36 protein-coding genes (1 of these 36 running past the window's edge) are annotated in these 57,671 nt (G+C 56.8%); 12 read left to right on the forward strand and 24 right to left on the reverse strand.

Features of this window, described 5'->3' with window-relative positions; all coding sequences use genetic code 11:
• Together SH410x_RS00805 and SH410x_RS00810 are read right to left on the reverse strand one after the other, a co-directional pair.
• On the reverse strand, window positions 1–1,706 hold the 5' portion of the coding sequence (locus tag SH410x_RS00805) for an ATP-binding protein (protein ID WP_473677444.1). 70 nt of this gene lie to the left of the window's left edge; 1,706 of the gene's 1,776 nt are visible here — the first part of the coding sequence; it begins with the start codon at window positions 1,704–1,706; its stop codon lies off the left edge, out of view.
• Window positions 1,618–1,860, reverse strand: a complete 243-nt coding sequence (locus SH410x_RS00810) for a helix-turn-helix domain-containing protein (protein ID WP_473677445.1) — start codon at window positions 1,858–1,860, stop codon at window positions 1,618–1,620. The genes SH410x_RS00805 and SH410x_RS00810 overlap by 89 nt, the downstream gene beginning before the upstream one ends.
• A gap of 146 nt (window positions 1,861–2,006) precedes the next feature.
• On the opposite strand from SH410x_RS00810, the gene SH410x_RS00815 reads away from it, so the two are divergent.
• On the forward strand, window positions 2,007–3,656 hold the full coding sequence (locus SH410x_RS00815) for a leucine-rich repeat domain-containing protein (protein ID WP_473673781.1): 1,650 nt from the start codon (window positions 2,007–2,009) through the stop codon (window positions 3,654–3,656).
• Window positions 3,657–3,826: 170 nt separating this feature from the next.
• Here the strand turns inward: SH410x_RS00815 and SH410x_RS00820 are convergent, their stop codons facing one another.
• The 3 genes from SH410x_RS00820 to SH410x_RS00830 all read right to left on the reverse strand — a co-directional run bounded on the left by SH410x_RS00820 (window position 3,827) and on the right by SH410x_RS00830 (window position 9,522).
• Window positions 3,827–4,978: an ISAs1 family transposase gene (locus SH410x_RS00820; protein ID WP_473673783.1), complete on the reverse strand. Its 1,152-nt coding sequence runs from the start codon at window positions 4,976–4,978 to the stop codon at window positions 3,827–3,829.
• A gap of 123 nt (window positions 4,979–5,101) precedes the next feature.
• Window positions 5,102–7,951, reverse strand: coding sequence for a WD40/YVTN/BNR-like repeat-containing protein (locus tag SH410x_RS00825; protein WP_473673785.1), 2,850 nt, complete (start codon window positions 7,949–7,951; stop codon window positions 5,102–5,104).
• Window positions 7,952–8,262: 311 nt separating this feature from the next.
• Window positions 8,263–9,522, reverse strand: a complete 1,260-nt coding sequence (locus SH410x_RS00830) for an ISL3 family transposase (RefSeq protein WP_473673787.1) — start codon at window positions 9,520–9,522, stop codon at window positions 8,263–8,265.
• A gap of 138 nt (window positions 9,523–9,660) precedes the next feature.
• Here SH410x_RS00830 and SH410x_RS00835 point away from each other — a divergent pair, with 138 nt between their 5' ends.
• Window positions 9,661–9,810, forward strand: coding sequence for a hypothetical protein (locus SH410x_RS00835; protein WP_473673789.1), 150 nt, complete (start codon window positions 9,661–9,663; stop codon window positions 9,808–9,810).
• Between the two features lie 219 nt (window positions 9,811–10,029).
• Here the strand turns inward: SH410x_RS00835 and SH410x_RS00840 are convergent, their stop codons facing one another.
• Together SH410x_RS00840 and SH410x_RS00845 are read right to left on the reverse strand one after the other, a co-directional pair.
• Window positions 10,030–10,560 carry a recombinase family protein gene (locus SH410x_RS00840; RefSeq protein ID WP_473677453.1) on the reverse strand — a complete coding sequence of 177 codons (531 nt, stop codon included), beginning with the start codon at window positions 10,558–10,560 and terminating at the stop codon, window positions 10,030–10,032.
• Complete coding sequence (locus tag SH410x_RS00845) at window positions 10,493–11,038, reverse strand: magnesium chelatase domain-containing protein (protein ID WP_473673791.1); 546 nt, start codon at window positions 11,036–11,038, stop codon at window positions 10,493–10,495. The genes SH410x_RS00840 and SH410x_RS00845 overlap by 68 nt, the downstream gene beginning before the upstream one ends.
• A 207-nt stretch (window positions 11,039–11,245) precedes the next feature.
• Here SH410x_RS00845 and SH410x_RS00850 point away from each other — a divergent pair, with 207 nt between their 5' ends.
• Entirely contained in the window at window positions 11,246–11,383 is a 138-nt protein-coding gene (locus tag SH410x_RS00850) for a hypothetical protein (protein ID WP_473673793.1), read from the forward strand.
• Between the two features lie 91 nt (window positions 11,384–11,474).
• On the opposite strand, the gene SH410x_RS00855 is transcribed toward SH410x_RS00850, so the two are convergent.
• The 3 genes from SH410x_RS00855 to SH410x_RS00865 all read right to left on the reverse strand — a co-directional run bounded on the left by SH410x_RS00855 (window position 11,475) and on the right by SH410x_RS00865 (window position 22,291).
• Entirely contained in the window at window positions 11,475–13,568 is a 2,094-nt protein-coding gene (locus SH410x_RS00855; RefSeq protein ID WP_473673795.1) for a family 20 glycosylhydrolase, read from the reverse strand.
• A gap of 512 nt (window positions 13,569–14,080) precedes the next feature.
• On the reverse strand, window positions 14,081–16,942 hold the full coding sequence (locus tag SH410x_RS00860; RefSeq protein WP_473673797.1) for a hypothetical protein: 2,862 nt from the start codon (window positions 16,940–16,942) through the stop codon (window positions 14,081–14,083).
• Between the two features lie 234 nt (window positions 16,943–17,176).
• Window positions 17,177–22,291, reverse strand: a complete 5,115-nt coding sequence (locus SH410x_RS00865) for a beta strand repeat-containing protein (protein WP_473673799.1) — start codon at window positions 22,289–22,291, stop codon at window positions 17,177–17,179.
• 571 nt (window positions 22,292–22,862) lie between these two features.
• Here SH410x_RS00865 and SH410x_RS00870 point away from each other — a divergent pair.
• From SH410x_RS00870 to SH410x_RS00880, 3 genes are all read left to right on the forward strand, one after another.
• Window positions 22,863–24,023 carry an SdrD B-like domain-containing protein gene (locus tag SH410x_RS00870; RefSeq protein WP_473673801.1) on the forward strand — a complete coding sequence of 387 codons (1,161 nt, stop codon included), beginning with the start codon at window positions 22,863–22,865 and terminating at the stop codon, window positions 24,021–24,023.
• A gap of 226 nt (window positions 24,024–24,249) precedes the next feature.
• Window positions 24,250–24,987, forward strand: a complete 738-nt coding sequence (locus SH410x_RS00875) for a cohesin domain-containing protein (RefSeq protein WP_473673803.1) — start codon at window positions 24,250–24,252, stop codon at window positions 24,985–24,987.
• A 146-nt stretch (window positions 24,988–25,133) separates the two neighbouring features.
• Window positions 25,134–25,463, forward strand: a complete 330-nt coding sequence (locus SH410x_RS00880; RefSeq protein ID WP_473673805.1) for an ArsR/SmtB family transcription factor — start codon at window positions 25,134–25,136, stop codon at window positions 25,461–25,463.
• A gap of 143 nt (window positions 25,464–25,606) precedes the next feature.
• Here SH410x_RS00880 and SH410x_RS00885 read toward each other — a convergent pair whose 3' ends face one another.
• The 6 genes from SH410x_RS00885 to SH410x_RS00910 form a co-directional block, all read right to left on the reverse strand.
• On the reverse strand, window positions 25,607–26,026 hold the full coding sequence (locus SH410x_RS00885) for an autotransporter outer membrane beta-barrel domain-containing protein (protein ID WP_473673807.1): 420 nt from the start codon (window positions 26,024–26,026) through the stop codon (window positions 25,607–25,609).
• A gap of 222 nt (window positions 26,027–26,248) precedes the next feature.
• The gene (locus SH410x_RS00890) at window positions 26,249–27,619 is read right to left on the reverse strand and encodes a BBP7 family outer membrane beta-barrel protein (protein WP_473673809.1); all 1,371 of its coding nucleotides are present in this window, start codon (window positions 27,617–27,619) and stop codon (window positions 26,249–26,251) included.
• 217 nt (window positions 27,620–27,836) lie between these two features.
• A complete protein-coding gene (gpmI, locus tag SH410x_RS00895; protein WP_473673811.1) occupies window positions 27,837–29,447 on the reverse strand; it encodes a 2,3-bisphosphoglycerate-independent phosphoglycerate mutase in 1,611 nt (536 codons plus the stop codon).
• 66 nt (window positions 29,448–29,513) lie between these two features.
• A complete protein-coding gene (locus SH410x_RS00900) occupies window positions 29,514–30,941 on the reverse strand; it encodes an aldehyde dehydrogenase family protein (protein ID WP_473673813.1) in 1,428 nt (475 codons plus the stop codon).
• 126 nt (window positions 30,942–31,067) lie between these two features.
• On the reverse strand, window positions 31,068–32,201 hold the full coding sequence (locus SH410x_RS00905) for a hypothetical protein (protein WP_473673815.1): 1,134 nt from the start codon (window positions 32,199–32,201) through the stop codon (window positions 31,068–31,070).
• A 348-nt stretch (window positions 32,202–32,549) separates the two neighbouring features.
• Window positions 32,550–33,785: a carboxypeptidase-like regulatory domain-containing protein gene (locus tag SH410x_RS00910; RefSeq protein ID WP_473673817.1), complete on the reverse strand. Its 1,236-nt coding sequence runs from the start codon at window positions 33,783–33,785 to the stop codon at window positions 32,550–32,552.
• A gap of 230 nt (window positions 33,786–34,015) precedes the next feature.
• Here SH410x_RS00910 and SH410x_RS00915 point away from each other — a divergent pair, with 230 nt between their 5' ends.
• Window positions 34,016–34,330 (forward strand): hypothetical protein, encoded by a 315-nt coding sequence (locus SH410x_RS00915; RefSeq protein WP_473673819.1) that lies wholly within the window; start codon window positions 34,016–34,018, stop codon window positions 34,328–34,330.
• A gap of 91 nt (window positions 34,331–34,421) precedes the next feature.
• On the opposite strand, the gene SH410x_RS00920 is transcribed toward SH410x_RS00915, so the two are convergent.
• The gene (locus tag SH410x_RS00920) at window positions 34,422–37,088 is read right to left on the reverse strand and encodes a DNA gyrase subunit B (protein WP_473673821.1); all 2,667 of its coding nucleotides are present in this window, start codon (window positions 37,086–37,088) and stop codon (window positions 34,422–34,424) included.
• A gap of 277 nt (window positions 37,089–37,365) precedes the next feature.
• Window positions 37,366–39,213 (reverse strand): PQQ-binding-like beta-propeller repeat protein, encoded by a 1,848-nt coding sequence (locus SH410x_RS00925; protein WP_473673823.1) that lies wholly within the window; start codon window positions 39,211–39,213, stop codon window positions 37,366–37,368.
• 177 nt (window positions 39,214–39,390) lie between these two features.
• Here SH410x_RS00925 and SH410x_RS00930 point away from each other — a divergent pair, with 177 nt between their 5' ends.
• Together SH410x_RS00930 and SH410x_RS00935 are read left to right on the forward strand one after the other, a co-directional pair.
• A complete protein-coding gene (locus tag SH410x_RS00930) occupies window positions 39,391–39,975 on the forward strand; it encodes a DJ-1/PfpI family protein (RefSeq protein ID WP_473673825.1) in 585 nt (194 codons plus the stop codon).
• A gap of 148 nt (window positions 39,976–40,123) precedes the next feature.
• Window positions 40,124–41,680 (forward strand): vWA domain-containing protein, encoded by a 1,557-nt coding sequence (locus SH410x_RS00935; RefSeq protein WP_473673827.1) that lies wholly within the window; start codon window positions 40,124–40,126, stop codon window positions 41,678–41,680.
• A gap of 58 nt (window positions 41,681–41,738) precedes the next feature.
• On the opposite strand, the gene SH410x_RS00940 is transcribed toward SH410x_RS00935, so the two are convergent.
• A complete protein-coding gene (locus SH410x_RS00940) occupies window positions 41,739–42,557 on the reverse strand; it encodes a sugar phosphate isomerase/epimerase family protein (protein ID WP_473673829.1) in 819 nt (272 codons plus the stop codon).
• A 226-nt stretch (window positions 42,558–42,783) separates the two neighbouring features.
• Between SH410x_RS00940 and SH410x_RS00945 the strand changes: the two genes are divergently transcribed.
• The gene (locus SH410x_RS00945; protein WP_473673831.1) at window positions 42,784–43,698 is read left to right on the forward strand and encodes a fumarylacetoacetate hydrolase family protein; all 915 of its coding nucleotides are present in this window, start codon (window positions 42,784–42,786) and stop codon (window positions 43,696–43,698) included.
• Window positions 43,699–43,886: 188 nt separating this feature from the next.
• Here SH410x_RS00945 and SH410x_RS00950 read toward each other — a convergent pair whose 3' ends face one another.
• A complete protein-coding gene (locus SH410x_RS00950; protein WP_473673833.1) occupies window positions 43,887–44,894 on the reverse strand; it encodes a type I phosphomannose isomerase catalytic subunit in 1,008 nt (335 codons plus the stop codon).
• A gap of 540 nt (window positions 44,895–45,434) precedes the next feature.
• Here SH410x_RS00950 and SH410x_RS00955 point away from each other — a divergent pair.
• Window positions 45,435–46,889, forward strand: a complete 1,455-nt coding sequence (locus tag SH410x_RS00955) for an IS701 family transposase (protein ID WP_473669018.1) — start codon at window positions 45,435–45,437, stop codon at window positions 46,887–46,889.
• Window positions 46,890–47,029: 140 nt separating this feature from the next.
• On the opposite strand, the gene SH410x_RS00960 is transcribed toward SH410x_RS00955, so the two are convergent.
• The 4 genes from SH410x_RS00960 to SH410x_RS00975 form a co-directional block, all read right to left on the reverse strand.
• The gene (locus SH410x_RS00960) at window positions 47,030–48,490 is read right to left on the reverse strand and encodes a hypothetical protein (protein ID WP_473673834.1); all 1,461 of its coding nucleotides are present in this window, start codon (window positions 48,488–48,490) and stop codon (window positions 47,030–47,032) included.
• A gap of 172 nt (window positions 48,491–48,662) precedes the next feature.
• On the reverse strand, window positions 48,663–49,286 hold the full coding sequence (nadD, locus tag SH410x_RS00965) for a nicotinate-nucleotide adenylyltransferase (RefSeq protein ID WP_473673835.1): 624 nt from the start codon (window positions 49,284–49,286) through the stop codon (window positions 48,663–48,665).
• Window positions 49,283–54,097, reverse strand: a complete 4,815-nt coding sequence (locus SH410x_RS00970) for an outer membrane protein assembly factor BamB family protein (RefSeq protein WP_473673837.1) — start codon at window positions 54,095–54,097, stop codon at window positions 49,283–49,285. Before SH410x_RS00970 ends, nadD begins: the two co-directional genes overlap by 4 nt.
• A 74-nt stretch (window positions 54,098–54,171) precedes the next feature.
• Window positions 54,172–56,145 carry a sulfatase family protein gene (locus SH410x_RS00975; RefSeq protein ID WP_473673839.1) on the reverse strand — a complete coding sequence of 658 codons (1,974 nt, stop codon included), beginning with the start codon at window positions 56,143–56,145 and terminating at the stop codon, window positions 54,172–54,174.
• Between the two features lie 863 nt (window positions 56,146–57,008).
• On the opposite strand from SH410x_RS00975, the gene SH410x_RS00980 reads away from it, so the two are divergent.
• Complete coding sequence (locus tag SH410x_RS00980; protein ID WP_473673841.1) at window positions 57,009–57,551, forward strand: signal peptidase II; 543 nt, start codon at window positions 57,009–57,011, stop codon at window positions 57,549–57,551.
• The last annotated feature ends 120 nt before the right edge of the window (window positions 57,552–57,671 follow it).

Raw genomic sequence — 57,671 nt, forward strand, 5'->3', positions numbered from 1 at the left:
ACCTGTTTCAGTTCTTCTTCGGTCATCAAAGCAGCCGTTTCGTTGTTGAGCATCCGTTTAACGACATTCTTGTGTGGCCTAGCCATTCTACCGCCACTGAGAGGAATCTTCGAGTTCGTCTCATGCAGCCTCGCCACAACAGCCGTTGGAACGCAGTCGTCCGCCTGCCACTCCACCGCGACGCCAAAGCAACGTTCGATCGCGCGAGGATGGATGTAACTTTCTGCCGCCCTCCGTTTCAGTGTCATGGCTACGGAGCCATCTGTACGTGCGTTGACATCGCTAATCGCAGTGCCGACCTTGGCATCATCAACGTAGTCACCATCGTACAGGTGAAACTCGGGCCGGTTGAGCCCCGATAAATAGTGGTACTCGACCCATTGTTCCAAGGAGCGTCCGCCAAGAGGAACAAATGCGACAGATTTGTCGGTTGAAAGGTCGCGGATACGTTCGTCAAAACTCGAAAGAATCCGTGTAATGTTCCAGCAGAAATGGACATCGTTTGGTCCTTCCACACAGCAGAGGACCTGTACACGACTATCCGGAATTACGCCGAGTGTCTCTGCAATTCGGCAAAGCATGTCGTCGTCTTCCGGTGATGCAGCCACTACGGTTCGTTTGCCACTTGCGTCTCTGTCAACAAAGCGTAATGAAGACACCGGAACCAATCCGGCTAGCCCAGGAACATGTGTAGTCAGCAACACTTGAGCATTCCCGGAGTCCGCAAGCATTTTGAACGCATCAATGAGCAGGCGTTGGTTGCTTGGATGCTGCGAAGTTTCCGGTTCTTCAACGGCAAAGATGATCGATTCCGTATCCGCGTTCGACTGGCGCCGCTCCGCCTCTGCCCGGAAAAAGTTTAACAATATTAGACGCCTTACTCCACTCCCTCGTTTGTTGAGCGGGACTCCGTTGTCGGAGTCCAGCTTGACCGAAAATGCACTCTTCCACTTCGGAGCATCGATGCGAGGTTGTAGTTCACTAGCGAGATCGGGAGCCATCTCCTGAAGTTTATCCAGCGTTCGCTGAATCACATCCCGGACTTCTTCGATGACAATTTTTTGAGCCTTGTCTAGTTCGGCAGAAGCGGCTTTGAGTGCGATATCGATTGCGGCTTTCATCGGATCTTGGACTTCTGTATCGGAGTCAGTGCTTGGGCGGTCAGACTGAAATAACGCAAAAACAGGTAGGATTTTCTCAATCTGCGTGAAGATCGGTTTTGCGTTTTTCTCATCCATTGGCAATTCCACAGCAACCTTCGCACTCTGTAGCCCTTTGCGGATCGCAGTCCGGAGAAGCGGATTCTGCTTGTTGTCTGAGACTGTCTCGCCGGAATCTCTTACCAGCTTTTTCAATTCAGCATTGGTCAGTGACAAAAGGCACTTTCCATCGTCCAAGAGGCGATGTTCCGCACGAATCGTCATGCGAACTTTCGGTGTCTTCAGCGAACAATCGTACGTCTTGTGAATCTCAAGTTCTCCGTCGGAGTTCAGCAATTCTTCACTTGCGAAAGTCGTGCTCGTGAGGGCATCCAACACAATCTTGTCGGGGAGGTCCGCGAAAACACAGCCGATGCGAATTTTCTTCTGATCAACGTCGCCTACTTTGCAGCCGTCGTCAGAGTCGATTTTTACGGTCTTGTTGTTGAAGAAAATTTCCAGCGCGTCGAGAATGGTTGACTTCCCGGCATCGTTCTTCCCCACAATCGCAGTGAGTTCCCCGCTCCATCTTGCTCAGATGCGACTGCGTGATCCCCAGTGTTTTAGCCAACTCGACCTGAGTGATTCCGGCTACCTCGCGAGCGTTCCGAAGGACCCGCAGAAACATCTCGTGCTCTTTGGTATGAACCGACTTGTCCATCGCACTCGCCTGGAAGAAATGCGAAAGCGTGAAGTCAGTCTTGGAATAGTCCAAAATAGACTACTTGCTAAGCCGAATTTGCTTGGCTCTAATGGGGGGGGGGGCAGTGTTTCTTTCGTCAAAAGGTTTTCAAGGTCAGATCGCCGATGTCCAAAACAAAATTTCAGAATCACGTAATCACGACGTTATTCCTATTCGTTTTCGGCGTCGGACTCGTCGCAAATGCAAACTCCGCCTCGCCAAACATGGTCCGGATCCACACTTGGAACGATGAGAAGCATTTTGGCCCTCTCATCGACGAGAACGATGACGAAATAACGATGTTTGATATCGCCGCAGCGACCACGGTGAGCGTCGAAAAGTCAGCGATCAAGGCGAAAGTCGATAAGATCGACGAAGTACTCGCAGACTCCTATATCCCGTTCGCTTCGTACGCTGCCTGGAAGCTCGGCAAGATCCTGCACACAGGACGCCTTGAAGCCACCGTCGTCCACAATTCGAAGAAAGGCGTTTTTATTAATAGTGGTTCGGAGGATGGGATTGAGGCCAACCGTCGCTGTGTGCTGCTCAGCGATCCAGAAACGATCGTTGACCCTACAACCAATGAAGTCCTCGGAGTCATTCGCGAGCAGTTAGGTGACGCAATTCCGTTGACGGTAGTTTCTCAACGCTTGAGCAAACTCGATTTTCCAGAACCAGCCGACGAAGATGTTCAAAAGGTGGTAGACGCCTTCGCAGTGAAGCGACAAGTCGAGATCGAACAACAGACAAAGCGAATCGTTCTTGCACCACCACGATGGAAGCCGACCAACGACGCCGAGTCATTGGAGGACGACGCGAACTTCTTACACGCGCACCTGATCGCGGAATTGGTCCGATATGGTTTCACCGTTGTGTCGAAAAAACAAACGGAACTGACGCGACAGCAGATCGCTGACAAGCGTCAGATTGAAATCCGAGACGTTCCCGATATCGAAATAGCCAAGGCAGCCCAAGCTGATGTACTTGTCTCCGTCGACATGCTCGCGAAAGGCATCACGTGCCAAACCCAGCTACAAGTTACGGATCTGAAAACCGATGAATACCTAGGCATCTTTTCGGGTAGCACGCGACGAAAAGAGCAGCGTGAAGAATCAGCACGTTCGGTTGCATTTGCTCGGGGCGTCATCGCAGGAAAGCAGCTTGGAACCCGCATGAATGGCATTGCGGTGTCTCTATTTGCTTTCGCCGACGGGGTTTCGTTTGACGATGATGGGAACGTCAAGTCTTTTGATTGGCACGGCAAGCCAATGACGAAACGCCATTTCGATCTGCTTTGCAAACTCGACACAATTAGAGACCTCCGACTGGGTGGAACTCCCTTGGACGACCACGGCTTGCAACTGCTGACGGGACTATCAAAGCTCGAATATCTCGATGTTTCAAGAACACGGATATCCGATCGAGGATGCGAGACTATTGCAGCCAACTTCCCTCGACTTTCGTATCTACTCTTGCATTCATGCAAGAAACTAACAAATGAGGGTGCCAAGCATTTGGCTCAGAAGAAGACGTTGCAGATTATTCACGTTGGAAATACGAACGTCGATGACGAGGCCGCACTAGCCCTGTCAACATTGCCAAATTTAACGGGCCTGCATATGTGGGGGTGCAATGTAACCGATAGAGGACTCGCCGGACTACATAAATGCTCGAAATTAAAAGAGCTAAGTGTGTGGAAAACAAATGTTACTCGCGACGGCGTGCAGCAACTGAAGGCAGCGTTGCCAGATTGCAAAGTCAATCACACGCTATGAAAGTTAATCGATAATAGATTCTCCTTGCTAGTGAGTTCACTCACCACCAATCACGCACGTTCCAGGAATCGGACCTGCTCTAACAGCTTGCTGATTTCATTATCAGGGCGCTCGAAGCAACCACCAGCAGGGTGATCATAGGACTGGATGCGAAGCACGGCAAACGCACACTATAGCACGGGAATTCCAAGTACTTTAGCGAGATAGTCCACGTTCCAACCAGCGACTCGTCGCCTCATCGCAACGCTGTACTTGTCGTCTTGCTGCTTCAGCATGCTCAGACCGAAGCGTTTCAGCCACGCCATACTGTTCGCAGTGTTTCGCTCGCGGACTCGATTTTCATCCTCGCGGAATGTCACATCGAGGCACCAATGAAGCGTGTTCTCGACCGCCCAGTGACCGCGTACGTAGCGAGCAAACTTCTTTACTCCCGGTGCAATCGAAGCGATGAAAAATCGAACCTCGGTTGAGGACTTTGAGCCACTCTCACTTTGCCGGATAGCGACACCTATCGTGCGTAATCCTGACCATTTGTCGAAGTTCGCAAGTTCCTTCGGAGCCCGCATATGGTAGTAGGTGATTTCATCCACACGACCGTGTCCTTTGAAAGTCTCAACGTAGCGGCGTACCTTGATGTCCGCGAAGTCATTTTCCATATGCTTGGTGATATAGTCCCGTACCGAGTCATGCAGCTTTCCCTGGTTGCCCTTGAGCGCAAGAACAAAGTCGCCTTCGCCATCAATGATCTTCTTAGCAATCTCTCGCTGACACCCTGCAGCGTCGATCGTGACCACCGCCCCCTTGATTTCAATATTGTCCAGAAGTTCAGGAATCGCAGTGATTTCGTTAGATTTCTCTTCCGTGGCGAGTTGCCCAAGGCTGATCGAGCGATCGACTGCCCAGGCGCTAACCAACCACAAAGGCCCCAGTCCTTTTGACCGATCGTGGCTGCGTCGGAGAGCCTTACCGTCAATCGCGATCTGATTCATAGCGGCATCTTCCTCCAACGGTGCAACCTTTTGAATCCATGCCTGGAAACAGTTCTGAAATGCGAGTGGCTTGAGAGCTGCAAGCAAGCGTCCCAAGGTATCGTGAGACGGAATACCGTTGGGGAGTTTGATATGCTTTTTCAACCATGCTTGATTAGTGTCCGCCCAGATGCCGATTGCTTGCGGTCCATCGGCTCCTGCAATGACCGCCATGATACAAATGACGAGTAGATCGCCGAAGATATGGAGTCGATTAGCGTGGGAACGCGGGTCGTTGAGTTCGTTGAAACAAGTGAGTATCGAATCGACGTTATCCAACTGGATTTCGGCCATAGAGATGAACATTGGAAAGCGATGGGAAGCAAACAAATCACCCCCATATCATCACCTAAAAACCGGCCGATCGCAACTCGACGCATGTCGCCTGTTCTGCCTATAGTGCGTATTGGCCGTGCTCTATTGGATGTACCAAAGCATTAGGCCTTTACCTTCTGCATTGGTTGGTTGGATCATAAACCCCTTGTGGCGTTCCTGGGCTGTCCAATTGTAAAATAGGCGATCCGACCGGACTACCAAAATCCCATATCTTGTCTGTGTCGAGCTTGGCAGCCTTGGTATTGTAAATGCTTTCAATATCCACGCTCCTATGGCCTGTTTTGTTGATGGCCACACAGCTAGCGCCGCGTTCTTCTGAGCAGCATGGACAAAGAATTTGTTACCGGCGATCGTCTCATTTAATATCCAGCCGCTTCCCTCGGCTGCCGCGAACTGCGTCGACATTGCTGACCATTCGTACCACGGATACTTCCCATTCAGCGCAGAGACGATGGCTGCGATCTGATTTTTTCCGTCGCTTGCATTAAAGTCCTTGAGCCATACTTGGAGTTGTGATTTAGCGTTTGGCTTGGCCTGGGTTTGGCACAATCGCTGCCACTTCCGCCAGTCCGACTTAAATGTTTCCAGGGCAGTATGGTGATGAGCGGTGTTTCTGGGGGCGCCCTGCCAAACGGAAATAGCGCCTTCCAGCTCCAGTGTATTCTCAACCAGAAGCAAGATTTCCGCCGCCACAGCATTGATGGCACCGATATCGCCATACGATTTCTCATAAACGGACTGAAGAATTCCAGATCCCGTCAGCGTCGTTTCGTTTTGTCCAGCCGACAAGAATCGATAAATCTTGGGGTGCAGATCTAATAAGATATTGAAACCTTTGAAATCATCAATTGTGGATTGGACGGGGTTTCTTGGCCTTGATCTCACATCGCGTTGGTAGTCCGCGTAAAACGATCTTAGTTCTGATAAATCTGCTCCAAGGGCCTGAGCTGCAATCGAATACTTCAGGTCTTTGGCAATATGGTCTAAATGACTCGACAAGTTCGATTGAACGCCTTGGACTGCAATATTTGTTTTTTCGATGGCACTTAAAATCTCTTCTTTGTCCGACGGTCCCCCCGTGAAGCTCGTTGCAATATCGACGACCAGGCCGACGACGGTGCCGACTGCCCCCATTACTTCTGCGGTTTTTCCAATCTTCTTGGCCAAGTTCTTCGCGGCCCCCAATGCGTTGGCTGTGTTCGGATTCGAAGCGGCTGCGGCAATGGACATCGCCGTCGAGGCAACTCCGACGGGCTTTGAAGAGTTATCCAGCAACTTGTCAATTGATTCCAGTGCTTTGGAACCCGAGTCCGCGATCTTGACGAGGGAAGTCGTCGTTGCCAACGAAGTCTGAAATAGCGATTTGGCTCCGGCCGGTGTTCGCTTGAGATCATCGACGCTCAGTGATGAACCCGTAAATTGATAAATGGATTCCGGCGTGTTTAACGCATCCGTACGCTTGGGAAACCCGGGATCGGCAGCCTCACCCCATCGAAAACGCGTGTATTCAACTCCGTGGAATGCATAAAATCGATCGCTGTAATTGTCGTAAAAAATATTGTCAAAATGCGTCCAGTAGGCTGGCAGCCATTTCGGACGAGGCGATGAGATTGTTGAAACTAAGATCGGATCGCTTCGCTCGGGGATTCCGTAGATTCCATACGTATTGGGGGTTCCATTTGTGATATAGAAGTCGAACAAGAAACACCTTTTCTCTGGCGGAAAGTAGATGAATCGATCGTACTGTTCGCCAAGCGGTGTTCTGATTCCGATATTGGTCCATGATTGCTGTTGAATGTTTTTCCCGTCAGGGGAGAAGGAAGTAATCTTGTCGTGAATAGCGTAGTAGCGATTGTTGTCCGGATTCCAGAACATGTCTCGCAGTGCGTTGACATTAACATTCGCAAGTGCAGGCCATTTGTCCTGAATCTTGAATGTATACTCCATTCCAAATGCAGCTTCTTCAACGGACGCATACGGCTCGCACATTCCGTCTTTGAAAGCGTAGTATAGTTCGTCGCTTTGCGAATAGACGATGAAATTCGGCCGTGACAGGGCTTGGGGTGGATTGTCAATGTATGCAACCGATTCAAAGGTGTTTGGCGAGGTTGCCATCGTCCAAGTTCGTCCCTTATCTTTGCTGTAGTACGTTTGCGAGTTTTTGTTGCACCCCCAGACATGCTGATTGCCCGTGACACATGCAGAAATATTACTAAGCCTTGAGCCAGGACTCGGCTCAGTCCAGGATCTTCCATCGTCGACACTCAACCAGACGCGTTGGTTACCATTGACACCGATAACAAACCCCCGCCCTGCTGCTATCTGAGTTAGAGCATCTACACCGCTTGTGCTCTGTGCTGTCCAGGTGCTTCCCTGATCCGACGAGACTTGCAAAACCTGGGAAACGTCCAGACCATACACAATCTCCTGGCCTTTTTGATCAATTCCCACAGCAATCGATGTGAACTCAGGTTGCGTTGTCCCCCAACGAAGCCATTGCTCAGTCTCGTTGTCCCAGCGATTTATGTGCGAGTTGACGTCAATCAAATAGGACGATCCGATTCCAACAGCAATCCTCTTGCTGGTTTGCTGCTCTACTCGCGAACTCCGGTTTTTTCCTGCAATAACGCCCCCGGAAGTTTGCTGTGTTGCGTCCGCGCGTTGCCAGGTTCGACCATCGAATGATCGATATACATTGTTGTGGACATTGGATCCCCACAGGACCGGGCCTACTTCACCCGCTTGAGCGCCTGCGGACACCGAAGTCAATCTGGCCCCGGGGGCTTCTACTTGCCACGTTGATCCCCAGTCATTCGTCCGAAAAACCGTACCGTCCGCTTTCAGGGCGATGGCTGACTGCCCCCAGGCATCCCCAAAGAACACCCCGGCGCAAAGCAATGCAAAAAAAGCCAAAGAGATCATTGTACGCAAGACATTTCCCTTAAAGTGCCGACGGCTTAGCTTGTAGAGCTTCGCTCAAGCCTAAGCGTTACGAAAAATAACTTCCAATGCAAGGGGTGGGTGAGTAATCAAGATGGGGGCCTGCCTGAGCAAAAAGTGCACGACAACGCATGGGGATGTCCGGTTGGTTGTTAAAAGATCAGATGGCATTGGTGCTGAAGAGCGATCGATGCAGAGTGTTGGGAACTTCCAAATGACGCAGGGCTAGCAAGTCGGGGTGCATGACAGCTTTTGTGTTGGCGCAAAATTAATCAAAGACGTCAATAGGCGATTTTGGGGGCTCATCCGACTAAAGCGTACTTTTTCTGATGGAGCGAATAAAGCAATAGTTCGAAGTATTCGCGATCACGAATGCCGTAGGATTGTCGTTGGAGCGTCTTGATTTTGTTATTGGTGCCCTCCATCGGTCCAGAAGAAATCCGGTGTTTGAAATAACTCAACAGCCCTTCCTCAAGCCGCGTCAGGGTTTTGGCCATCGTCTTCAATGGTGAAAGTCCCGTCGCGGTGGCTCGCCTGCACCATGACCGCAAGAACAACTGCGCAGGCCATCGAAAGGTGTGCCCCCAAAACAATCGCAACTCCTCTTTGAGATAGTATCCCGTGGCCAGCGGTTCATTGAGCTTCAGCGCCGCTGCCAAGTGAGCCTCTTCGTCCCGATCCTCGCTCTGATTCTCGGGGTTCTTCAGCAGCAACCAGCGGCTCCCCTTGAGCACCGATTTCTCGTCGGCCGTCGCCTCTTGGTACAGTTGTCGACGCAGCGTGGTCAGCTTCTCGTTCATCAACTTCACCACATGAAAGCGGTCAAAGGCGATGTCGGCCTTGGGGAGGTTCCCGCGCACCGCCGAGATGTAGGCCGAGGACATGTCCATTGCCACCGCTTCGATTCGATGCCGCCGACGCCCCAAGCGTTTCCAAAAGGGAACCAGCGATTCAGCCGATTTCCCGTCTCCAACGAAGATAATCGCTCCACTATCCAAGTTCATTACCAGTGTCACGTAGCGATGCCCTTTGCCGATGCAGATCTCGTCGATCGCAATCCGCCGAACGTCTTTCAGGGAAGGATTGGCGAATCGTCGCCTGAAATCGTCTTTTTTGATTTCCTTGATCACGTCCCATGTGACACCGAGAAGATCGGCAACGTCTTTGATTGTCATGCTGCGAGTGAGCTGCAATGCGTAGTTGGCCCAGTTCTTGGTGTAGCTTCGACGAGCATCGGCAAAGCCGACCTTGATCTGTCGAACGACCCCGCAATCGCGGCACTGCAGACGTGGCAAAGTGCCGACAATGACGGTCTGCTTCAATCTGATCGGCGAACACCTGAATTCGCGTTGCGTGACGCCTCGTTTGATCACGTTGTTGCTTTGGCACGAGGAACAGCAGATCGACTTCTCATTTGGATGGACATGGAACCGTGTAACGCCTCCGGTGGGCTCGATTCGAGTCTGCCGGTAGCCACGAATGCCGAAAGAGTGATACAACAAGGAGGTGGACATGTACGTTCCTGCAAAGAAGATGTGAGAATTCTCTTTGAAGGATGGCATGTCCACACTTTTTTATCCATCCGTCGTAACTTCCGCGACTTCAAACCCGGCGCACGCTTCCGTCGGATGAGCCATTTTGGGTCTCTTCGTTTAAGATACGGGGATTGGATTGCCCCGGTAACATTTTGGAGTGGTCGCATGGATGCGAAACAAGCTGCGTTAGAGAAAAAATTTGCTGAGATTTTTAGGCATGCTGCTGAGGTTGGTGCTCAGATTCAGGCCCTCGAACAGGGGCCAGGTGTTCCGCATTACGACCAGATTGAATCGCACGCTCATGGGGTTGGCTAGCGACTCAGTCAGATTATGCAGGAGACCCGGCTTGGCGACGTCACAACCCAACAACCTCCACAGTCAGCCTGTCCCGATTGCGGCAGGGCGTGTCGCACGAAGACGAATTCCTGGCAAGTCGTCTCTGAAGATTGGCCGGTGGACCTGGTTGAAAACGTCGCCCGTTGTACTCGCTGTCGACGGGATGTTTTCCCTCAGCGTGAAGCACTCGGGCTCGATTCAAGAGAATCCACACCCGGTCTCAAACGCCACATGGTAATACTTGACGCCGAATGTCGTTCGCTCAAGCGAGCCGCAATCGTGATGGAGAACGTCGTCGGGCAGGTGCACGCCACCACACCAATCACTCAATCGTTCGTATTTCTCGGCTGTTGGCTTCGTTGGGATCTGGGCATCCGACTCGTAGCCCTCGCTTCGCACGAACCGATCAATCGAATGGGCGACCACGACGGCGTCATGCTGTTTGGCGAACTCGCAAGCCACTATCAGTCTTTTCCGCTGGTCTTCCTGTCCATCCAAAACGTACCCGCTCGAACAATCAGGGGGAGTGGCCAGCACAGTCAAGCCTATCACGCGGCAAGCAGCGGGCAGATGCTGTTTCCGCTTGTCGAACGTCCCGGCTCGCTTTTGCTCACGACCGGACACTCGGGCATAGCAGACCACTGGCGTTGATGTGGGAACGTCATCCAGGTCGGCAAAGATAGACCGCATTAGGGCAGCATGCCTCGCGGTCGATATTTTGCATGTCATCAGAAGTCTTTGGTTGAGAGACGGGTGCGTTCTCCGAGGGGACGATCAATCCTTTGAGTGATTTGTCTTTGGCAGCTTCGATGGCGATCGACAACACGCCTTTGATGGGGCGTGTGATGCCCTCGAGCGCGAGTTCGCCGACGACGGCGTAGTCTTCGATCCGTTCGGCATCGAGTTGCCCGCTGCCGGCGAGCACGCCCAGTGCGATCGGCAGATCAAACGAGGGTGCCTGCTTGGGCAAATCGCCGGGAGCTAGGTTGACCACGATACGATCGGTGGGACGAATAAAACCGCTGTTGGAAATGGCTCGTTCGACGCGGTGCGTCGATTCTTTGACGGCCGTGTCGGGCAGTCCGACCAGAATGGTCTTCGGCATCGCGGCGGGCGAGATGTCGACCTCCACATCGACCGGCATCGCTTCAATGCCCAACAACGTGAATGTCTTCAGTCGTGCCAGCATGAGTGCCTCGGTATCCACAGAAGAAAAGTACGCTCGATCGAACTTGAGCTGTCCGGTCGACGCAGCTCATTGTCAGCGCAGTCCCTGAATGCGCCGACACATCGATATTCCGACTCCATCATACCGGATCAGGAGCCCGCAGCGTGCCGCGACAAATTCACTCGCTTTCTCGTTGGTCCTCGGGAGGCGTCCTCGACAGAGCCCCCTGCTGCCAATCACGCCATCATGCACCAACCTGTTCTGTCGACCACCAACGGGCTGATTGCGATTCAGTTCATCCGTCGCATCACGCCGACCTCGACACGCCGAGATCCGCTGCTAGGCTCGGCCGATGGATCTTCAAAAGCAATACCCAAGAAATGAACGGCGACACCGTGATTGCCGAAAATCACGGTGCGGGACACCGTTGATCTCGTCGATGTCGTGCGTCGTGCGTCGTTTTTGCCAACCGGTTTCAACGGACTTGCACTTCCACTACTTTCGAAAACGAATCGAATACATAGCCTTTATTGCCTTGGCTGCGGATGCGTACAAAGCGAACGTTTCGCGGTTCGAATTGGTGTTCGACTGAGGGGGTAGGCTTTTCGGGCTTTTCAAGTCGTGACGCGACTTCGTCGAATGTCTTGCCGTCGGCCGAGACCTCGACGGTGTACTTCTCGTACGAGCCGCTGACTGTGTAGGCGACCACTGTCACGCTACTCACCAGTTGTGGCTTCTGAAGGTCGATCGTCAACACGACCGCTTCCGGCACGGCAGGATAACCGAGGTAAAAATCGAGGTTGGCGGTGCCGCCATCGGTGATCCGCTGCATGGAAAATGGACTGCCATCGGAAACCGAAGAAGTCACAGGCTTGCCCAAAGCAAGATTGTCGATCGGTGTCACGGCGGTGAAATTCTTGCGACTGCCGTGGCCAAGTTGTTTTCCGTCGACAAATGCGGCAGCCCGGACGGTCGCGGTTTTGGAAAGCGGAATCGGCTGCTCGTATCGCGGGGACTTAACATTCGGCTCGGAACCATCAAGCGTATATCGGATTTCAGCGGCTGGGCTGGATGTTAATTCGATATTCGTGTTGTGGTGAAAGACACCGTCGTCAGCGATGACCAAGTCCGATGCATCGATCGTGACCGGATAGAACGCGGCGCGGCGTGCGGTTTCGGTTTTTGCCGCTCGAGCGGAGAAGTCGGCGTAGTCACGTGTGACGTCTGGGGTCCATGCGACTTCCGCAAACGGAATCAAACGCGGGACATTTTGCGGGAAATAGTTCAGCTCGCGGCCTTCCCACCAAGGCATGCAGAATCCAATCAACCCATCCGTCTTAGGAGTTTCGATTGGATCAGCAAAAGTGGGAATGCCCGGGTTCACGTGTTTAAAACGAGTCAACGACAACGTCTCGTAGATATGCTGCGGCGATGTCATGGTGAAGTTGGTACGCGGATAATGGTCCACAAGGTACAGAGGATCCCAGGCCGCGTTGACGACGCGGTAGCCGTCTGCGAGCATCTGGTCGGCCGGATAGTTGATCGTCCGCCAATTGATGTGAATGACTTCGGTGTTGACTCTGTTGTCACCTTTTCCGGGAGTCGGCCCTTCCCAAACCAACGTCTGCTTTCCTTTGGATTTCAGGTAGGCGTGCAGCGAGTTGATCAGGTCCCGTTGCAGATCCTCTGGGACGCCGAATGCTTCGTCACCTCCGATATGAATGTAAGGCGTCGAGGAAAACACATCCATCATCTCATCGAGAAGCGTTTGGATGCCTTTCAGAGCTTCGTCGCTTTTGACAAGGTCGGTGCCGGTCTCGCCAAACACCTCGGGGTAAAGACCTCGCAACTTGCCCGAATGACCGGGAACCTCGAGTTCCGGGATGATCGTGACGCCGCGAGCGACCGCGTAAGCTTCGATCTCTTTGAACTGATCAAGCGTAATCAGACCATCCCACAGTTTGGGGAACGCGGTTGAGGGAAACGCAAAACGCTGGTCATCCGTCAGATGCAGTTGCAGCGAATCCACTTTGTAAAACCACAGCAGGTCGATGGTCTCTTTCAATAGTTCAGCGCTAAGTGGGTTGCGTCCCATGTCGACCATGAAATTTCGATAGGTCAATTTTGGCGAATCGCTGATCGACAATTGTGGAATCGGCTTGGTGTCATAGCCGCCGATTAGTTGCAGGAGGGTGGCCGTGCCGTGGGCCAGCCCTTTCAGGGTCGATGCCGTCATCGCGATTTGCTTGTCCGTGACACTGAGCGTGTACGCCTCGGGGGCAAGAGTCTTGTCCTGTTGAATCACCAGCACGACATCGGTATCGGCATCCCCAGCAAATTTGAGTTGGTGCTTGCCCTTGGTCATTTGATCGATCGTGGTGCCCACGATCTCAATGTGCTCTTTCCAGGCGGGATCGTTCGGCGCGGACACCGTGATGACCCGGGGGATGGGCATCATTTTGTTGTCAGCGATTGAATATTCGACAGGTTTGGGAACAAGCGGCAGGCTTTCTGCCAACACCGCAGGTGCAAGCATGAGAGCGACGATGAAGCAGCAGGCGCGTTTCATGTTGAATGTCCAATGAGGATGATTGTGTTTGTGCATAAGGGGGGCAGCTGAGTTGAAAAGTTCCGAGGTGTGACTCAATCGCCCGCTGTGAAAACTTGCTGCCAAAACTGGTTGTATTGAGGCCATTTTACGAAGGGACGAGCGGAAAATAAGTGGCCGAACGCTCCCCGGTCGGAATGGTCGACCGCGGAGCGTTCGGCCACAATATCAGGCAGTAATTTCCCGCTCGTTCCTAAATTGTTTCCCCAGTGCGGACCCGCTCCGGTTGTCGACGCCGTGACTCGACTTTGGCCGAATCGGTGGGCTGCCAAAAGCGGGCGCCAGCGGCCAGCATATTCGATGTCCACAAATCGTGGCGGACACGTCCCGTGGTCGGCGTCTGCCCATGGCCGGCGTCTCATGAAAGCCCAGAAGCGGCGACAGCGTGTCAAAGTCGATTCCGGCGACAGTCGGATGGTCCGATTGACTCACTCGTGTGGCAAACCTGTGCGGAATGCATCACCCGCATGCGCTTACGGTGAAAAAACGATCCAGGTGGCACCCTGGGCTGGGATGGTTGCGGTCACTTTTGCATTTTCGCGGCGGTCCAGATTTATCTTCTGGCTGTCACCACCGACGATACGGACGGTCGCCGTTTCGCTCAGGCCAGAATAGTACAGCGGAATGGTGATCTCGCGCGTGATCGGTACATTGAGCGGGTTGTAGACGACGGCGAGCGCTGGCGTCTTCAGTTCAGGATTGACGTGCAGCCAACCGTCCCAGTCTCGTCCGTCGGCTCGACGCAGAGGAATCAATGCGCTGTCCAGGATCGACCGATGCTGTCGGTAAAAATCGACCCAGTGCTTCACCATTGATTTGGTTTCTTCCGTGTCGTAGAGGCGAGGTCCTCGGAAACAAGCCTGCACTCCGGCCCCCAACAGATTTTGCAATCGGCGTTCGTAGTGGTCCAGGTGTTCGCTGAGCGGTTCGATGGTCGCGTCTGCCCCGCCCCCGTGGTACTGCGTTAAAGGAACAAACATCCAGCCCATCGTCGGGAGTTTGAAGCGAGTTCCATCGTGAATGTTTTGTCGCTCGATGATCTCCTGGTAATCTCGTGGCAACGACCAGTTCGTTTCACGATAGCCCATGCCATTCTTGTTGGAACCGTTCAAGAAGTACCAATCGGGCACGTTCAGGTAGACGCCGCGGCCTCGACACCAACGGTAGAACTGTGTGATTGCCTGCCACTGCCGCCACCGAGAATCCTGATAGCCAGCATGTCCGGGGTGATCATGAGAAGCACAGGCGTCTCCAGGGTACGAACCATCATGCTCCAGCAGATCGCACCCGGTTGCTTCGTAGAACTGGTAGAGTTTCCGAAAGTAGTCTTGCCCCCATTCACTTTCCAGGCAGGGGCTATTGCCGAACCGAGCAAACCCACCGGGCTGGCCGGTTTCCGGGTTAACCACGTCGTCTTTGGCGCTGACCGAACGGCTTGCCAATAGCGAATACCCGCCCAGAGCAATCCCTTTTTCATGTGCATAATCCGCCAGTTCACGAATTTGTGCCAGATAGTCCGGGTCTTCATTTTCGATATTAAAGCCACTGCCGAACGTCATGATCACCAACTCGAAACCGACTGCGGCCGATTGGTCAATTGCCAAACGAACAGCGTCAGGTTGGGCACTGCGAACATGGTGGATTAAAGGATTTTCGGTGACCCAAGGCGAAATGGTCTTGTACATACGGCAGAGAGCGAGTGCCTGCCGAGTTTCGTTTCGATCGTCATAGGCGAGGATCCAGGTGCGAAACGATTCGAATGTTTCTTGATTGGCGACATCGACATCCGGCCCCAGCGGAGGACGGCATTCCAGCAGACACTTTGACTGCAGTAGGTAGTTCACCTGCGTCTTGTAGGTTGGGTCTGCCATCCAATGCACCGAATCTCTCTGCGCACTGGCGCCGTGCATGGAGCAGGTCGTGAAGTCGGTTTCAACGTGCAGATTGGGGTACATCGGTGCGGCCAGGTCTTCGACCTGGCTGGATGCTTCCGCGCACGCCAGAATTTCACTGGTGAATGCATTGAGATGGATCGGCCGACCACTGTTGTTCTGCAGTGTGAACCATTTGCAGATCAGTGGCAGGCCGTCATAGATTTCGTAGTGCACAACAATTTTGACACCACTCACAGATGACGTGCTCGTGTCACTCACTTTCCCCAGAAAAGCGAATTGACTGATTCGACAGCGCTGCGGTTCGCTGGGTTGATCGGAGTAGTCCTCGGCTTTTCCATTGCGAGACATCTTGCCGACGCGGACTGATTTTAGTTCGCCGGGCGAAGAGACCGCGCCGATGTCACGCCATGCTTCGCTCTGGCTTCGAGCCCACATCTGGATGGACTGGCCGTCTTCGGAAAGCAGCAAACGCAATCGCACCGGCTTGTCGGGCGTCATTCCCGACAGGGTTCTTTCCTGGTCATTCTGCAGGATGCCCAGTTCGGCTTTTCCCGGACGCAGGTTGAGTCGCACGATACCACGTGTTCCCACAATCGCTAGACCTGGCCCCCAGCTGGCCGATTTGTCGGTTCCAGGATCGATTTCACATTCGACGCCCCGCGCACCGTCTAGCCATTTTCGTTCGGCATAGGCGAAACTGTTTTCCAAAGCAAACACTTCTCCCACTTTGCCTTCGTTCTGAAATGAAGTCCGGGGATGAAGATCGCTGGTCGTCACTTTCCATGAATCGGACAGGCTCTCAAATCGTTCTTCCAAAAGCGTTGTGCGTTCTGGATTTGCGTTTGCCTGGAGTGGCGCTGTAAATTCGAATTGGACTTCGACTCCCTTGGGTGGCCAGGCCACGTCGTTGGCCATCCACGCAGGGCGTTGCTTCCAGGCGAACCGAGCTTCTATCGGACGGACAGAGAAGTCCGCGAATTGGAAAGATGCTGGATCGTTTTTGAGCTGGGGATACCATTCCTGCCGCAGGAAGTTCCCCAGCGGCTGTCCTACCAGACCGCCGACATTGAAGTCCTGGCCATTGATGCGAACCTGGCACTCAGGCCGAACGCTGCGTAATAGCGATTCGCCATTCTGCAATTGACGTAGTTCGACACAGGCGAGGTTGGGTTCGATGAGAAACGTGCGTCGGACGAGACCATTGTCCAAAACCAGTTCCCCCGGACGCTCGGTGCGGTAGGCACCTGCCGTTCGTGCAATGGATCCAACCAGCCAATCGCTGTCCGCCGCAGCCGGGACCAAGGCAAGCTCCAGCAGCTTCGAGGGCGGCCCCGCAGCGGGGGCGGGCGAGTTCACCAGTGCCCAACTGGCCACAAGGATGAAAGCCATCACCGAGTGACGGGGAGCCAAACGCGAGCTGGCGGAAGTCGATGATGGCATTTAGGTTGTTCCGGTGAGAGATGAGCAAGCCAAAATGATACCCCGAAAGACTGCTTGCTGCGCGTAGCGCTTCGAATCGTTGCGTTGGCGTCCAGGGCGATGAGTTTCCTCGCATGAACCGCTGGGCCGGATGGAGCAAAAAAAACGGGCGACCCGAAGGCCGCCCGTTGGACGTTTTAGTTCACTGGGATGCGTCTGCCTTCCCTGATCGATTTCTCACGGACTCGACTTCAACTAGACCGTTTCCAGGTCCAGTGTGAGCACGCCTTCAATGGACAAGCCGTAGCGATCTTCGCTTCGCACGCGAATGCTGTAGCTCGCTTGTGCGGACGAATCAAGATCCGTGGTGGACCTCAATTCATTGCCGACAATCTCGAAGGAGCCATTGTCCGCATCACCATCGCCAGCAACCAGTGTGTAGACATGGCTGTCGGCCGTGTTGGCGTCAGCCGTTGACAGCGTACCGAACAAGGTGCCTGACAGCGGGTTGGCAGGAATCGAACTGCCCGTGATCGCGATCGCTGTCGGGGCAACATTCGCCTCGCTGATCATAATCTCCAACGTCTGCGTCAGAGTCAGCCCACCGGCATCTTCGGTTTGGACATCCACCGAGAACATGTCCTGGATCGCATCATCGAAGCTCTGGTTGGTGACCAGGTTCCCGCCAACGATTTTGAACGCGTCCGGTTGACCACCGCCATCGGAGACGATTGTGTAGGTGAACGTGTCACCTGCATCAGGATCAACGCTGCTAAGAGCGCCAACAACGGTATCGACAGGTTGCCCTGCCGCAACAATGTTCTGGTCGAGATTGACCGCCGTGGGTGCCGAGTTGGCGGGCGTCTCGGTCACATGGATGGTGAAGGTCTTCTCGACCGATAGTCCGCCGGCATCCGTGACCCGGAGGTGGATGGTGTAGCTCGACTGCGTATCGAAATCGAAGCCTGCAGCGGTCTTGAGCTGGTCACCGTCGATCATAAAGGATGCGTTGTCGGTATCGCCAGCGCCTTCGACGAGAGCAACGCTATAGGTAAACGTGTCACCGGCGTTGGCATCGATCGCACTCAGCGTTCCCACGACACTGCCGATCGGCGCCGACTCATCGATCGTGTCATTGCTAAGGTCGATGTCGGTCGGAGCCGTGTTGGCGGGTGTCTCGGTCACCGTGATCGTGAATTCAGCTTCGGTCGATAGGCCACCGGCGTCGGTCGTGCTCACTCGAATCGAGTAGCTTGACTGGGTAGCGAAGTCGAGAGTTCCTACCGTCTTGAGTTGATCGCCATCGATGACGAACGATGCGTTGTCGGTATCGCCCGTGCCCGCGACGAGAGCGTAGGTGAACGTGTCACCGACATTCGCGTCGGTGCTCGTCAGCGTGCCAACAACGGTGCCGTCGGGTGACGATTCATCGATCGTGTCGCTACTGAGTTCGATCGCGGTCGGAGCTGTGTTCGCGGGTGTCTCGGTCACCGTGATCGTGAACTCAGCTTCGGTCGATAGGCCACCGGCGTCGGTCGTGCTCACTCGAATCGAGTAGCTTGACTGGGTAGCGAAGTCGAGAGTTCCCACCGTCTTGAGTTGATCGCCATCGATGACGAACGATGCGTTGTCGGTATCGCCCGTGCCCGCGACGAGAGCGTAGGTGAACGTGTCACCAACGTTTGCGTCGGTGCTGGACAACGTGCCAACAACGGTGCCGTCGGGTGACGATTCATCGATCGTGTCGTTGCTGAGTTCGATCGCGGTCGGAGCCGTGTTGGCGGGTGTCTCGGTCACCGTGATCGTGAACTCAGCTTCGGTCGATAGGCCACCGGCGTCGGTCGTGCTCACCCGAATCGAGTAGCTTGACTGGGTAGCGAAGTCGAGAGTTCCCACCGTCTTGAGTTGATCGCCATCGATGACGAACGATGCGTTGTCGGTATCGCCCGTGCCCGCGACGAGAGCGTAGGTGAACGTGTCACCAACGTTTGCGTCGGTGCTGGACAAAGTGCCAACAACGGTGCCGTCGGGTGACGATTCATCGATCGTGTCGTTGCTGAGTTCGATCGCGGTCGGAGCTGTGTTCGCGGGCGTCTCGGTCACCGTGATCGTGAACTCAGCTTCGGTCGATAGGCCACCGGCGTCGGTCGTGCTCACTCGAATCGAGTAGCTTGACTGGGTAGCGAAGTCGAGAGTTCCCACCGTCTTGAGTTGATCGCCATCGATGACGAACGATGCGTTGTCGGTATCGCCCGTGCCCGCGACGAGAGCGTAGGTGAACGTGTCACCAACGTTTGCGTCGGTGCTGGACAAAGTGCCAACAACGGTGCCGTCGGGTGATGATTCGTCGATCGTGTCGTTGCTGAGTTCGATCGCGGTCGGAGCTGTGTTCGCGGGCGTCTCGGTCACCGTGATCGTGAACTCCGCTTCGGTCGACAGGCCACCGGCGTCGGTCGTGCTCACCCGAATCGAGTAGCTTGACTGGGTAGCGAAGTCGAGAGTTCCTACCGTCTTGAGCTGATCGCCATCGATGACGAACGATGCGTTGTCGGTATCGCCCGTGCCCGCGACGAGAGCGTAGGTGAATGTGTCACCGACATTCGCGTCGGTGCTCGTCAGCGTGCCAACAACGGTGCCGTCGGGTGACGATTCATCGATCGTGTCGTTGCTGAGTTCGATCGCGGTCGGAGCTGTGTTGGCGGGTGTCTCGGTCACCGTGATCGTGAACTCAGCTTCGGTCGATAGGCCACCGGCGTCGGTCGTGCTCACCCGAATCGAGTAGCTCGACTGGGTAGCGAAGTCGAGAGTTCCCACCGTCTTGAGTTGATCGCCATCGATGACGAACGATGCGTTGTCGGTATCGCCCGTGCCCGCGACGAGAGCGTAGGTGAACGTGTCACCAACGTTTGCGTCGGTGCTCGTCAGCGTGCCAACGACGGTGCCGTCGGGTGACGATTCATCGATCGTGTCGTTGCTGAGTTCGATCGCGGTCGGAGCTGTGTTCGCAGGTGTCTCGGTCACCGTGATCGTGAACTCAGCTTCGGTCGATAGGCCACCGGCATCGGTCGTGCTCACCCGAATCGAGTAGCTTGACTGGGTAGCGAAGTCGAGAGTTCCTACCGTCTTGAGCTGATCGCCATCGATGACGAACGATGCGTTGTCGGTATCGCCCGTGCCCGCGACGAGAGCGTAGGTGAACGTGTCACCAACGTTTGCGTCGGTGCTGGACAAAGTGCCAACAACGGTGCCGTCGGGTGACGATTCGTCGATCGTGTCGTTGCTGAGTTCGATCGCGGTCGGAGCCGTGTTGGCGGGTGTCTCGGTCACCGTGATCGTGAACTCAGCTTCGGTCGATAGGCCGCCAGCATCGGTCGTGCTCACTCGAATCGAGTAGCTTGACTGGGTAGCGAAGTCGAGAGTTCCCACCGTCTTGAGTTGATCGCCATCGATGACGAACGATGCGTTGTCGGTATCGCCCGTGCCCGCGACGAGAGCGTAGGTGAACGTGTCACCGACATTCGCGTCGGTGCTCGTCAGCGTGCCAACAACGGTGCCGTCGGGTGACGATTCATCGATCGTGTCGTTACTGAGTTCGATCGCGGTCGGAGCCGTGTTGGCGGGTGTCTCGGTCACCGTGATCGTGAACTCAGCTTCGGTCGATAGGCCACCGGCATCGGTCGTGCTCACTCGAATCGAGTAGCTTGACTGGGTAGCGAAGTCGAGAGTTCCTACCGTCTTGAGCTGATCGCCATCGATGACGAACGATGCGTTGTCGGTATCGCCCGTGCCCGCGACGAGAGCGTAGGTGAACGTGTCACCAACGTTTGCGTCGGTGCTGGACAAAGTGCCAACAACGGTGCCGTCGGGTGACGATTCGTCGATCGTGTCGTTGCTGAGTTCGATCGCGGTCGGAGCCGTGTTGGTTTCCGTCACTGAGATCGTGAATGTCTTTTCGACCGACAGGCCGCTGGAGTCGGTGCTTCGAACACGAACGGAGTAGCTGGATTGGGTAGCAAAATCGAGTGTGACAGCGGTCTTGATTTCGTCGCCATCGATGACAAACGAGGCGTTGTCGGTATCGCCCGTGCCCGCGACGAGCGTGTAGGTGAATGTGTCACCGGCATCCACGTCGGTGCTCGTCAGCGTGCCCACAGAGGTGCCGACGGGGGCCGATTGAATGATCGAGTTGTTGGAGAGAGAAATATCGCTCGGCGCATGTGTCACGTCGCCGGGGATCTCAGGCAGGTTGGGAGTCGGCAATCCGACAACGCGGCGGAGAATATCGCTGGAGTCCAGCGGGCTGAGCCCGTCCGCCCCTGTCACGTCACCTAGCAGAACCGGGTCAATCGTAGGGAACAATCGGTTCGTGGGTGTGGTGCTGGTTGGATCGGAGTAGACAAAACCGGTATCGAGGCCAACTCCAACGCGAGCGACCAGGCGAGCATCCTCAGCGTCGTAGCGTTCGTTCCCATTGACGTCGCCGAGGTAGGCCACGACTTGCAGACTGTCGTTAGCCATGGCATCCATCGCGCCGGCGTTGACATCAAGGTCTGAGAGATGGATGACCTGTGAGGTTCCATACGCCGCGTCGTCGGGTACCGACCCAATCAGCTTGAGGAAATCGGTTTGGTCAGCGGTTAATGGATTGATGGAAAAGAATGAAACCGTGGCCGTCCCGGGTACGGTTAGATTTGAAATGACTTGGCTGCCCGCGGGAGCGTCCGCTCCCAATTGCACGTCGCTAATATCGAGCATCGCGGGATCGTAGTGGATCGTCAGGGTCACCGAGGTCACACCCTCGGACTGACTCAGTTGAATCGGGAGCCCGTCCTGCAACCCGGCACCATCCGGGGTTTGCAAGTCCTGGCCGGGGCCACGGACAATGCCGGGCAGGCTGACCGAGACAGGTGGCGCCGCGTCAACGGTGAAGGTGGTGACAAAGTCACCGCCCGCGGTACCGTCATTGTCGCCATCGAGCAATTCTCCGTCGGCGAGATCCGTAAACGCATCAGCGGCGCTTCGCAGGGTAGCGGTATAGGTATCCGGCGAGAGCGCTCCGTCACTGGCGACAAAGGCGATGCTGGTACCGTTGACAACAAATGATCCGCGGACATCGCCTGTCGTCGCCCCATGCAGTACCACGTCGGCGGCGCCAGCGGCTTGGCCTTGCGTGTCGAATAGGTTCAGATCATCGACGTTAACCTGCTCGCTGAATTCCGCCGTGAAACCGCTGGCGGACGGCTCAAAAGCAGCGATGGTCGCCGCCAACACACGCCGATTTTCGAGAGATTGTAAAGACAGTTTGCGCGGCTGACGATTAATTCGACGTGAGTTGGACGAAGAACGGATCGACTTGAAAAAACTACGCATAGAGAAGAGAACTCACATGGGTGGGACTGGGGAGGTACATCGTGACTGTGGTTGCGTAAAGCGAGAGGGAGCAACAACAGCACAACACGAAAAGCCATCGCGGATGCTTGCGTCTAAGAGGGGGAGAACCCCCCACTCCACCGAAAACAAAATTCCGATGTCCGACCACATCATCCTGGGTTTCTACCTGTGGCAGCTGCCCTCGACGGAAGGCTTCCAGTCTATGTCTCGTCGGATTTTTAGATTGGACTATTCTAATCGTCGGAAAGTTCCATGCTCGCCCAAAATCGATTCATTTGTGCGGTTATAACGCTATATACTGTCGCGCCGACGCATCGCGAAATAAAGTCCAGCGGTCGCCGAGTTGACACGGGCTGCTAGACAGTTGGTGCCGATAATCAAAGACGTCTGCAGAGCAACCGTTCGTTAGCCACATCGACGTGCCACGCGACGCCCCCCGGCAAAAGCTACCCGGTCAGTCACAGCCCCGTAGCCAGCATAAATCAACACAATTCTGTGAAACTGATCTGTCTGTAGGAACTTGCTGGCACTCTCGCGAGTCAAAACGCACATGAAGAAAAAACGCTCTCGATCGCTGACGGTCCAACCGCTCGAATCACGGCGACTGCTCGCCGCTGTTGATATCCCCGATGATCTGACGGGAGACGCCTCGGCATTGGTGTCCGTCCCCTTAAACATCGACGATGCGGCAGCCATTCGAGGGGCCGAAATCCGGCTCAGCTACAATACGGATCTGCTCGATATCGATCCCGACGCGATCACCGCGGGTTCGGTGTGGACAGGTCTCGACACCCAAGTCACCGCGAATGTGGACGACGCCGCGGGCACCGTGACCATCTTCGTTTCAGCATCGGCCGGGTTGCCCACCGGTGGGGGAAGCCTCGTAATTTTGCCGTTCTCCATCGCGGGCTCGGCCGTCGCAGGCGACACAGCAATCCTCGATTTAACCGAGGTCAAGTTGAACGAGGGCCAAATCCCGGTCACGCCCACCCCCGTCCCCGGCAGCGACGCCACCGATGGCTTGATTACCGTGACGGCGGGTTCGGGAAGCGAGACCATTGGCGGATTCGTCTATGCCGATACCAATACGAACAACACGCCCGAGCTCGTCGAGGGCATTCCTGGCGTCGTCATCACGCTGACCAATGTCGCGACGGGCGAAACGCAACAGGCGACAACCGACGGCACAGGACGCTATGAATTCGATGAACTGAGTCCGGGCACCTATCGAATTGAGGAAGTTCAGCCGGCGGCTTATCTCGAGGGCGGTGTCAACGAAGTGTCCGTGACCGTCGTTACCGACCAAACCGTCTCGGACCAAAATTTCCGCGAACTCGGGCTCCTACCACAGTACGTCTACAGTCGGCTGCAAACGACCTTAGTTCGACCCATCGGATCGACTGCGTGGACGGACTCGATCCTACAGATCAATTTGGACGCCACCAACATCGCTAGCCAGGCGGACAATGGCGCATCAACCGCCAGCAACGCCGACCAGGCCGCGGCTACCCCGTCGGCATCGATCTCGAGTGAATCACAATCGGCGCCCGCCGGTGAACCGCTTCCCTCGAGTGAATCGGCACCGGTCAACGCCAGCCTGCTGTCGAGCCAGTCCCAGGTGGTACCCGCGACGCCCGAATCGAGTCAGCGGAAGACTGATGACGAGGCCGTTGCACGAGATAGAGCCTTAGCATCCATGCTTATTTGGTAGTCAAGCAGGATGAAACCAGCGTGAAACTGGAATCATCTCGCGATTGCGATTGCCTTTGGCGAACGCCGTTGAGTAGTTCTCTGCATCGACACGCTCGATGTTGGCGTTTTGGGTGCGGCATGGTGGCTGGGCTCATCGTCGATTCTCTTCCCTCTTTTCTGGCGGGCCAAGGATGGCAAACCGAACCTCTCGTTTGACGGTGCAGTGTCTCGAATCGAGACGTATGATGGCCAGTGTTTCTATGCCGAACACTCCGCTACCCGCACCGGCGAACTATCAACAGTCAGCAGTCCCGGCGGAGATCTCGACGCCCATTGAAGTATCCGGCGCTGACGGAATGCGGGCAGCCGAGGTGCGGATCCAATTCGATCCCTCGGAAGTCACCACGGATGCGTCGCAAATCCGCAGCGGGTCAGTCTGGGGCGGTCGTGCGGCCGTCATCGCGAACGTGAACCAGGAAGCCGGGACGATTGTTGCATTCGTTTTTTCGGCGACTCCCGTTGAGACGGGCGATGGAGCATTGATCGACATCGATTTCACGCCGAATCCCAATGCTCAGCAGGATGGAGCAATTCTCATTGACGTGCAAAAAGTGCGTCTCAACGAGGGGCTCATCACACTGACGAACGAGCCTGTTGTGGGCCCCGACTCCAGCGACGGGCGAATCGAGATCAGTGGAGGGACCTACGCGGAGGTGCAATCAAAGCGGATCCAAGGGTCATTTTCCGCTGATGCCAATGAAGATAACTGCACCGCAACTCCCATCGAGTCGCAGTTCGACCAAGAATACGAGGACGCTTCCTGGCAAGAACCGCAAGTGCAACGCACTCAAGCAGCAGGCCCCTTGGCGGAGACACAAACCCCGCTCACGCCCCAAGCCGTCGACGATGTCTTTGGGGACATCTTTGATTCGCACACCGCAAAGAAGCACGATTTCAATGTGCGTGCGACGTGGCGAAATTGAGGTCGTGAAACCACCGGCTAATCACCGGGATCGTTTCAGGATCTCTAGGTAATCCGCAGGGCGTTGTCCCGGGCGAGGTGGATCAACGCCGTTGATGGCGATGGACACAACGTTGCAGCCGCAGTCGCGAACGCTAGAATGTGGCCATGGACAATGTCACGGGTTTGGACGAAATTCGCTGCGCCGCTTACCTCAAAGCGTTAGCGGAACCGCTACGGTTACAAATCGTGCGGGCGCTGCAGTCGGGACCGCTAAGCGTGTCGGACTTGGCCCTCGCCCTCGATCAAGAAGTGGGCACCGTCTCCCACCACTTGCGAGTGCTCTTTCACGCCCATCTCGTTTCGACGCAGCGGCAAGGGAAATACATCTACTACTCACTCAGCAGTGATTTCCACAAGCAGCCCAGCAAAACGGAAAAAGTCGGCTCACTCGACTTTGGATGCTGCAAACTCGACATCAGCCCCACGTCGAAATAGGGAGCGGGAGTCGTTCAAAACATCCACGTCGATCCAATCGAGCCCAGGTGGAACGTAGTATCGGGGGTATAGAAACCCTGGTAGCCACCCGATAAACGGCCTCCCCAAAACGCTCCCCAGTCCAACTGCAGGCCGACGGATGCTCAATCTCGCCCCGCGTTCACACTGCGTGAATCGAACGGTGTGGTGGCATTCGCGTTCTGGGACTGGTTGGCGAGGGTACTCGTGTTGTCTAAGAATTCATGAAACCATCCCAGTCGCAGACGCGTGGTAGCCGGGCCCAGCCCAGTTGGAGCTGATTGCTCGACGTCAATGCCGACTAGGGATCGCAACGAATCACGGTCATTCGCACTGACGTTCAAGCCAAAGTCCGCGTCACCTGACTCTCGAACGGAGTTGAGATCAGTGTAAAGGCTCTGCAGTCCAACGTGCGGTAGCCACAGTGTCGGCCCGGCTCCGAGCGCCTTGCCCAGTTCCAGATAGCCATAGCGAGACGTCCCGCTGAACGAACTCCCACAGATCTTGTGAAAACTCGTTGGCGTGTTGACGCTGCTGAGGAGCAAAGAGAATACGTTCGGAAACGCTACGCGTGCGTCGTTCCTAAGAGGAACCAGCTCTGTGAATCGCCATCTCGCCGCAAGTTCAGCTCTTGAGCTGACCAGGATGGGACTCGTTCCCATGCGAGGCCTCGTCTCGGGGAACCGTTGCCGCATTGTTCTCTCGGAACAATGGTCCCAAGCGACGACTCCTGCCCTCGATGCTTCACGCGTCCTGTTTAGCCCACGTTAAAACGTGATCGTGCCACCGACGTTCAAACCATGGGCGAAGAAGCTGTCGGTCTGGAACTGGTACGCGGGATCCGCGCTTCCCGTGATCGGTTCGGGTGGGAACTGGGATACCTTGCGACTGACCTGGTCGCTCACGCGGACGGCATCGGACCAGTACAACAGACTGTATCCGACGAACACCTCGAGATGATCGTCGATGCGGGTATGCAGATTCACACCAACCTCGGGCAAGACGGCGAACTTAGACTCGTCGTAAACACCGATGTTCGTGCTCTGGGCGAGCAGGCCACCGTTGAACGTCGCCGAACCGCCACCGGGAACGGTGGTCACGGTTGAACCGTCAATCGTGGCCTCGCCTTGGTTGACACCCAAACCAATCTTGCCGATTAACGACAAGGTCGTCGACGCGGAGCGTTGCTGGAACTGGAGTCCCAGCTGTGCGCCGTTGAAGCGATTCTCCGCCGAGAAATGATCGTACAGGTCCACCGTCGTTCCCGCGATGATTTGACCTTGGGGCTGCGTGTAAACCGATGACTGGTTCACCTGCAGCATCTCGTCGAGTTGAGCATATCGGTAGCCGACCAAGAAATCGACGGACTGGCACTGCGACGACGCCAGGTTTAATCGTCGGCTGATGTCGTACATCTGCAACTTGTTGCCGACGGTTGCGGAAACCGAACCGGTCAAATAGTCCGGATGAGCGACGATCATCGACGCTTCGGACGCGGTCCCGGTGTCGAATACGGGGCGAGCGAGCAAGCCGGCGTTGCTGAAAAACGAGGTGTCGTCATTGAAAATGCCCATCGCACTGGCTTCCCAGCCATTTCCGCAGGAATCATCTTGCCAGCCGATGGTGACGCGAGCGCCCGAGCGAAACGAGTCGCCGTAGGACGTGCCACCGAACAGGACCGCGGTTCCGGGCTCGCCCAGGACGCCGGTATTTTCGGGCAAGGTGCCCGTCGGGCTGGTTGTGACCAGGGCGGGTAAGTCGATCGCATCGAGGGACCAGTGTAAGTATTCGGCGCGAATCCAAAAGTTGCGTGGCATGCGATTGGGGGCGCAGGCACTGAACTCATCACAGGCGCCGTATTGGTCGCATGCATCAAGCTCGAATGAACCGAGGTCAGGCAGGGGCTCATACGATTCGTCAAACTCCGCATAGGGAGCCTGTGAAGACGACGCCGCACACTCTGCGGCACTCACCGGGCGCCAATTCGCCTGCTCCGTCGTCTGCATCGCTTGTGCACGCGTCATCGGAGCATCCGCTTGGACGGCCTCGATGGCGAGCACGGCTTGACACATGGTCAATACTGACAGGCCGAGAATTAACGATTTCGCAGGTTGCCGAGGCTGGGAAAGGTTTCGCATTGAAATCATTTCGGGGGAACAAACGGGTGGCGTATAAGTAGACCTCCATCTGAACCATTTATCGGCACCTTCCGCTAACCTCCGTTAGGGTTTTCCTAATCGTTAAAGTCGAATTTTGAGAAAGTTCGTTGTACCGCTAGCATCCCGAGAGCCACCTGGCCCGCTCACGCGACTCGTGAAATCAACGCGCCGCGATGCCGCGTTCTGTGAAACTCGTCTAGGAAACGTCAACCAGTGACTCACCCGTCATCTCGGCAGGCTTGGCGAGCCCCATCAGGGCCAGAATCGTGGGCGCGATGTCGGCCAGACGCCCACCCTCACGAAGCGTTTTACCGCGTGAATCTGGGTCCACCACGATCAGTGGCACGGTGTAGGTCGTGTGTGCGGTGTGAGGGCCACCTGTTACCGGGTCAATCATCTGTTCGCAATTGCCATGGTCCGCGGTCACGACGAGACTGCCGCCGGCCGCCAAGGTTGCATCCACGATACGCCCGACGCAATCGTCGACCTTCTCCACGGCGGTGATGGCGGCTTTCAAAACGCCGGTATGTCCCACCATGTCGCCGTTGGCGAAGTTGACAATATACAAATCATTTTCACCGGCCTGGATGTGCTCGAGCACCTGCTCGGTGATCCCCTCGGCCGACATCTCGGGTTCTTGATCGTACGTCGACACGTCCCGCGGTGAGGGCGCCATGCCCCACTCTTCGCCGGAAAACGGATCATCGCGGTAGTCATTGAAGAAAAAGGTCACGTGCGGATACTTTTCGGTTTCCGCACAGCGGAACTGTTTCAAGCCTGCCGCGGCGACCACGTCGCCAAGAATATTGGGCATCTTGGCCCGCTTTTCAAAGATGACTTCCACAGGCAGCCCTGTTTCGTAACCGGTCATCGTCGCGAAAAAGAGGTTATCGATCTTCGTTCCACGATCGAAACCACCACCGGGGATATTCTGCCATTCAGCGTCGCTGTAGGTGAACGCTTTGGTGATCTCCCGTGTTCGGTCACCGCGATAGTTCATGAAGATGACCGCGTCCCCCGCCGCCACAACGATTGGCGATTGGCCCGGCGCGACGATTGACGTGGCCACGACAAACTCGTCTCCGGTGCGATTCGAGTCGCTGGGATGATCGTAATAACTTTGGATCGCTTCCCCGGCCGAAGCCGCAGTGTTCGCGGCCCCCTTGGTCATCATGTCGTAAGCGGATTGCACACGTTCCCAGCGCAGATCTCGGTCCATTGCATAGAACCGACCGATCACCGATGCGACGACACCGACACCGGCCTCCGCGCATTTGTCCTCGATTTGCTTCACAAAATTCAAACCGCCGTGGGGCGAAGTATCGCGTCCATCGGTGATCGCATGGATGGCCAGTTGGTCCCCCTGCAAGCCGTTCCGCTTCGCCAAATCAATGAACGCCATGCCGTGCTGCAGGTCGCTGTGAACGCGTCCGTCGGACATCAGTCCGAGCAGATGGAGGCGACCACCCGACTTCTTGACATGTTCGACGGCACCCTGGATGACAGGATTTGAAAAGAACGATTCGTCGCGGATCGCCCGTGTGATCCGCATGACTTCTTGGTCAACAATTCGGCCCGCGCCAATGTTTTGGTGTCCCACTTCGCTGTTGCCCATCACACCATCAGGCAGCCCCACGTCTTCGCCGGACGTCGCAATCAATACCGACGGGTATTCCGCGGTGAGTTTATGGTCGACGGGACGCTTGGCCAGATAGACAGCGTTGCTGTCATTCCACTTCGGGTCAGGGTTCTGTCCCCATCCATCACGAACGATGAGAACAACGGGGCGGCGGCGTAATTGGGTCACAGCGGTGAGTGGGGCGAGAGGTTGGTTTTGAAAATGGTTTGATTGACGCGGCGAGGCGATGAGAGCCTAGCTCGGCATCGGAGCGATTTGATATGCCCGGTTCCGGAACAGGAACTCGATAATATTGCCTTCGTGCGGCTGCAACCAATTGATGCGATTGGTCGCCATCGGCCCGATGTTTAGGCGGTCGATTTCGACGCAGCGGCCGGCATCGGAGATGAACGTTTCGTCCGATGTGATTACCGTTCCAATTAACGAGGGGCCGATGTTTCGTAGCATTTGATTTTGTGGGCACTCGACCACACTGACGAACGGGAACATGTATTCCTTGGCCGCGACGGCTCGTTCGTGTGAGTCAGCATGCACGACCATCGGTCGCAGGTACGCGCAGTGATCACGCTCAATCAGTTTCTCGCCATACTGGGCTGTCATGTCCGTCACGCCAGTCTCCGCGAGATCCTGCTCGACCATCGCCCACGTTCCCGTGGCCATTGCGGGGACGGTAAAGGCGGCGAGCTGGGCAGTGGGATCGGTTGGCGGCACCACATCGATAGGACCGATTTTTTCCGCGATCGCGGCGGCAATTTCGCGGGTATGGCGACTGGCCCAGATTCCCGAGCAATTGATGCAGCTACGCCCCGAGTTACTCAGGACACTCTCGACCATCACGTCGAGATACCGCTCCCAATCGTCGACGATATCATCGCCGAGCAGAATCTTGGAAAAGCCTGGCCCGTGAGCTTGCACGCGTGGATTGCCAGCGTGTTGAGCGAGCGTTTGAGCGCTGCCAAAGATCATACTGCGAGCCGTCTTGGCCATGATCGCGCCACCGGCATCGTGGCCGCCCGGGTACAACCCGAACGCGGCGGCGGGGACGCCCGCCTCCATGAACGCAGACACCATCCGGTAAGGCGTCCAAGGCTCCTGCGATCCCGGTTTGAGCGCCAATCCGATTTGCAGAGCGATCGCCGGCAGCCACAGCGTATGAACACCAGGCGAATTATTGGGCAACACCGCGCCCAGTACAGGCGTTTGGGCTTGGTAGCTGACCGTGACACCCCGCCCTTCATCACCGTATCCCTTGGACAGAATGGACAGGTCCAAACCACGCGTCAAGCATTGCAGGATCTCATCCATCCGGCTGAGCACGAAACTGTTCTTGGCCATGTTCGAACGGCACATGTGCTCGGGCAACCCAGTGCTGGCGGATTGCTGATGCACAAAGTCATCGACGCTTTGCATCGAATCGCCCACGCGCAGTGGCTGGTTCTCGAACAGTTCGGCTGCCTTTTTGCTCATCGCAATCAGTTCGTCCGTCGGCACTTCGAGCAACGCTTTGCGAGCGAGATGAGCCTTGGCGAGATCCTTCGCGACAATTCCGCCACCGACCGTGCCGACTCTCGCAATCGGTTCTCCCGTATCAAAATGAACAACGTCATTGAACTCGAGGGACTCGTATTGCTTGCCCCAGCGAAGTGGATTGAGAGTAATCATAAGAAGAAGGGTTCAGGAGAAAGGAAGGGTGAAGAACCAAGAGTTCAGAGTTTAGAGTTCAAGGAAGAAAGCAGCTCTCCGCGAACCACTTTCCTGAACCCTGAACCCTCATTTTCTGGACCCTCTCTAATAAACTCCCACGGTCGTGGCGCCGGCGAGTTCGTGGAATGGACGGACGCCACTGACACCGTCCCAGGGGTAACTCGCGATGGGACGTTCGCGTTCACCTTCGTCGCGTTCCATGAATCCAGGCACAAAGAATTCGTCGGTGAGCGTGTAGAGTTTCACCCGTCCCGTTTCGCCGTAGCCGACGACTTGGTCGTAGTCGTCGAATGTGACCACCTCCGTGGCGGCGCGGGGTTGGGGGGCGTAGTAGGCGATTTTATAGCCGTCGTCCGCGGTAATCGGTTTGCTGCAGGCCAAGCCCATCAGCGTGTTGCCATAGGTGGGCGTCATGTAGATGCCACTCTCCTCGGGCAATCCGCCCAGCATTTCTTCGACACAGAAACGCGTCCATTGCGACGTGAACTCGGTGCCCCCTGAAAAGATCCCCGTGATCCCGACTTCCGCTAGGCTGGTGCCTTTTTCCTCGAGTGCTTCGCTCAGTGATTCGAGCAACTTTGGCGTGGCAAACATGCACTTCACATCATGCCCCGCGGTCAAGATCGTGACGGCTTGATCGACGCAGTGCTTCTTGTACTCCTCGAGATGATCCATCCATCCTTTCTTGATCAGCTTGACGACCCAGCGCGGATCGAGGTCGATACAAAAACAGATGCCGTCCCGGTATTGGGCCAGGTGCTCAACTGCAACACGGAGACGCCGCGGTCCACTCGGGCCGAGCATCAACCAGTTCGCGCCTTTCGGGAAATATTTATCCGGCAGCGTCTCGCTGAATAACTCGTAGTCCTTCCAGTGGTCCTCAATCACCATGCGGCTCTTCGGGACACCGGTGGTGCCGCCCGTCTCAAAGACGTACACGGGTTTGCCCGCGTGTCCTTTGGGAACCCAACGACGAATCGGTCCACCACGCAGCCACTCGTCCTCGAAGTGCGGGAACTTTTTCAGGTCGGCAAAAGAGCGGACGTCTTTGAGCGGATCGAAATTCAACTCGGACTTCTTTTCTAGCCAAAACGGACAGCCCGTTTCGTCACTGAAATGCCAATGGACGGTCTTGAGCGTATGCTCATTGAGGCGATCCAGAGACGCCGCAGCAGACGACTGAAGTTCAGCTTCGGAAACTTCCTCAACAGCACTCATATTTTCCTCAGGCAAAGATAGGTGTCGATCCGAAACAGGCTTGGCCCTTCCCGGATGAGTCGATCCGACTCTCAAAACAACATGCCAAGCAGGTAAGTAGCAATCGTCCGATGTGACGGAATACTTGAGCCTGCTCAACGTAACGTCGCTATTGTGAACGCCCGGCACCATTCCCACAACCACAACAAAAAACCTCGAAAGGGGACTTTCGAGGTTTTGGGATTCGGTGTTGTGTCAACGAACTCGTCAGGAACGAGCGGGAGATAAGCGGCCGAATGCTCTGTGGTCGCAATGGTCGACCGCAGAGCGTTCGACCACAACTTCAGACCGTAGTTTTCGGCTCGTTCCTTAGCGGACTGGGCTAACTGGATCTGGAGGAACGATGATGGGGTCGCCGGAACCGCCGAGCCCTGCGAGTCCCGCCAGGCCAGCCAAGCCGAGGAAACCGCCGCCCATGCCGCCACCTCCTCCGCCACCGCCACCGCCGCCGCCAGTGCTGAATCCGCCGTCACCCACGGCGCTGCCGCAGGGGTCAGCATCGCAAATCGGATTCCCGCATTCATCAACGGCTCCGCAGGTGTCGCATTCGGCAACACAATCGACGCACTCTTCGGTAAGCAGAGGTTCTTCGTAAACCTCTACTTCGCAACACTCCATTGCCTGCGGCAGGGGCGCGATCTGCATCGCGAACTCCCGGCAGCAAGACAGGCCGTTGCGTAGCGACGTCAGCGTTTGTTGCCCCTGTGCGCCGGCAGTACGGCCAGTCGCGGTGCCCGCAACTTGATTCACAATTGACTCATCGATCAGTTCAAACCCAGCCATCCCCAGACCTGCTTGGCCCAGAGCTAGGATCGAATATTCGCCGGGGGCCACGTCAGCAAAGGTGAACGTGCCGTCGTGCATCGAGACCACGCGATCCAGGACTTCGCCCTGGTGAACGAGGAAGACGTTTAGTAGCCCGGCGTCCCCGAGTGTTGTGCCGTGCGCTCCGGCGACATGCAGACGACCTTTGAGTCCACCTTCGCTCTGGCTGACGCGGAACAAGGCCGCGCCCGCTACGCGTTCGGAAATGCCCGCCAGGTCCACGTCATCGATGCTGTATGAGATTTCGTCACGGGAAGGCGGCAGGTAGCGTAGGATCGAGGTCTTAACCACCGTGTAATCAATCGCTGCGGCGGCAATCTCCGCTTGCTGAGGCAGCGTGTCGGCAGCAGCCATCTCGCCGTCAACGACATGCATTGCGCAGCACGCAAACACACCCTTGGCGCGAGCGGTCAGTGCATACACTCCTGAATCAATTCCTGCGATCACGAATTGCCCCGCCTCGTCTGTCACGCCGTGAAACTTTTCGCCATCTTGATTGGTCATGACGACGACAGCGTTCGCAATCACTTCGAAGGAGCCGTCGGCTAATGGCAAAACCACTTGACCGCCCAATTGGCCAGGCGTCGCCGGATTGACCCACTGCGGTACAGTAAGGTGACCGGTGGCAGCGAGCGTGCTCGATTGAGCCACGGCGGGAGCTGCGGACAACAGGCAGGCCGCCGATCCGCATAACGCGATCAAGGTTAAGAAACGTGTCATGGTGAGTCTCATACTGAAAAAAGTTTCAAACCTACGCGAAAGAGTCACTAACCCTCTCCGTCAACCGTCAATTCACTGGCAAAATAGGCAAGCTGTACAGCCTTATCCTAAGTCAATGAATCCCCCGTATCAACATAGTTCCCGAGAAGAATGTGGAAAAAAGCAACCCCAACCCATTTTCCGTCTCCTCGGATTCGCCTCCGCAGCGAGGGGCTTTTTCGGATCATGCGGTGCTGCTGCGTAGCAGTTTCCTGTTCCGTGTTATCGACATCGATGGGCCGTTCGTGGGGAGGCTGACCTACAGCGGTTGGCGTTTTCGCCAAATGGTCGAAATCGATGGCCGGTTGTGCTGGTTCCGTGTCAGTTGGCTGAAAATCCACTCCAAGTTCGACTTCACGCTTCCGGAATCGATCGCAATCAAGCCAGCATGGGGGGGTGGAGGTGATCGCAATATGTCCGTTGAAATCGGATTCTCTCGCGGTGTAGCCATCCGCCGCTTCCGGATCTGGTTGGCGGGCCGGATCCTGTACGACGAGATCAACTAGCAGCGAATCGTAGCGGGCGAACTCTCCGCGGTCGGAATTGCCGATTGCGGAGCGACTCGCCACAAAGCCTATCGCGATTTCACGCTCGATCTTAAACGTCCAGATTTCGGACATCGAGCGCGTGGGTTTCGATGAACTCGCGGCGTGGCTCGACCTTGTCCCCCATCAGCAAGCGGAACATTTCGTCGGCCGCACCGGCGTCGGACAGGTTCACCCGAATCAGGGTGCGGTTGGCGGGATCGAGCGTGGTTTCGCGAAGCTCTTCCGCGTTCATTTCGCCGAGTCCCTTAAACCGGGTCAGGGTCAGGCCCTTTTCACCAGCGGCCCGGATTTCGGGCAGCAGGCCCCGTAAATCTTCCAAGGGGCGCCGGATATCCTCGCCCCGAATCAATTCGAATCGCGGTGCCGTCGATCCCGTGCGGTCAGCGGGGATAAGGTCGTCGAGCCCAAACCCGATCGGCTGGAGTTCCCTCAGGCCACTGTTGATGGTGCGAACTTCATGCAACTCGGTCAGGTGGGCAACGATCCGTTCGTCCGGTTCCGTTTCGTCCACGGTGGCTGCCGCAGCAGCCTCAGGCGGCGTTTCGCTTGCATCCGCGTCAGTCGCTGCGTCGCCGTCTTCCTGAGCGTCTTCGTGGGTGTCCTCTTCGATATCGAGGCTGGCGCCTCGCTCGGTCAGGAACAGTTCGACTTCGTCGAGGGTATGGAACCAATGCTCTTCGCCCTGGAACGTAACCAGGAACGCCGGCAGTTTGCCGGCCACAGGATCCAGCCGCATGGCATGCACTCGCAGGCTGACGCCTCGACGCTCAAGGGCCAGGACAGCATCCTCCATGCTCGCCAATGCCTCGGCCAAGGCACGCATCTGCTGCGCCTCGACTCGGCGTCCATCTTCGGCTTCGAACACGGTGTCGTTGAGACCGCGATCGAGCAATTGCCCTTTCATCTCCTCTTCACTCTGCACGTAATAGCGGGATTTGCCGTGCGAAACGCGAAACAGTGGTGGCTGGGCGACATAGACGTGTCCAGCGGCGACCAATTGGTACATCTGGCGATAAAAGAAACAGAGCAGCAGCGTGCGGATGTGGCTGCCGTCGACGTCCGCGTCAGTCATGATAATGACTTTGTTGTAGCGGCGCTGTGTCAGGTCCTGATCGACACCGATTCCAGTGCCAATCGCCTGGATCATCGACTGGACTTCCTGGTTGGCGAGCACCTTGTCTTCGCGGCTCTTGTAGGCGTTGATGATTTTACCACGCAGCGGCAGAATCGCTTGGAACTCTCGCATTCGCCCGCCCTCAGCGGACCCGCCTGCCGAATCACCTTCGACCAGGTAAACTTCGCATTCTTCCATCTTTTTCGAGATGCAGTCGCGTAGTTTTCCTGGCAATCCGCCTCCGCCCAACGCATCTTTCCGCTTGCGGAGTTGGTCCTTTGCCTTGCGAGCGGCCTCACGGGCTTCGGCGGCGAGCAGTCCCTTGCGGACGATCGTCCTGGCGACTTTCGGGTTCTCTTCGAGATATTTCGAGAGTGCTTCGCCCACGCCGCTGGTGATGATCCCATCGACTTCGCCGTTACCGAGCTTCGTTTTGGTCTGCCCTTCGAACTGCGGGTGGGGCACGCGGACGCTAATCACGGCGGTCAAGCCTTCGCGGAAATCGTCACCCGTGGGCGTGATGGCCTTAAACAGGCCTTCCTTTTTGCCGTAGGTGTTGAGCGTTCGCGTCAGGGCCGAACGGTACCCCGAAACGTGCGTGCCGCCTTCGGTCGTATGAATATTGTTGACGTAGGACTGGACCGTATCGGTGAACTCCGTCGTGTACTGCATGGCGATGTCATATTCGACACCCTCACGTGCGCCGAGGACGTGGATCACATCGGCATGCAACGGGTCGCTGGCCCGGTTGAGGTGTTGGACGAACTCGACGATGCCCTCGTTGTACTGGAAGTCGCCGCCTTCGCCGTTTCGCTCGTCGAGGAACTTGATTCGCACGCCACTATTGAGAAACGCGAGTTCCTGCAATCGCTTGAGCAGCGTGTCGTAGGCGTACTTGGTCGTTGAGAAGATCTGACCGTCGGCTTTGAATGTCGTTTTCGTCCCGGTTTTCTTGGTCGCCCGGCCTTTCTTGACCGGTCCCATCGGCACGCCGCGTTCGTACTCCTGAGTCCACGTGAACCCATCTCGGCTGACTTCGACCTCCGCCCATTGGCTGAGGAAATTCACCACGGTGACCCCCACGCCGTGCAGACCGCCGGAGGTTTGGTAGGCACCTTTCTCAAACTTGCCACCAAACTTCAGCACCGTCATCACGCCCTCGAGCGTGCTGACTTCGCGATCGAGTTCTTCAGAAAGCTGTTCGTGACGAGTCACCGGGACACCTCGCCCGTCGTCTTCAACCGTCACGCTACCGTCGGTATGCACCACGACCGAAACCGTTTTAGCGAATCCAGCCATCGCTTCGTCAATCGAGTTGTCGACGACTTCATAGACCAGGTGATGCAAACCGCGGGAAAACGTGTCCCCGATGTACATACTCGGCCGCTCGCGGACGTGTTCGAGGTCCGAGAGGTGCTGCAAGTCCTTGTCGGTGTATTCGGAATTGGCAACCAACGCGACGTAGGGGTTCTCCTCGCTCGGCGCCGTAGCTACTTGATCTGTGGCTACCGGGTCCGCAGCAACTTGTTCAGTGGCAGCAATTTCCGCATCCCCATTTTGGGCATCGGACTGGGAAGGATCAGGGGCAGAGGAGTCGCTCATAAATCGGCGGCTGTGAGGCCGGAAAACACGGACGAAAGACACGTGAACATCGGGCCGGATTGTAGCAAATATCCGGCTCCAGCGTGAGGCCGCCTCAGGGAACCCACCAAGCGGGGATGCTGAGGCTGTAGCAGCTCAGACGGACGAAGCCGTCTGGCTCATTGTCGACTGACGGCTCCGCCGGTCGGGAGGAGTCCGGCGTGCAAGCACCCGTCGATCCATTTCATGGTTTGATCAGCCGGAGGGCGCCGCCAAACCGATCGTCTCCTCCGCCAGCTCAGAACGGATCGTTCCCGCCACCAAACGGATCTGCTCCACCACCACCGAATGGATCGGCTCCACCACCAAAGGGATCCGCTCCACCGCCAAACGGATCGTTGGCATCGGGAGCTTCCTTGGCGGGGGTTTTCGACTTCTTCTCTTTTTCTTGGGTGGCGTCTTCGGCAGGGATGACTTCCGTGCTGACCGTCAGCGTTGGCATCTCAGCATCGGGCCGACGCAAGCATTGGATGGAGCCATGCTTATCAAGCAGATACAGCCGATCGCTGACAATGTTCGTTGACCAGATGTGGGGTCTCATCCCAGGCAACTGATAGATGACTTTCCCATCGGCAGCATCCAAAACCTCCATCGTCCCACTGAGAGTCCGCACATAGATGCGATCTCCGATCACGCCGATGACCAGTTCCACTCCGTGCGCCAAGCTATCCCAGCAATCAGCTCCGGTGGCGGCATCGACGCACATTAAATTGCCATCAGTGGAGAGAAACAGCACCCGATCATTGAAAACAACGGGCGCCTCATGAATTGGGTCACCGGTCGGTCGGGTCCATATGACCTCTCCCGTCCGTGTGGCCCGCAAACCGTAAATTTGCCCCGAGCTGGAGCCGAAGTAGAAACGGTTGCCGGATGCCGCTGCCAATTTTCCGTTGACGACGCCGTCCGTATTCAGGCGGAAATCCATCGTGGGTTCCCCCGAGACTTCCAGCACGTAGATGAATTCCCGCGCCGTTCCCCACGCAAGTTTATCGGAGCCGATTGCGAGCGTTGGTGACGCCAGAGCGTCCCCATAAACGGTTTCGGTGAGCGGGTCACGGTGCTCGTCGGATAGCGGATAGGCCACCATCCGGTATCCCACCGATGGCACCACTGCAAAATCGCCGCAGTGCTGCGGTCCACGGGTCGGGATCAAGGTCAATTGTTGCACGTCGTAGACGCCGCCCTTGACGCTGTCGAGCTTAATCAACTCGCTGCCGTTGACGACGGTTAGGAATCGATCGTCCACCCCGAATCCGCTGTAGCCTTTATCGCGGTTTCCAACACGTTGCAACCATACGATCTCACCAGTTTCGGCGTCACGGCACTCCAGCGTGCCGTCATCGGCGAGTGTGTACATGCGAATGGTCGGCACTTCGCGGAACCGGATTTCCGCTTCGATACCGCGGCGTTTGAGCCGCCGGATGTCATTGCGTGCCCGTCGCTCGGCCTCGGTTCGATCGAGCAAGCCGCTCGAGGCAAAACTAGCCTTGCCGCTCATCGTCATGCGGGCGAGCGTCGATTGAGACGTGGTCTCGGGTTTCGTCGGCTCCGTCTCAGGTGTCTCCGGTTCCGGTTTCTCGGGGATATCAGGTATTTCGAGCAAGTATCTCGCGTAGACGGGTGGTTCTACTGAGACGCTGGCGGCCGGCGGTTGGCCCGCGGTGTCTTTCGCACCCGTGTCGCTCGGTTTCGCTGTCTTGGTTGCAGCCTGATCCGCGCCACCGGATTCTCCTGGTGCTGCGGGTTTTTTGGGGGCCCCAGCGTTTGCTGCATCGATTTTGCCAACCACCTCCACATATTGCTTGGGCGACGTTTTGTGCACATACAATTTGTGATCGATGATCGATTGGGTGCCAACGGGGACGCTGAGGTGCCGCCGCCATGCCTGGACCAATCCAATCTGATCCATTTCCGTGGGCGACATCACGTCACGCTCCACCGCGCCCACCCGCGACGACAGTGGCGTGGCGACAATTGCCAACATCCCAGCCAGCAACAGGGCGGTCGGGCGTTTGCCCGCGGCGCGAGAGGCTAGGCAGTTGCGGGCGCGGCGACCAAGCCCAGACTGGGTGAGCATGCAATGCATGGGGGTGGATCCAAGGATCAGTGGAAAAGTGTTCAAATGAATAGAGTACCGTTGAATATAGTTCATCCCTGGCGCAATCGCCAATTTTATCTGGCCTGAGATTCCCTATCGCCAATGGGATCGGGTAAGCTCAAGACATATCCTTACGTTCTCCTGACAAAAACCGATGGAATTGAGATGGCTGGTTCGGGCAAAAGAATTTTAATGCTCGTGGGCGACTTCGTCGAAGACTACGAAGCGATGGTGCCCCTGCAGATGCTATTGATGCTCGGCCACGACGTCGCCACGGTGTGCCCCGATAAAAAGGCCGGCGACAGCGTTGCGACCGCAATCCATGACTTCGAAGGGCATCAAACCTATTCGGAGAAACCGGGCCATCGGTTCGCGATCAATACAGATTTCTCAAGCCTCGACGAGAAAACGTTCGACGCGCTGATCATCCCCGGCGGCCGAGCACCGGAGTACCTGCGGCTCAACGAACGCGTGCTCGAGATCGTCCGCCACTTCGCCGATGCTGCCAAGCCGATCGCTGCGGTCTGCCACGGCCCGCAGATCTTAGTCGCCGCAGGCGTGTTGGCTGGGCGGCAATGCAGCAGCTATCCCGCCGTGGCTCCCGAAATCACCGCTGTGGGGGGCCAATATGTCACCCCCGGCAAGAACCTCGACACCGCCCACGTCGACGGCAATCTCGTCACGGCCCCCGCATGGCCCGCACACCCCGCGTGGATCCGGGCATTCCAGGAATTGCTCGAGTCCACCTGAGCCCCGAGGTTACCATGAGCGAATCGACATGACCCCGCCCGAGTCGGGCCGCTCACCCCGCCCAACCGCCACGAACTCGCCCGCCACGGAAAGACCTGCTTTCGAGCGGGGTTCTGCCGAGCGGGACGCCCCGCCGCCAGTCGGTGGCGTGCATCGATCTGGACAAATCGCCGGCCAGCGGGCGAAGATCTTGCACGAACTGGTCCGCGTTCGCCGCCAAGCCGAAGCGGCAAGGCTGGAGGCGCAGGCCTCGCGACTGGATGCCTCCGCCGAGCAGCTTGAATCGCTCCTCGAGCGTATCGACGCGGGGGAAACCTTCACTCCCGTGCAGCTTTTGGAATTTGGGTTCGATGAAACCACCGCGGCGGCTTCCGCTGAGTCCCCACTGAAAACTCCCGATATTGCACCGGAGGCCAGCGGCGCCCCATTGGGCGGGCTCGGGGGCACTGTCGGCTCGGGGCCGGACCCGGCCCCGCCCAAAATTCGCTTCGAGAGCTGGGATGCCATTCGGGAGGTTCAATCACGCGAAGGCATCAAGCGTGTCCGGCAAGATGGACCGCACGGCGGTATCAAGCCACCTCGGATGCGTTGGCGTACCGGCAGCGAGGATTCCGCCGAAGCACCGCCACCGGCGCAGGTGTCTGCACCGGCAGTCGATACACCGCCGGCAACCGAGGGCCGCGACGACCATGGCCCCCATGCCAAGCCAATCGACGATGGCTCCCACCGTCCAAACGGCCCCCTGCCCTGCCCCGCCGAGCTGGTTGAACAGGCTGGCGCGTCGGCGCCACAACGCCGCTCCACAGCCGTGATCACCAGCGCCGTTGTGCACCTCGTCCTCTTGCTGTGTCTGGCCGGTTTCACCCTGAATGCCGTGATGCCCAAGGATCAAATCGCGCTCGCCGCATCGGCAAGCGAGCCCACCGAGGAAACGATTCAAACTCTCGAAATCGAAGCTGCCCAGCCCGAATCCATGACATCGGAGGCGACACCTGAGGAGTCGGTTGTCGAGCTCGACCCACTCGGTGAGATGAGAATCGTCGAGGTCAGTGCGGACTCCCTCGGTTCCCTGTCGACTCCCTCACCCGCGATGCAATCGTTCGTCTCAAACGCTGCCGCTTCCTCAGCGGCGATGCAGGCACGACCAAGTGACACTGCCAGCAAGATGCAGTTTTGTGGCGTTGAGGGCGGTGGCAATCATTTCGTCTATCTCGTCGACAGCTCAGGCAGCATGGGGGATGCCTTCATCTCGGCCCGCCGGGCGCTGTTGGAGTCCATCGATATGCTCCAGCCCGAGCAGCGGTTCTACGTGATCTTCTTTGACGCCGATTGCGACTACATGCGGATCACACGCGCCGACCAAAATGAATCACGCAGTGTTCCAGCGACGGCAGTCAATAAACAACGCCTCAAGAGCTGGGCCATGCGGGTTGAGATGGATCGTGGCAAGGCACCGTACGAACCGCTTGAGTACGCGCTGCAAAAACTCAAGCCGGACGTTATTTTCCTGCTCTCCGATGGTGAGTTCCCACAGCGCATCGAAGACTTGCTCCAAGAGGAAAACAAAGTCACGAATCTATTCGGTGAAACCAAGCCGATCAGCATCATTCATACGATCAGCTACCACAGTCGGGAGGGAGAGAGTCGCATGCGGCGGATTGCGGAAAGCAATTTTGGCCAATACCGTCACGTCCCCAAACCGTAGGGCCGACGGTGCTGCACTTGCATGCCGAATGCAGGCAAGGCGGCGATCACTACGCTGCTCAGTGCACTTTCGATTGCGTCAACTGATCGAGGTAGTGCCGTGTGTGTTCGAGCACAATCTCATACTCGAGCGGTTCGACATCTTCGCCAATCACCTCGGCTTCGATTGGTCCTTCGTAGCCCTGGTCCAAAAGCGTGTGGACGATCGACTCGATCGGTACGCAGCCATCACCCAACAGGCAGCGGTTCATCTCGCCCAGTGGACTGTGTCGGCCATCTCCGAGTTGTAGCAATTGCACATGCGGACACACGTGTGGCAACCACCTCAGTACTTCGTCGTCCATGCCGACGTGGTACGTATCCAACACGATACCGAGATTGGGGCTGCCGACCATGTCGATGATCTGCAGCGTGGATTCGAGATCGTTCACGAACGACCATTCGTGACCACATCCCGGATGAAACGGTTCGAGCGCGATCTGCACTCCGAACTCTTCCGCAACGATCGATATCTTCGCTAGCGCTTCGCACAGCGTTCGCCTCGCATGGCGGCGAATATGATTATTGCGGCCGCCCGCTAACACGATCAACGTATCGGCGCGTAGATTCGCTGCGTCCGTCACCGCCGACATCGCGTCACGAACCGCGTCGTTGAAACCACGTCCATCGCTGCCGGTAAACCCACCCGCCCAACTCAGCGACGTCGCCGATAAGTTCAAGTCAGCGAGCAACTCCACACAGCGATCGATGCCAAAGTCGTCCACTTTGGGACGGAACAAGCCTATGCCACCGAACCCGTGGTCGGCGTATGCCTGGGCATCTGTCTCGAGATCCCACCGAAATGTCGATAACTGATTGACCGCGAGGGTGTTCATCATCAAGTCGGATCACGCGAAAAGAGCAAGTCAAACGGACGCTGTCAAAGTACCCATCCCACGCAGGTTGGGTCGACCGCGACTGCACGGTATGATGGTTGGCAGTATGCCGAGATCGTGTCGCTGTGTAAAGATTTGTTTCGAAAGTTATTCAGCATCCGACGCCCACGCACGATTCAAATCACGATTCGCTTTCACTCATCGCCGCACTCACCTCACGGTTTCTATCATGGCCGCATTCTGTCGTTACTTGGAACCTTCGGGTCAAGTTCGTTTCGCACTCTACCGCGCCGGTGCCACCGATTCATCGCAATCCCCGCAGGTTTGTCCACTTGCCGACCTCACGGATGAATCGACGGAAGCATTGCTAGCAAACAGCAAGAATATTTTTGACTGGACCGCAGAGCAGATTGAGAGCATACCACAGCCGACAGCGGGCCAGTGGCAACCCGCTCCTGAAAAATTTTTACCGCCCGTCGATGCGCCGGAAAAAGTTATCTGCATTGGCCTGAACTATCTCGACCATGCGATCGAAACGGGGGCTGAACCACCCACCGAACCGGTTGTCTTTAGTAAATTCAACAGCAGCCTGATCGGCTGCGGCGAAGACATCGTGTTGCCCAAACTGAGCACGAAGGTTGATTATGAAGCCGAACTTGTCGTCGTGATCGGCAGGACAGCACGTCACGTTAGCGAAGCAGACGCATTGCAGTTTGTATTTGGATACACGGCCGGCCACGACGTCTCGGCGCGTGATTGGCAGAAAGGTCGCCCCGGCGGTCAGTGGCTGCTCGGGAAAACCTTCGATACGTTTGCCCCCGTCGGCCCCGCCATCGTCACCGCAGCCCAGTTCGGTAACGCCGATGACGTGCGTGTTGAAATGGTGCTTGGCAACGGAGCCGGAGCCGAAGTGGTGCAGTCGAGCACGACGGCCCAATTGATCTTCGGTATCCCCACGCTGGTCTCGCATCTGAGCAAATTCATCACGCTTCGCCCTGGTGATCTGATCTTCACAGGCACACCACCCGGTGTGGGCGATGCACGCGTCCCACCGCGATACTTGAAAGACGGCGATCGATGCAGCGTCGAAATCGCGGGCCTCGGCCCGCTGGCGAACACGTGCCGCGACGAAGTGCTGAGCTAAACGCAAGCAAAGACCGGCAAGCCTCGGGGCAACATGACGCCAGACGCGTCAGCGACCGCGTGCCCATCGGGCCGCGTTTCGCAAGCCTCGCGTGGGCGTGCCCAGGCGGTTCACGTGGGCGTGCCCAGGCGGTTCACGTGGGCGTGCCCAGGCGGTTCAACAGAAGGACTTGATCGGACGTGCTTCGCTCACGCCGAGGCAAGCATCAAATCCGCCGCTTCGACCAAATCAATATCAATGCTCTCGACACACGCGGGCACCAACATCGTATCGCCTTTGCGCAGCACGTCGCCCGACGGATCGGAAGCAACCCGAATCGCTCCTGATAAAACGGCGATGACCTGAAAGGTGCCCTTCGTGGCAAGGCTTTGCGACTCGCTGAGCGAGTATCGCCGCAGCGTGAATTTGTCGCAGTCCACCAGCGTGACCGCCGCAGGTTCACCTGGCACCGGCACCGGTGTCACGGGTCGGACCGGCCCGGCCTCGAAATCGATCACCTCCAGAGACTGCTGGATGTGTAGCGTCCGCGGTTGTCCACTCGCTTCGACGCGTCCCCAATCATAGATCCGAAACGTCGTGTCGCTGGCTTGTTGAATTTCCGCCACCAGCAATCCCGCTCCAATAGCGTGCACGGTGCCCGCGGGAATGAAGATGCAGTCACCGACGCTCGGTTCGAATGAGTGGAGTGTCTCTTCCGTGCGCCCCGCTGCCACGGCCGCCGCGAACGCTTCGCGGTCAACCCCCGCCTTCAGCCCCGCATAGATTTTGCTACCAGGAACGGCATCCATCACCATCCATGCTTCCGTTTTCCCCAGGTCTGGCGGCACCAACCGACTGCCTTGTGCGTCGTTCGGGTGGACCTGTACCGATAGATCGCGATTGGCGTCGAGTATCTTCAACAGCAGCGGAAAACGATTTCGCAAATTGCTGGGCAGTGACTCACTGCGGATCGACGACGCCACGCGATCGCCGAGTATCGCTGTCGCATCCTGCTCGATCAATTCGTGCAGGCCCGCCCCCGCCCGCGATCCATTCGCGACGATACTTTGATCATCACCATGATCGACAATTTCCCAGCTCTCGGCGAACACACCATTCTCACCAATCGGCTTATTCAGCTCCGTCCCGAGCCGCCGCCCGCCCCACAAATACTGCCGAAACAGCGGCTTAAACCGCAGTGGATAAAGTTTGGTCATGTCATGCACCAAGTAGCAGGCCAATCGAGCGAGAAGAGCCCATGACTATGGCCCATTGCCAAGTCATATTCAAGGACGAGCGTCGACGATTGGCTCACCGTCACGACAGCGCGGGTTTCCACTCACAGGCATACGGGGGCGGCAACACCCATCAGCACCGGCACAATCAGGCCGGAGGGCGAAGCGGCATTCACGGCGCGTTCGCTAGCGGCGCGTTGATTTTTTGAGCCGAGCCCGCGTGCGCGACCGGATGGCATCGGGCTACCCGATGCCCAAACTCATTCGGCTCACTATCGCCGGTCGAACTTCGGCTAAGGACACCAGGAACAATAAGTGACGCGTTTACCGTAGTGGATCTTGTTAAAGATCCTGGTCTGGATGGATCTTTAACAAGATCCACTACGCCAGTTATTGATCCCGCGTTGCTAAGTTCCAGTTTTGCACTTTTTGCTAACTGATATTGGCACGAAAAAGGCGGCCCGTTCCAATGAGATTTGAACCTTCAAACTTTCAAATCCTTTGGCACGGAAGCCGCCCACCATGGAACTTACCAGTTCGTTCGAGACTCTGCTACGCACGTTCTCCCCAGCTTTCACCGCTCCCAGCTTCCAAACGTTTCGCCTGTTGATGACCGGCTGGATTCTGTCAGCCCGACATCGCTATGTCACCGATCTGATTATTTCCAGCGACTCCGTTGGCAACGGGCATTTCTCTGATTACCACCGCTTCTTCTCGCAAGCGGCTTGGGACATCGATCATCTCTGGAAACTGTTGGCCCAGTTGATCCTGAACAACTTGATCGGTGCCGATGCCACGATCGTGCTTTCGGGGGATGACACCCTCTGTCGTAAACGCGGCCTGGGGATCTTTGGTGCTGGAATGCACCACGATGCGTTGAGTTCGTCGAAGTCCAAGAAAATTTGTCACTGGGGGCACGATTGGGTGGACCTGTGCATCGTGATTGCTCATCCATGGTGGGCACCGACGAAAGTCTTTTCTCTGCCGATTTGCATGAGGCTCTATCGCAATCGCCAGGGGCTCGCCAAAGGGAAAGGCAAACGCAAGAAGAATCCCACCGCCGCGCAGGTGCGTGCCGCATCCAAGCAGGCCAAGCAAGCCGCAGCAGCTAAGAAGAAGGCAGCTGAGAACGCCAAGAAGAAAAACAAACCCGATCCAAAAGCCCATAAAACACGGCCTGAACTGATGGCTGAGATGGTGGCCATGGTTGCTGCATGGTTCCCAGATCGCCAGTTCATTCTCGTCGTCGACAGTCTTTACAGCGGCAAGAGCGTGCTGTCGAAGTTGCCTGAGAACTTTGAGTTGATTGGCCCAGTTCATGCCAAGGCGGCGCTCTACTCACCGGCCCCTCAAGAAACAACCGTCCGTCGTGGGCCTCGCCGTAAGAAAGGTGAGCGGTTGAAAGATGCCGCTGCTTGGGAGCAGGACAGTTCACGTTGGCAAACGCTCCACTACGATCAATACGGGCTGCACGGATCGCTGCGGGTGAAAACTCGCACGGGACTGTACTACAAAGCCGGCAACGACCGACTGCTTCGCCTGGTGCTCTCGCAAGACACCGTGGGTCAGCGGCCGACACGAATCTTTTACTGCACCGACGTGTCGATGAAGCCCCAGGAAATTCTTTCGATCTTCTCGCAACGTTGGTCGATTGAAGTGACGCACTTCGATTGCAAGCAACATCTCGGACTAGAAGATCCGGCGAACCGCACTCCCAAAGCGGTCGAACGAACCGCTCCGATGGCGATGTTCCTGTACAGCCTGTCGATCCTGTGGTTCGCGACCGAAGGCCACGAGGAACTCCAGTTTCCGAATCGACCTTGGTACCACTGGAAGTCTGAACCGAGCTTCGCGGACATGCTCACGACGCTACGCCGCAAATCCTGGGAAGAGAAATTATCGGGGGTGTCGCTCGCTGCGACACCCGACGATAATTCCAGACGTCTGCTCACGTTCCTGGCGACGCTCGCCGGATAGCATGCGGAAAGTGCAAAACTGGAACTAAGCCAACAGCCTGTTAGGATACCAGGAACAATAAGCGACGGGTTTACCGTAGTGGATCTTGTTAAAGATCCTGTTGGGTGCGATCTGGGTGCTGCGCTCATCGAGTCGGTAATTCACAGGGTTCCCGAATTCATAAGTTCGCTGACGGTTGGTTTTGAGTTGAGCCAAGCCCTATAGACAGTATCCCAAATTCCGCTCAGTAGCAGACAGCGTAAGCTCATGGTTCTTTGGCCGCCGGTTTTGTGCCAACGCATGCCGGACAACTTCATCCGTTCGCTGACCACTTGCTTGCAAGCCGATTCCACGACGCCGCTACCGATTGGGTAGCCTCGTGATTTCATCTCAGCATAATTCATAAAACGACTGTAGCGACGAAGGTATCGTTCCGCTTTGACGGCTTCTTCTTTCTCTGACGCCTTGTACTTATGTAGCTCTCGCATTTTCGCGATACTGCGAAGCATCCTTCCGTGTCCGCCGGGCTGCAGCAGCAACCAGCGAGCATGTTCAAGCCACTCCTGCCGCTTGCCTTTGTTCTTGCCAAACTTGAGCGCTTTGGCAATCGTCGTCAGACGCTCCGCCGCATGGTAGTAATCCACGACGCGAGTGATCTTGATCCGCACGCCATCGACGAAGAACTTCCGCAACGTGTTCTTCCAATATGCCGTCTCGACCTTGCCGGCATCGCTGACGTACACGATCTCCGGCACGCAGTCACCGCAGCGACGGATCGTCGATTGAAGCAGGCTGGTCAATTGCGTCGAGAGCGTGACTTGATTGCTTTCGGGAGTGCAGCCCAGGTAGACTGTACCGAGCTTCTTGCCGTCAGCCAACACGCTCACGCAGGCCACGCTCGCCATCTCGAAGAAGCTCCATGGTGCCAAGCCCAAGGCCACACCATCGCGACTAACCGACAGCACCGGCTTCAGTTTCCGCTGCCGGGCTTGCTCGACCAGTTTCATCAACTTGTCCACCTGAGCCTGCTCACGAAAGGGTTCCATGCCACCAGCGAGTGTGCCGACGAGTTTGCGAAGCTTCTCGGTGCCGATTTTCGTACCCATTTGATCCTCGACCAACTCCAGCGTTCGGCCTTGAGAACTTCCTGCGGCAGCAAATTGTTTGCCGACGCGGGTCGCCGCTGCGGGCGTGAATCCGTTCTCCACGCCAAGCAACATTTCGAGCGGAAAAATCGTTCGACCGGATCGACCGCGTCGATAGCGGGCGCGAACAATTGTGACTTTCCCGAACCGCGTGACAACGTCGGTCCGTGGCGTTTTTTCGGCCAAGCGACGATAAGATTTACGTTGGTGCTTGATCGTTCCGGGCATCTGCGAGAGTTCCGGTTCAAGTCGAGAAACGAGCCACTGTATCAACTTGCGTCCGAATTCCCGAAGATGGTCTTGAAGAGCATTTTCCAGGTCAAGCGTTCGCGAAGGTGTCGGGTCGTTCCCGGCGAACAACTCCAGCAGCATGGTGACTTGTTGCCGCAAATCGTCGGCAATTTGGCCAGTGAACTGCGCAATCTCATCAGTTGCGATTGCGTGAATAAGGCTTCCGACGTTAGCTTTGACATCCATGAGGCTTCCTTTCCTGCGGTGTTAGTGTGAGAACCAACATTTTGCAGGAGGAAGCCTCTTTTCATGAATACCAATCCCAGCAAATCAAGGGCGCATTACGTGGATCGCACCCATCCTGTTCTGGATGGATCTTTAACAAGATCCGCTACGCCAGTTATTGATCCCGCGTTGCTTAGTGTTCGTGATAGAGGTTTTCGTTGTCAATGAATGCGGCGACCGCATGGGGGACGCGGAAGCGGATCGATCTCGCATCATGCACTCGCTGGCGCAAGCCACTGCTGCTGATTTCGATTTGTGGCATGGTGATTTCCGCGTGGCGACATTCATCGACCTTCTCCAAGGAGGCGAATTCATTGAGGATGTCGTAGTTGGGCGGGAGCATGCCACCGCGTCGGACAACCGCCAGGGTGCATTGCTGCAGCAGTCGTTGCGGTTCCTTCCACTGTGCAAAACTCGCCAAAGAATCAGCGCCAACGATCAAAAACAGACGCCGATCAGGAAACGCTTGCCGCAGGTACTCCAGAGTGTCGACGGTGTAGCTGACGCCGTCACGATCGAGCTCGTGAGTGTCGATGAGGTGTCCGGACTGGCCGGACAAGGCGAGACGCAGCATCGTCAGACGTTGCGAATCACCGGCCACCGGGCCGGACTGTTTCAACGGACTCGTCGCAGCGGGGATCCACCGAACGTGATCGACAGGCAACTGTTCGAGCGCCGCTTCTGCGATCCACAAATGCCCGAGGTGCACCGGATCAAAGGAACCACCGAAGATCCCCAACGCCGATGGAGGTGTCATGGCGTTTCGCTTGCCTCGGCTTCGTTCGCTTCCGCTTCGTTCGCTTCCGCCTCATCGGGCTTCTGAGCTGAGAACGTGTAGGTCAGCAGTTGACTTTGAATCGTGGCGAAAATTTGGTTGCGTTGTGGTAACAAACGCACTTGCGTTTCGATGCGCACGTTGCGGCTGCCAATGTTTTTGCCCAGCAACTCATTGAGTGTCTTTCCACTTTCGATATCAAGTGCCCAGATATCGAGTTCGTGTCGTCTCGTCGCGGCGTTATCGACGTACGTTTGACGCCGGGCAAGCATCAGCATCGGCGTCAACCAAGGCTGGTAGGTCGTCACGCCTCGGGACTGGTCAAAGGTTTCCGACCAGGCCAGCTGGGCCTCCGATTCGGCTTCGTCGTCGGGTGCTTCGTCAGGCACATTGATGCAGTGCACGCTCGTCACGTCTTGGACGGACATGCCGCTGGGGATGGTGATGATGTTGCCTTCGACGTCTGGGGGCGGGGGCAGTTCGCAGCGGGGCATCAACAGGAATCGTTGGTCGACCTGCACGACAGATAGGCCTGACAATCGCGGCCGCACGGGAATCGTCAGATCGGCGAGAGACGCGCCCGACAGAACGTCCCAAATGGTCGCGTGCCCTTCGTCGTCGAGCAGTGTCATGTAACGCCCGTTGACCAACTCGCCGTAAGCGGCCGATCGAATGTCGTCCGTCAAATTAACAGGCGAGGCGACGCGGCTTCGCACACGTTCGCGTGAGACGCCGTCAACGATTTCGAGCAGATAGGGATCATGAAGATCGCGATCGCCCTCCTGCTCTTCGTCGTGTTTTTTTAACATCAATACGTGTCGTCCGGCCGTGGCGATCACGGAATCGACCTCGAGCGGTTGGGTTTCTATTTCTCGACCGTCATACCAATCAAAGTAGGCGACTTCGTCAGCTCGCTCACTTAGCACGGCGACACGGCCGCCGCCGGCCACTACCCCGCTGCCAGAGATACCGGTTTGGGTGCGCCAGATCTGTTTGCCGGTGACGGCGTGGTAGCAAATCAATTCACGCCCTTGCAGCAGAAACAATCGATCGCCGAGTACGGGGCCAAGACGCAGCTGCGCATCGTCCGCGTTGGCAGTAGGCGAATTGGAAACGTAGCGGTAGATCTGATCACCAAACTTAGACGTTTCGCTACGCCGTTTGGCAACGGATTGGCCATCCGGACGCAGGCTTTGCCGCCAACGCACCGGATCATCGGCTCCCGGCGAGAGCAGTCGAAACAGATCGATGGCGATTAATTCCGAAGGTGTCAACACGAGCATCAAGCCACCGCTCAAGGTGACCTCTTTATCACTCGAATTGCGGTTGGTCAGCCCTTCCACGGTGATCGGACGAGTGATCCCATCCTGGTCCAACAGGGACAAAGGATTATTGTCACTGATCGCTTGCCAGCCCAATGTTTGTCGGCCCATTAAGCGTGTCGTTCTGGCGTATCGTCGGTCCGAGATCAGTGCCTGCGTCTGCGGTAATCGTGTGGATTCCCACTGCAATTCAACGTGCCCGCGAGGCCAGGACGCAGGGCCAGATCGGACCGCACCGCGAACTTGAAATTCATCCAGGACACTGGCGATCTGCTTGATCTCCTCCGGTGCGGCGTTTGGTTCCTGGATTCGTTGCTGCAGGATTTGACCGACGTAGCGACGGTCTTCGCCCCAAGCGGTCGTGCTGTACATCTGTGCCAGCGTTAGCAAACTCGATGTTTCAAGGTCCGCCAGGGCGGCGTCTGTCGCGAGTCGCGTGCCCCAGACCATGCGCTCGGTTTCCAGGGAATCACCCTGCTGCTGAGACTGCTCGACCACACTGAACTGGAAATCGTCCACGGCGCGCCCGAGCGGAGCAAAGTGTTCGACAATCCGGCTCATAGTCATGTGGTTGGGATGGATGCGAGTTTGCACCTGTTGTCGCAGTCGCTCGTCGAACTGAGCCAATGTGTCGTCCTCCGCAGCGATTGCCACCTCAGCAACCCGTGCGGTCAGCCAAGCATCCAGGGTGAATTGGCGCGTTGGATTCGAAAACAGGGCTGCGTCCTGGCTGACCAAACTCGGTCGCTCGGTCGTCAGCATCGATAGCTCGAGCAGCAGATCAAGGGCTTCACTGAAGTCCGACTGAGAAACTTTGCTGGGCGGCGGTTCCGAATTGAGCGGCTTGAGAAGACGCTCGATCTGTAGCACGAGCAGTTCAGCGTGTTCCTCGGGCCGATCGATTAACTGTTGCAATATCTCCAGATCTGCGGCGGAGATGTCCTGTTGCTCACGTAGGCTGCCGAGCATCGCTTCGACCGACAGCGCGATGGCATCGATGTTTTCGGGGTCAATCGAGCGTGCTTTGGCGAGAAGTTCGAGGGCGGCGTCACGCTGATTGTCTTCCAATAACAATTCAGCTTTGCGAATGGTCGCGAAAAAGTCATCCGGATCGGCAGCCAAGAGACGGTCGATGTTGGGCCGTAGGGAATCTTCTCCATAGGCGACCGCGAGTGTCGAGGTCCCTTGCGAAATCACTTCGCCATCGATCGCAACCAGGTTGCCTAGCGGGAATCGCGTTTGACGGCGTGAGAGAACTCGGCCTGACTCCAGGCCGATTTCAATCAACTCGTCGTTGGTGGTGGGCAGGAAGTAGCTCGCGGGGCCGAACACGCCGCGACCGGACACACGTTGGCCAGGACTCATCAGGTCAACCGCAGTCCCCCAGATTTCGTTGCCGGACTCTAAGTCGAACGCCATCACGCGATCGGCACGAACGATCAGGTATTGATTGTTCCGAATTCCGGCCAAATACAAATTCTTACCCCGTGGTTGGGGACGGAAACGATCGATCCCCGTGACGGCATCGGCCACGATCATGCGATCAGACTCCACCGGCGTTAACGCGATGCTCGTGCCGTGACCGATCGCGATCGACGTCATCCAGCGTTGACTCAGTTGGCTCATCGGCAGGTCGACGGGTTGGCGAAACGCATTTTGGGTGAACTCGCGGTTGCGAGCATGTTCGTTGGCCCAACGCAGCGTCCGATCAACAAGATCGACAGCCACGGTAATGCCCGCGCCGGTAGGGCAGATCAACAATCCTTCGTGATAGGTGGGCGTCGCGCCAGCGACGCGTCGGACGGGATCGGTCGTGATCCCACTCGCTTCGACGGACACGAGCACCTGCCGCCACACTTCGCTACCGTCGCGTGGCTCCAAGCAGACCAGGACAATCTCACCGGCCATTTCGGCCATGACGTAGAGGAGCCCACGAACGGGCAGCGGCGGTCCGAGGAAGAAGGCTTCGGAGAACGGGGAAGGCGTGGTTTCGGAGGAGCCGAGTCGCCATAGCAACTTGCCTTCGGTGGCTAAATCCAATGCCACGAGGGTGTTCTTGCTGGCTTCGACGGCTCTCGTCGCACGCATCCCAAAAGGATTGAAGCGTTCGGTCTCAATGGGGCCGAGGTCGTTGATCATGAACGCACGCTGGCCGTCACTGGCTACTTGGCCATAAGGAACATCGTTCCAAACCCGCTGCATCAAAATGTCTTTGGGATCTTCTTCCTCACGCAAGTCGCTGTCGCCTTCATTGTCCGACGCGGCAAGGTCTTCCGGAGGGTCGAACCAGGGGTACTGCCAGACCCGTTTGCCCGTGCGGTAGTCAGCACCAATGAGCCGCTGCGTCGTCCGCATGAGTAATTGGTCACCGACGCGGAGCGGCATCCACGATGGCGGTGGCAATTGACCGCTCGACTTCAGCCGCGCCGTCTCTGCCTCGATCATGCGTTCCTGGCGTGGGCTGCCCGACGTTTCGAGCATCCAGCGCGGATTGCTCAGCGGCATCTCACCCTCTGAAAATCCACTGCGGTTGGGACGTCCACCTAAATAGGGATAGTTTTCCGCAGGCGGATCAATCGTGAACGCCATGTCAGAGTACCGCGCACGAACAGCGGATTCCCATTCCGCGGTCACCGCGGCGGCAGCCTGCGGATCGTCGGTCTCCGTGGCGACAAAATCGGCGGGGAGTTCAATGGGGCGTTGCAGCGGCCGGCCCGCCAACAGACAGGCACCCGCGTGCATCCATATCATCTCGTCACCGAGCTGCTCGATCGCTCGGGGCAGAGACACCACATCATCGAGCAAGAGGGAGACGGCGAGCGGGTTACCGAGCAGCCACTCTCGCGTGGCCAATAAAGAGGTGGCCTGGTAGCCCGCCGCGGTATGAAAAAACTCTCGCCGTACCTGTTCCACCCGATTCCAGTCACGCGTGGGCTGTGCCTCGCTGAGAATTTTGGCCGCTAACGGCCCATAGCGAAGTTCGTAGACTTCCATCGCAGGTTTGGGCAATCGCCCAATCATTTCACGCACCAACCGCAAGACCGAGATCGCACCGCCATCATCGTCGACCTCGTCTTCATCCTTGCCCTCGTCGGTGAGGTCGTCGTCGGTTCGACGGGAACCGGGCTCGCGACCCGCGTCCCGTGACGAGAGATTGAGGAAATAATCCTGGGCGGTCTCGGGTAAGGTATCCTTGGCCAGACGTCGCGATAGGTCGCCCAATCGCACCACCGCGTCACCGTATCGCTCTTGCTCGAGAGCCTCTTTGGCCTCACGAATTTGTTGTTGGACACTCCGCGGCGGTGGCAAAAACTCGGCCACACCCGACACGGGAGCGGAACTGAACAATCCCTGGCCGGGGCAGGCAGAGGGCATGATCGCAAGCCCGATCATCAGCAACGCCATGACAGCAGACATCTGCAGGGTGCCATGACGGAACGGCTTCGCAGTCAATTTCACAAAACGTCTCATAGCTATGTCGGGGAACAAAGAGAATCGAAGCACATCCTATCAAAAAGGACGCTGCCATCGGAGGAGCCGAGATTTCACTGCGTCGACGTCTCGGCGGGCTTGGTCTCGTTGAAATAACGCAATCGTCTGGCCGTTTCACCCTTGGGGCTAACGCGAAAGGGGAACTCGAAGACGTCGGGGTCGATGGGGAAGTCGCCCCGCCCGTCGGCGTGAATGAAGGCTGCAATATTGAGAATCTGCAAGACCTCGGCTTCGCTACGGCTGCGTTTGATGCAGCGGGCGAGAAGGTCTCGTGGATCGGTGGCTCCGATGACGGCAAGGAATTCAGCGGCCCGCGCCGCGACCAGCGGTTGTGGATCGAGCGTGGCCCGCTCAGCGAGTTGCACCAAGGTCGCGTCGTTCGCCGCGGCCGTCCGTGCGGCGGCATCGGATGCCGCCATCGAACTGGCGGCGTCAAAGGCCCAATACCGAATCCAGGGGTCGCCTGAGTTCATGCTGGTGATTAACTGTGTCGTGGCACGGTTCCAAGGCTGCAGCGCGATGTTAACGGTGTCAATGTACAGGGTGATCGCGGCGGCCTGCTCATCGCCATATTTGACCGGGTTGCGTGAGCCGTCGCGAAGAAACACCGATTCAGGAATGAAGCTGAGGTCATGGGTGTCTTTGAGATGTTCACTCAGCAGACGCCGCATCTGAGTCAGCTTTCCCCCGTGAGCCTCAACGGTCGCCAGATTGTTGATTTCGTCTGGATCGTCGGACAAGTCAAAGAGGGCTTCGACGGGGCGTGACTGAAAGAAGGCTAATTGTTCCGGTGGTGTCGAGGGGGTCTGCGAACGATCTCGCCACTGTTGATAGGCGAGCATGTTGTAGCGGTATTCGTTGTTGAGCGAATTGGGATACTGAGCTTCGAAGTAGCGGATGTACTTCCAATCGCCCACTCGAACCGCCCGCACGAGATCATACTTTTCGTCCATGCGATCAGCATTGCTAAACGTGGTGTCGCGTGCGTCGACTTCAGCAGCCGACACATCACTGCCGAGAAACGCTTCGCCATCGAGTCCCCCGGGGATGTCGACACCGGCGAGGCTCAGTACGGTCGGGGCAAAGTCGATAAACGATACGAACCCGCGCGTGCGTGAGCCGAGATCGCGATCGATCCGGTCTTGATATTTTTCGGGAACACGCACAACGAGCGGTACGTGCAGGCCGGATTCAAACACGTATCCCTTGGATCGCGGCAACACGCCCCCGTGATCGCCAAAGTAAAACACGAACGTGTTCTCGAGTTGCCCCGCCGCTTTCAGGTCGGCGAGCGTCTTGCCAACCATTTCGTCGATCTTGCTGATCCGGTCGCGGTAGTAAGCAGCGGTGAAGCGAGTCAATTTGGTATCGGGAAGATAGGGCGGCACATGCACCTCGTCTTGCGAGAACTCGGTGGGCGTATCCATCGCCTGGCGATCAAAGTGCAGGCTGCTTTCATGCGACTGCGTATGCGTCTGGACATGGAAAAACGGCGTCTCAGGATCGGGCCGGTTTTGCCACGAGGCTTTTTTGCTCGATGCGTCCCAAGGCTGTTCGTTGGGCAGCACGTTGTAATCGGTTTTGCTGTTGTTGGTCGTGTAGTAGCCGGCCTCACGCAGGTAAACGGGGAACATCTCCATCTCCGGCGGCAGCGACACACGCTGGATCGCGCGGTGATACTGGCCGCCGATGCGAGGGGCGTAGCACCCCATGATCAACGTCGTCCGGGCGACCGAGCATACCGGTGCGTTGGAGAAGGCGCGATCGAATGTGACGCCATGCGCCGCCATGGACTCGATCGCCGGCGTGGCGACTCCGGATTCATCGAAATGTTTCAGGTAGTGTTTGGAATTGTCCTCGGACATGATCCACAGGATGTTCGGCCGTGGGGCGTGGACCTCGGTTTCGCCGTCCGCTTGCGTTTCCGCTTGCGTTTCCGCTTGCGCAGTCATGGTCGCGAGCAACAGGACCGTCGCGAAAACTCCCGCGACGAGTAACCGCGACGGGCAATGGCGGTTTGCCTGCATGAAAGAGAATGAGGATTGTAGGTCGCGGGAGGAAAACCGCCTGAACTGGCTCATAGAAATCACAAAACTCAAGAAATGGAAATAGTGGCGTGCCGGCTAACGCTGTCGATGCAATCAATTTAGCGTCGCAATCGTGAGCCGAATGCCGCCAGACGATCGGGGATCGCACGGCAACTGGTCGCTTGCTCGTCTCGGCTCACCCCATGGACTTAGCATCGCGTGAAGACAAACTGATGTCGCTACGCTCCCCAGAGCGTGGGGCCCACCGTCTGGCGACGGTGGATACGGGAGAATTCGGGCTCATCCGACGGAAGGGTGCGTTAGAGTCCAGTGGAAGGTTTTTTGAAGGCATCGCTCCAGTATCCAATATGTTTTCAAAGAAGCGTCCCTGATGAACGAATGTTCGGCAGGGACTGGCAAGACCATTGGCGTACCATCGACCGGGAGATCCCTTGCCAAGCCCGCACCTCTGCAGAGCTTCGCTCCGATTTTCCCGGCAGCCCCCGTCTAATTTCCCGGCAAGCAGTCTAACGCTGTCCATCCCATCCCACAAATAAATCATTGGATACTTGAGACATGCCTCCCAAACCTCCGGCGCACGCTTCCGTCGGATGATCCAGAATTCGTCACTTGTTGTTCACGCGATGCTTAGCAGGGGGGGCTTCCGTAATCCTAGCCATCGATTGTACCGAAGAGTTGAGAGCGTAGGCTCGCCATTCCTCTTTTCTTGTTCACAGAATGGCCGCAGAAGTGTATTCTTCGTCCCTCGCCCCACCCCTACCGCTCTCGGCATCCTCTTCACGCGTCCCATGCAAGCCAACCCGCCCCCCCCTTCTGTCATCGTCCCCCGGTCGCGTTATCTGATGTTTGGCTGCCTCGCGGTGATCGGTGCGGGGCTGGATCTATGGACCAAAGAGGCGATCTTCGCTTGGCGCGGACTGCCCGGGCAACGCGATGTGTACTGGGTGATCGAAGGTTATTTCGGCATTGAAACGGCCGTGAACATTGGTGCCGTCTTCGGCATTGGGGCTGGCAAAGGGATGATGTTTGCCGGCATTTCCGTGGTCGCGCTGGTGGGGATTCTGCTCTGGCTGTTCCTTTTCAAAGCCGCCGAATCCGCATGGCTGACGTTTGCATTGGGCTGCGTCACCGGTGGGATCTTCGGAAATCTCTATGATCGTTTGGGGTTATGGTGGCAATCGGGGTATCCGGACGAGTGGAAGAGTGGCGTCCGGGACTGGATCCTGTGGCAAGCTTCGGACGCGTGGAAATGGCCCAACTTCAATATCGCGGACTCATTGCTAGTCGTTGGCGCGATCATGCTGGTCGTCCAATCCATCTTTTTTCCGCCTGCTGCCATGTTGCCCCAGCCCCCTGAGGTGGATCCCGATACAGACGTGGCCTAGGCTTCGAGTTGTCGCTTCACCGTCAATCCGTTCCCCCTCCCCGTGTGCTTGTCACCGGGGAAACCACGTTTTCAGATTAGAGAGACGATGAACCGATTGTCGGTTCCCTGTCGGCTTGTC

The sequence above is a fragment of the Rhodopirellula sp. SH410 genome (assembly GCF_055811895.1).

Excerpts from the sequence above, each read along its gene's own strand:
- SH410x_RS00870 (WP_473673801.1), top strand. The coding sequence starts at position 22,863 with ATGAAGAAAAAACGCTCTCGATCGCTGACGGTCCAACCGCTCGAATCA.
- SH410x_RS00880 (WP_473673805.1), top strand. The coding sequence starts at position 25,134 with ATGGACAATGTCACGGGTTTGGACGAAATTCGCTGCGCCGCTTACCTC.
- SH410x_RS00910 (WP_473673817.1), bottom strand. The coding sequence starts at position 33,785 with ATGACACGTTTCTTAACCTTGATCGCGTTATGCGGATCGGCGGCCTGC.
- SH410x_RS00930 (WP_473673825.1), top strand. The coding sequence starts at position 39,391 with ATGGCTGGTTCGGGCAAAAGAATTTTAATGCTCGTGGGCGACTTCGTC.
- SH410x_RS00865 (WP_473673799.1), bottom strand. The coding sequence starts at position 22,291 with ATGCGTAGTTTTTTCAAGTCGATCCGTTCTTCGTCCAACTCACGTCGA.
- SH410x_RS00970 (WP_473673837.1), bottom strand. The coding sequence starts at position 54,097 with ATGAGACGTTTTGTGAAATTGACTGCGAAGCCGTTCCGTCATGGCACC.
- SH410x_RS00950 (WP_473673833.1), bottom strand. The coding sequence starts at position 44,894 with ATGACCAAACTTTATCCACTGCGGTTTAAGCCGCTGTTTCGGCAGTAT.
- SH410x_RS00890 (WP_473673809.1), bottom strand. The coding sequence starts at position 27,619 with ATGCGAAACCTTTCCCAGCCTCGGCAACCTGCGAAATCGTTAATTCTC.
- SH410x_RS00855 (WP_473673795.1), bottom strand. The coding sequence starts at position 13,568 with ATGAAACGCGCCTGCTGCTTCATCGTCGCTCTCATGCTTGCACCTGCG.
- SH410x_RS00840 (WP_473677453.1), bottom strand. The coding sequence starts at position 10,560 with ATGACATGCAAAATATCGACCGCGAGGCATGCTGCCCTAATGCGGTCT.
- SH410x_RS00975 (WP_473673839.1), bottom strand. The coding sequence starts at position 56,145 with ATGCAGGCAAACCGCCATTGCCCGTCGCGGTTACTCGTCGCGGGAGTT.
- SH410x_RS00920 (WP_473673821.1), bottom strand. The coding sequence starts at position 37,088 with ATGAGCGACTCCTCTGCCCCTGATCCTTCCCAGTCCGATGCCCAAAAT.
- SH410x_RS00835 (WP_473673789.1), top strand. The coding sequence starts at position 9,661 with ATGGATGCGAAACAAGCTGCGTTAGAGAAAAAATTTGCTGAGATTTTT.
- SH410x_RS00900 (WP_473673813.1), bottom strand. The coding sequence starts at position 30,941 with ATGATTACTCTCAATCCACTTCGCTGGGGCAAGCAATACGAGTCCCTC.
- SH410x_RS00960 (WP_473673834.1), bottom strand. The coding sequence starts at position 48,490 with ATGGATGTCAAAGCTAACGTCGGAAGCCTTATTCACGCAATCGCAACT.
- SH410x_RS00830 (WP_473673787.1), bottom strand. The coding sequence starts at position 9,522 with ATGCCATCCTTCAAAGAGAATTCTCACATCTTCTTTGCAGGAACGTAC.
- SH410x_RS00940 (WP_473673829.1), bottom strand. The coding sequence starts at position 42,557 with ATGATGAACACCCTCGCGGTCAATCAGTTATCGACATTTCGGTGGGAT.
- SH410x_RS00815 (WP_473673781.1), top strand. The coding sequence starts at position 2,007 with ATGTCCAAAACAAAATTTCAGAATCACGTAATCACGACGTTATTCCTA.
- SH410x_RS00850 (WP_473673793.1), top strand. The coding sequence starts at position 11,246 with ATGCACCAACCTGTTCTGTCGACCACCAACGGGCTGATTGCGATTCAG.
- SH410x_RS00905 (WP_473673815.1), bottom strand. The coding sequence starts at position 32,201 with ATGAGTGCTGTTGAGGAAGTTTCCGAAGCTGAACTTCAGTCGTCTGCT.
- SH410x_RS00955 (WP_473669018.1), top strand. The coding sequence starts at position 45,435 with ATGGAACTTACCAGTTCGTTCGAGACTCTGCTACGCACGTTCTCCCCA.
- SH410x_RS00925 (WP_473673823.1), bottom strand. The coding sequence starts at position 39,213 with ATGCATTGCATGCTCACCCAGTCTGGGCTTGGTCGCCGCGCCCGCAAC.
- SH410x_RS00810 (WP_473677445.1), bottom strand. The coding sequence starts at position 1,860 with ATGGACAAGTCGGTTCATACCAAAGAGCACGAGATGTTTCTGCGGGTC.
- nadD (WP_473673835.1), bottom strand. The coding sequence starts at position 49,286 with ATGACACCTCCATCGGCGTTGGGGATCTTCGGTGGTTCCTTTGATCCG.
- SH410x_RS00820 (WP_473673783.1), bottom strand. The coding sequence starts at position 4,978 with ATGGCCGAAATCCAGTTGGATAACGTCGATTCGATACTCACTTGTTTC.
- SH410x_RS00860 (WP_473673797.1), bottom strand. The coding sequence starts at position 16,942 with ATGCCATCATCGACTTCCGCCAGCTCGCGTTTGGCTCCCCGTCACTCG.
- SH410x_RS00945 (WP_473673831.1), top strand. The coding sequence starts at position 42,784 with ATGGCCGCATTCTGTCGTTACTTGGAACCTTCGGGTCAAGTTCGTTTC.
- SH410x_RS00980 (WP_473673841.1), top strand. The coding sequence starts at position 57,009 with ATGTTTGGCTGCCTCGCGGTGATCGGTGCGGGGCTGGATCTATGGACC.
- SH410x_RS00875 (WP_473673803.1), top strand. The coding sequence starts at position 24,250 with ATGGCCAGTGTTTCTATGCCGAACACTCCGCTACCCGCACCGGCGAAC.